Source organism: Bradyrhizobium sp. UFLA05-125, assembly GCF_059803515.1.
Genome location: NZ_JBANBJ010000047.1, coordinates 1 through 57,671 on the forward strand (window position 1 = coordinate 1; position 57,671 = coordinate 57,671).

Annotated in this window: 48 protein-coding genes and 3 pseudogenes (1 of these 51 running past the window's edge); 21 read left to right on the top strand and 30 right to left on the bottom strand. The window is 60.9% G+C overall.

The annotated features are described in order from the left end of the window. The 6 genes from SO156_RS30960 to SO156_RS30985 all read right to left on the bottom strand — a co-directional run. Positions 1–630 (bottom strand): ATP-binding cassette domain-containing protein (locus SO156_RS30960; protein WP_498537403.1); only part of this gene is annotated, 630 nt, incomplete at its 3' end. Then, positions 630–1,703 (bottom strand): ABC transporter permease subunit, encoded by a 1,074-nt coding sequence (locus SO156_RS30965; protein ID WP_498537404.1) that lies wholly within the window; start codon positions 1,701–1,703, stop codon positions 630–632. The genes SO156_RS30960 and SO156_RS30965, both read right to left, overlap by 1 nt. Next, entirely contained in the window at positions 1,700–2,566 is an 867-nt protein-coding gene (locus SO156_RS30970) for a branched-chain amino acid ABC transporter permease (RefSeq protein WP_458149349.1), read from the bottom strand. Before SO156_RS30970 ends, SO156_RS30965 begins: the two co-directional genes overlap by 4 nt. A 40-nt stretch (positions 2,567–2,606) precedes the next feature. Further along, the gene (locus tag SO156_RS30975) at positions 2,607–3,830 is read right to left on the bottom strand and encodes a transporter substrate-binding protein (RefSeq protein WP_458149350.1); all 1,224 of its coding nucleotides are present in this window, start codon (positions 3,828–3,830) and stop codon (positions 2,607–2,609) included. Between the two features lie 31 nt (positions 3,831–3,861). Beyond that, positions 3,862–4,860: an acetamidase/formamidase family protein gene (locus SO156_RS30980; RefSeq protein ID WP_458149351.1), complete on the bottom strand. Its 999-nt coding sequence runs from the start codon at positions 4,858–4,860 to the stop codon at positions 3,862–3,864. A gap of 57 nt (positions 4,861–4,917) precedes the next feature. Then, positions 4,918–6,435, bottom strand: coding sequence for an amidase (locus SO156_RS30985; RefSeq protein WP_498537405.1), 1,518 nt, complete (start codon positions 6,433–6,435; stop codon positions 4,918–4,920). A 345-nt stretch (positions 6,436–6,780) separates the two neighbouring features. Between SO156_RS30985 and SO156_RS30990 the strand changes: the two genes are divergently transcribed. The 4 genes from SO156_RS30990 (at position 6,781) to SO156_RS31005 (ending at position 11,011) form a co-directional block, all read left to right on the top strand. Then, complete coding sequence (locus SO156_RS30990; protein ID WP_458149353.1) at positions 6,781–7,962, top strand: transporter substrate-binding domain-containing protein; 1,182 nt, start codon at positions 6,781–6,783, stop codon at positions 7,960–7,962. Positions 7,963–8,009: 47 nt separating this feature from the next. Continuing rightward, the gene (locus tag SO156_RS30995; RefSeq protein ID WP_458149392.1) at positions 8,010–8,558 is read left to right on the top strand and encodes an ANTAR domain-containing response regulator; all 549 of its coding nucleotides are present in this window, start codon (positions 8,010–8,012) and stop codon (positions 8,556–8,558) included. Positions 8,559–9,877: 1,319 nt separating this feature from the next. Next, the gene (locus tag SO156_RS31000) at positions 9,878–10,111 is read left to right on the top strand and encodes a hypothetical protein (RefSeq protein WP_458149354.1); all 234 of its coding nucleotides are present in this window, start codon (positions 9,878–9,880) and stop codon (positions 10,109–10,111) included. Between the two features lie 417 nt (positions 10,112–10,528). Next, a complete protein-coding gene (locus SO156_RS31005; protein ID WP_458149355.1) occupies positions 10,529–11,011 on the top strand; it encodes a hypothetical protein in 483 nt (160 codons plus the stop codon). A 747-nt stretch (positions 11,012–11,758) separates the two neighbouring features. On the opposite strand, the gene SO156_RS31010 is transcribed toward SO156_RS31005, so the two are convergent. The 3 genes from SO156_RS31010 to SO156_RS31020 all read right to left on the bottom strand — a co-directional run bounded on the left by SO156_RS31010 (position 11,759) and on the right by SO156_RS31020 (position 14,939). Continuing rightward, positions 11,759–12,340 carry a sensor histidine kinase gene (locus tag SO156_RS31010; RefSeq protein ID WP_498537406.1) on the bottom strand — a complete coding sequence of 194 codons (582 nt, stop codon included), beginning with the start codon at positions 12,338–12,340 and terminating at the stop codon, positions 11,759–11,761. Positions 12,341–12,647: 307 nt separating this feature from the next. Next, complete coding sequence (locus SO156_RS31015) at positions 12,648–13,112, bottom strand: HEAT repeat domain-containing protein (RefSeq protein WP_498537407.1); 465 nt, start codon at positions 13,110–13,112, stop codon at positions 12,648–12,650. A 9-nt stretch (positions 13,113–13,121) separates the two neighbouring features. Continuing rightward, positions 13,122–14,939: a glycoside hydrolase family 15 protein gene (locus SO156_RS31020; RefSeq protein ID WP_498537408.1), complete on the bottom strand. Its 1,818-nt coding sequence runs from the start codon at positions 14,937–14,939 to the stop codon at positions 13,122–13,124. 322 nt (positions 14,940–15,261) lie between these two features. On the opposite strand from SO156_RS31020, the gene SO156_RS31025 reads away from it, so the two are divergent. The 11 genes from SO156_RS31025 to SO156_RS31075 all read left to right on the top strand — a co-directional run bounded on the left by SO156_RS31025 (position 15,262) and on the right by SO156_RS31075 (position 31,246). Beyond that, complete coding sequence (locus SO156_RS31025; protein ID WP_498537409.1) at positions 15,262–15,882, top strand: histidine phosphatase family protein; 621 nt, start codon at positions 15,262–15,264, stop codon at positions 15,880–15,882. A 98-nt stretch (positions 15,883–15,980) separates the two neighbouring features. Then, positions 15,981–16,673: an HAD family hydrolase gene (locus tag SO156_RS31030; protein WP_498537410.1), complete on the top strand. Its 693-nt coding sequence runs from the start codon at positions 15,981–15,983 to the stop codon at positions 16,671–16,673. A 4-nt stretch (positions 16,674–16,677) separates the two neighbouring features. Beyond that, complete coding sequence (tal, locus tag SO156_RS31035) at positions 16,678–17,763, top strand: transaldolase (RefSeq protein WP_498537411.1); 1,086 nt, start codon at positions 16,678–16,680, stop codon at positions 17,761–17,763. A gap of 25 nt (positions 17,764–17,788) precedes the next feature. Next, positions 17,789–18,496: an ROK family protein gene (locus SO156_RS31040; RefSeq protein ID WP_498537412.1), complete on the top strand. Its 708-nt coding sequence runs from the start codon at positions 17,789–17,791 to the stop codon at positions 18,494–18,496. A 12-nt stretch (positions 18,497–18,508) separates the two neighbouring features. Then, positions 18,509–20,155, top strand: a complete 1,647-nt coding sequence (gene pgi / locus SO156_RS31045; RefSeq protein ID WP_498537413.1) for a glucose-6-phosphate isomerase — start codon at positions 18,509–18,511, stop codon at positions 20,153–20,155. Between the two features lie 68 nt (positions 20,156–20,223). Further along, a complete protein-coding gene (gnd, locus tag SO156_RS31050) occupies positions 20,224–21,255 on the top strand; it encodes a phosphogluconate dehydrogenase (NAD(+)-dependent, decarboxylating) (RefSeq protein WP_498537414.1) in 1,032 nt (343 codons plus the stop codon). Between the two features lie 2 nt (positions 21,256–21,257). After that, complete coding sequence (zwf, locus tag SO156_RS31055) at positions 21,258–22,631, top strand: glucose-6-phosphate dehydrogenase (RefSeq protein ID WP_498537415.1); 1,374 nt, start codon at positions 21,258–21,260, stop codon at positions 22,629–22,631. A 151-nt stretch (positions 22,632–22,782) separates the two neighbouring features. Then, the gene (gene tkt / locus SO156_RS31060; RefSeq protein ID WP_498537416.1) at positions 22,783–24,849 is read left to right on the top strand and encodes a transketolase; all 2,067 of its coding nucleotides are present in this window, start codon (positions 22,783–22,785) and stop codon (positions 24,847–24,849) included. A gap of 1 nt (position 24,850) precedes the next feature. Next, positions 24,851–27,517 carry an MGH1-like glycoside hydrolase domain-containing protein gene (locus tag SO156_RS31065; RefSeq protein ID WP_498537417.1) on the top strand — a complete coding sequence of 889 codons (2,667 nt, stop codon included), beginning with the start codon at positions 24,851–24,853 and terminating at the stop codon, positions 27,515–27,517. Positions 27,518–27,796: 279 nt separating this feature from the next. Then, a complete protein-coding gene (locus SO156_RS31070; protein ID WP_498537418.1) occupies positions 27,797–29,944 on the top strand; it encodes an amylo-alpha-1,6-glucosidase in 2,148 nt (715 codons plus the stop codon). 75 nt (positions 29,945–30,019) lie between these two features. After that, positions 30,020–31,246, top strand: coding sequence for an MFS transporter (locus SO156_RS31075; RefSeq protein ID WP_498537419.1), 1,227 nt, complete (start codon positions 30,020–30,022; stop codon positions 31,244–31,246). A gap of 610 nt (positions 31,247–31,856) precedes the next feature. Here the strand turns inward: SO156_RS31075 and istB are convergent. The 10 genes and pseudogenes from istB to SO156_RS31125 form a co-directional block, all read right to left on the bottom strand. Further along, complete coding sequence (istB, locus tag SO156_RS31080) at positions 31,857–32,600, bottom strand: IS21-like element helper ATPase IstB (RefSeq protein ID WP_498537420.1); 744 nt, start codon at positions 32,598–32,600, stop codon at positions 31,857–31,859. Between the two features lie 15 nt (positions 32,601–32,615). After that, a pseudogene (istA, locus tag SO156_RS31085) lies at positions 32,616–34,152 on the bottom strand (IS21 family transposase). 405 nt (positions 34,153–34,557) lie between these two features. Beyond that, positions 34,558–34,710 (bottom strand): annotated as a pseudogene (locus SO156_RS31090) (acyl-CoA dehydrogenase family protein); the annotation flags it as partial. 181 nt (positions 34,711–34,891) lie between these two features. Continuing rightward, positions 34,892–35,059: a hypothetical protein gene (locus tag SO156_RS31095; protein WP_498537421.1), complete on the bottom strand. Its 168-nt coding sequence runs from the start codon at positions 35,057–35,059 to the stop codon at positions 34,892–34,894. Between the two features lie 38 nt (positions 35,060–35,097). Beyond that, complete coding sequence (locus SO156_RS31100; RefSeq protein ID WP_498537422.1) at positions 35,098–36,018, bottom strand: alpha/beta fold hydrolase; 921 nt, start codon at positions 36,016–36,018, stop codon at positions 35,098–35,100. A gap of 56 nt (positions 36,019–36,074) precedes the next feature. Further along, positions 36,075–37,217 (bottom strand): epoxide hydrolase family protein, encoded by a 1,143-nt coding sequence (locus SO156_RS31105; protein ID WP_498537423.1) that lies wholly within the window; start codon positions 37,215–37,217, stop codon positions 36,075–36,077. Next, positions 37,214–38,023 (bottom strand): sugar phosphate isomerase/epimerase family protein, encoded by an 810-nt coding sequence (locus SO156_RS31110; protein ID WP_498537424.1) that lies wholly within the window; start codon positions 38,021–38,023, stop codon positions 37,214–37,216. Before SO156_RS31110 ends, SO156_RS31105 begins: the two co-directional genes overlap by 4 nt. Positions 38,024–38,166: 143 nt before the next feature. Continuing rightward, on the bottom strand, positions 38,167–38,370 hold the full coding sequence (locus SO156_RS31115; RefSeq protein WP_498537425.1) for a hypothetical protein: 204 nt from the start codon (positions 38,368–38,370) through the stop codon (positions 38,167–38,169). A 20-nt stretch (positions 38,371–38,390) separates the two neighbouring features. After that, positions 38,391–38,654, bottom strand: a complete 264-nt coding sequence (locus SO156_RS31120; RefSeq protein ID WP_498537426.1) for a Gfo/Idh/MocA family protein — start codon at positions 38,652–38,654, stop codon at positions 38,391–38,393. Next, positions 38,587–38,904: a Gfo/Idh/MocA family protein gene (locus SO156_RS31125; RefSeq protein ID WP_498537427.1), complete on the bottom strand. Its 318-nt coding sequence runs from the start codon at positions 38,902–38,904 to the stop codon at positions 38,587–38,589. The genes SO156_RS31120 and SO156_RS31125 overlap by 68 nt, the downstream gene beginning before the upstream one ends. Before the next feature lie 257 nt (positions 38,905–39,161). Between SO156_RS31125 and SO156_RS31130 the strand changes: the two genes are divergently transcribed. Together SO156_RS31130 and SO156_RS31135 are read left to right on the top strand one after the other, a co-directional pair. Beyond that, positions 39,162–39,284 (top strand): hypothetical protein, encoded by a 123-nt coding sequence (locus SO156_RS31130; protein WP_498537428.1) that lies wholly within the window; start codon positions 39,162–39,164, stop codon positions 39,282–39,284. A 46-nt stretch (positions 39,285–39,330) separates the two neighbouring features. Further along, entirely contained in the window at positions 39,331–39,525 is a 195-nt protein-coding gene (locus tag SO156_RS31135) for a hypothetical protein (protein WP_498537429.1), read from the top strand. A 745-nt stretch (positions 39,526–40,270) separates the two neighbouring features. Here SO156_RS31135 and SO156_RS31140 read toward each other — a convergent pair. The 5 genes from SO156_RS31140 to SO156_RS31160 are packed head-to-tail and all read right to left on the bottom strand — an operon-like array spanning position 40,271 to position 45,563. After that, a complete protein-coding gene (locus SO156_RS31140) occupies positions 40,271–40,948 on the bottom strand; it encodes an RraA family protein (protein WP_498537430.1) in 678 nt (225 codons plus the stop codon). Between the two features lie 27 nt (positions 40,949–40,975). After that, on the bottom strand, positions 40,976–41,935 hold the full coding sequence (locus SO156_RS31145; RefSeq protein ID WP_498537431.1) for an amidohydrolase family protein: 960 nt from the start codon (positions 41,933–41,935) through the stop codon (positions 40,976–40,978). Continuing rightward, positions 41,932–43,254: an MFS transporter gene (locus SO156_RS31150; RefSeq protein ID WP_498537432.1), complete on the bottom strand. Its 1,323-nt coding sequence runs from the start codon at positions 43,252–43,254 to the stop codon at positions 41,932–41,934. The genes SO156_RS31145 and SO156_RS31150 overlap by 4 nt, the downstream gene beginning before the upstream one ends. A gap of 27 nt (positions 43,255–43,281) precedes the next feature. Then, a complete protein-coding gene (locus SO156_RS31155) occupies positions 43,282–44,196 on the bottom strand; it encodes a DUF1932 domain-containing protein (RefSeq protein WP_498537433.1) in 915 nt (304 codons plus the stop codon). Between the two features lie 26 nt (positions 44,197–44,222). Beyond that, on the bottom strand, positions 44,223–45,563 hold the full coding sequence (locus SO156_RS31160) for an MFS transporter (RefSeq protein ID WP_498537434.1): 1,341 nt from the start codon (positions 45,561–45,563) through the stop codon (positions 44,223–44,225). Between the two features lie 201 nt (positions 45,564–45,764). Here SO156_RS31160 and ydiJ point away from each other — a divergent pair, with 201 nt between their 5' ends. Further along, positions 45,765–48,797, top strand: a complete 3,033-nt coding sequence (ydiJ, locus tag SO156_RS31165) for a D-2-hydroxyglutarate dehydrogenase YdiJ (RefSeq protein WP_498537435.1) — start codon at positions 45,765–45,767, stop codon at positions 48,795–48,797. A 1-nt stretch (position 48,798) separates the two neighbouring features. On the opposite strand, the gene SO156_RS31170 is transcribed toward ydiJ, so the two are convergent. From SO156_RS31170 to SO156_RS31190, 5 genes and pseudogenes are all read right to left on the bottom strand, one after another. Further along, entirely contained in the window at positions 48,799–49,722 is a 924-nt protein-coding gene (locus SO156_RS31170) for an SMP-30/gluconolactonase/LRE family protein (protein ID WP_498537436.1), read from the bottom strand. Next, positions 49,719–50,663, bottom strand: a complete 945-nt coding sequence (locus SO156_RS31175; protein ID WP_498537437.1) for an amidohydrolase family protein — start codon at positions 50,661–50,663, stop codon at positions 49,719–49,721. Before SO156_RS31175 ends, SO156_RS31170 begins: the two co-directional genes overlap by 4 nt. 88 nt (positions 50,664–50,751) lie before the next feature. Beyond that, the gene (locus tag SO156_RS31180; protein ID WP_498537438.1) at positions 50,752–51,513 is read right to left on the bottom strand and encodes an IclR family transcriptional regulator; all 762 of its coding nucleotides are present in this window, start codon (positions 51,511–51,513) and stop codon (positions 50,752–50,754) included. Positions 51,514–53,062: 1,549 nt separating this feature from the next. Next, the gene (locus SO156_RS31185; RefSeq protein ID WP_498537453.1) at positions 53,063–53,734 is read right to left on the bottom strand and encodes a L,D-transpeptidase; all 672 of its coding nucleotides are present in this window, start codon (positions 53,732–53,734) and stop codon (positions 53,063–53,065) included. Positions 53,735–53,875: 141 nt separating this feature from the next. After that, a pseudogene (locus SO156_RS31190) lies at positions 53,876–54,004 on the bottom strand (two-component sensor histidine kinase); the annotation flags it as partial. Between the two features lie 1,093 nt (positions 54,005–55,097). Between SO156_RS31190 and SO156_RS31195 the strand changes: the two are divergent. From SO156_RS31195 to rpsU, 3 genes are all read left to right on the top strand, one after another. After that, positions 55,098–55,391 (top strand): hypothetical protein, encoded by a 294-nt coding sequence (locus tag SO156_RS31195; RefSeq protein ID WP_498537439.1) that lies wholly within the window; start codon positions 55,098–55,100, stop codon positions 55,389–55,391. Between the two features lie 876 nt (positions 55,392–56,267). Continuing rightward, the gene (locus SO156_RS31200; RefSeq protein WP_498537440.1) at positions 56,268–56,510 is read left to right on the top strand and encodes a hypothetical protein; all 243 of its coding nucleotides are present in this window, start codon (positions 56,268–56,270) and stop codon (positions 56,508–56,510) included. A 305-nt stretch (positions 56,511–56,815) separates the two neighbouring features. After that, positions 56,816–57,091, top strand: coding sequence for a 30S ribosomal protein S21 (gene rpsU, locus SO156_RS31205; protein WP_498537441.1), 276 nt, complete (start codon positions 56,816–56,818; stop codon positions 57,089–57,091). Positions 57,092–57,214: 123 nt separating this feature from the next. On the opposite strand, the gene SO156_RS31210 is transcribed toward rpsU, so the two are convergent. Further along, on the bottom strand, positions 57,215–57,671 hold the 3' end of the coding sequence (locus tag SO156_RS31210) for an amidase (RefSeq protein ID WP_498537442.1). The gene runs 911 nt beyond the window's last position; the window shows 457 of its 1,368 coding nt (coding positions 912–1,368); the start codon falls outside the window, past its right edge; it ends in the stop codon at positions 57,215–57,217.

The window sequence follows — 57,671 nt, forward strand, 5'->3', positions numbered from 1 at the left end:
GTTAAAGACCGTGACCTGCTCGGCGATCATGCGGATGAACTGCATGTCGTGCTCGACGACGATCAACGCCTTGGTACGGTTGATCTCGCGCACCAATTCGGCCGTCTTGTTGACCTCCTCGTGGGTCATTCCGGCGGCGGGCTCGTCGAGCAGGATCAAATCGGGATCGGTTGCCAGCACGAGCCCGAGTTCGACCCATTGCCGCTGTCCATGGGCCAGCTGCCCCACCAGACGTTCGGCGGCTTCCGTCAAGCCGACCCGCGCCAGCATCTCGTCGACGACGCGCCTCGCCTTATCGCCGGAATGAAGGCGGTTTGTCGCCAGCCAGATATTTTCCCGTACTGAAAGGCCGTCGAAGACACTCGGCACCTGGGTCTTGATGCCGATGCCGAGCCGGGCGATGTCGTGGGCGTGCGCGTGCGAAATATCCTTGCCGCGGAACAACACCTGGCCATGGGTCGGCTCCAGTTGTCCGGTCAGCATCTTGAAAAACGTGCTCTTGCCTGCGCCGTTGGGACCGATCAGGCAGCGCAGCTCGCCTTCGGCCAACGAGAAATTGACCTGGCGCACGGCGCGAACGCCGCCGAAATGCATGCTGAGATCCTGGGTCTGAAGTAGAGGTGCGGCCATCAGCCCTCCTCCGCCCGCTTAGGCTGTAGCCGCTTCGCCTCTTTGCCACGCGAAGCGAGTAGCGATTGGCCGATATCGCCGAGCGTCGGCACCAGTCCTTTGGGCACCAGCAGCACGAACGCAATCAGGATAATGCCGAAGATCAAAGGCGCGTTGGCAAAGATCTTGGCCCACCAGTCCGAACCGCCGCTGGGCTGGTTGGCGCCGAGCGCGGTCGTGAGCCATTGAATGCCGATGCACCCGACGATCGGCCCGATCAGCGTGCCGCGCCCGCCGACGATCACCCAGATGATGATCTGCGCTGATTGGGCGAGACCGAAGATAGTGGGACTGACGAAGTTGCCCCAATTGGCGAACAGACACCCGGCAAATCCGGCCAGCGCACCACCAACGGTGAATGTCGCCAGCTTGTAGGCGCGCGGATCATAGCCAAGCAGTTCAGCACGCCGTTCGTTTTCCCGGATGCCGACGATGATGCGGCCGAACCGGCTCGCCAACAGCAGGCGCAATCCGAAATAGGTCGCGAGCAATGCGGCGGTCGCCAGATAGAACATGCCTTCGAGATCGATCGGCGCACGCTTGTTGCCGGGCATGTTCAACGGCGGAATGCCGGGAATGCCGTTGAAGCCGCCGAGCCGTGCCGAGCCGATATGGAATTCCGGTCCCGCCGTCGAGTTGATGGAATTGAACAGGATTAGCGTCACGGTCAGCGTGATGACGCCGAGATAGACGTCGCTGATGCGGCCGTAAAACATGAAATAGCCTAGCAGCGCCGCAAACGCCGCCGGCACGATGACGGCAAGCAGCAGAGGGACCGTGCTCTCGCCAATGTTGAACATCGCGATCGCGTAGGTATACGCGCCGAGCCCGAAGAACGCGGATTGGCCGAAACAAAGTATGCCGCCATAACCCCAGATCAGAGCGAGGCTCAGCGCCAGAATCGCCATAATCATGTAGACCGTGAACTCGAGCACGACGTCGAGTTCGAAGAAACGCGGTACCAGCACCAGGAACCCAACGCCAATCACGCCGACGAGGCCAAGGCCGATCAGATTGAGCGCGCGGGCGTTCACAGGCCTCTCCGGAAGAAGCGGCCGGTGATGCCTTGCGGCAGCAGGCGGATCAGGATGATGGCGGCCGCGAGCAGCGCGACCTCACCGAACACCGGCGTTGTGACGAAGGTCGCGATCTGGTTGATGCTGCCGAACAGCGCCGACGCCGACACCGTGCCGCTGAGGATCGCGGCGCCGCCGCCGATCACCGTGATGAAGGATTTGGCGACATAGGCAACGCCGATGGTCGGGAACACACCGGAGACCGGCGCCAGCACGGCGCCGGCAAGTCCCGACAGCGCCGCGCCGAGACCGAAGGTGATGGCGTAAACGCGGGGCGGATTGACACCAAGCGCTGACGCCATGTTGGCGTTCTGCATCGTGCCGCGGGCGATCAGGCCAAGCCGCGTCCAGCGCATCACGACGAAGATCACAGCCAGCACCACGGCCGCGACGGCGATCACGAACAGCGTATAGGCGCTCGTGCGGTAGGCGCCGATCTGGAAGCTGCCGAGCGGCGCTGAGATGCCGACAGTGGTATTGCCGAAGATCGCCGTGGTCAGCCCGACCAGGAACAGGCTGAGGCCCCAGGTTGCCAGCATCGTGTCGATCATGCGACCATAGAGAAAACGGATAATGGTCCGCTCGACGACGAGGCCGATGAGGCCGACCACGATCGGTGCCACCACCAGCATCGCGATCCAAATGCTGATGCCGTGGCTGGTGGCGACGATTGCCGCATACCCGCCGAGCATCAGGAATTCGCCATGCGCGAGATTGATGACGCGCATCATGCCGAAGATGATCGCCAGCCCGACGCTAATCAACGCCAGGCTGGCTATCGCATACAGGACCTGGATTGCCAGAAGAACAGCGAGATCCACGTTCACTTTTCCGAAACACGAATTGAGGGCCGGTCCGGTCTCAAATCTTTATCACGTATTGCTGGTTGTCGGTCGGGTTCTTGATGAGGTCGCAGACAGCTGCGGTATCGGCGGGCTTCTGCTGGGCAAAATCTTCCAGCACCTTAAGCTTCTTGTCGGCGACTTCGGCGATGTGCACATCGAGCACGCAATGGTGCGTCGGCGGATCGATCGTGACCTTGCCGGAAGGCGCATCGATGCTGATCCCGGTCTCCAGGGTTTCGATGACCTTCATCCGATCGACGCTGCCGGCCTTCTTGACCGCTTCCGCCCACAGCCGGAACCCCTGGTAGGTACCCATCGCGAGTTCGGTGATGTTCGGATAGTCGGCGCCGAAGCGCTTGTGGAAGCTCGCCACGAACTTCTCGTTGACGGGGTTCTTCAGGTCCTGGAAATAGTTGTAGCAGATCAGCATGCCGTTGCATTCATCGGGCGACAGCACGATGTGCTCGTTGCCGACCGCGAACGTAGTCGATGCCATCGGAATGCTCTTGCGCATGCCCGCGGCCGCCCATTGGCGGTAGAACGAGATGTGCGCGCCGCCGACCAGTGCCGACCAGACGAAATCCGGCTTGGCCGCCTGGATTTTGGAGATGGTCGGACCAAAATTGGTGACGTCGAGCGGGAAAAAGTCGATCGAGGACACCTCGCCGCCATTTTCGGTGACGTATTTTTTTACCCATTGCGAGGTGATCTGCCCGTAATTGTAGTCGGCCGCGACGACGTAGACCTTCTTGCCCCATTTCTTCATGGCATGAGGCACCAGCTTTTCCACCGTCTGCGCCGGGGTCACGCCGGTGTCGAACTGGTTGCGGTCGCAGACACCGCCTTCATACTGCGTATTGTAGAAATACAGCGTCTTGAACTTGTCGAGCACCGGCCGGATCACTTCGCGCGACGCCGAGGTGATGCCGCCATGGACGACCGCGACCTTGTCCTTCAGGGCCGCCTGCTGCGCGAACTGGGTGTAGAGCTGCATGTTCGACTGGGTGTCATAGTTGATCAGCTTGACCTGCCGGCCCAACAGGCCGCCGGCAGCGTTGGCTTCCTCGATCGCAAGCGTCAACGCGTCGACCATCGGCTTGCCGTAGATGTCGAGGCCGCCGGAGAGATCGTGGATGCTGGCGACGTTGATCGGATCTTCCGCCCATGCGCTGGAGGAAAACATCCCGGCGGCAGCGGTCGCAGCGGTACTCTGCAAGAACGTTCTGCGATTGAGCCTCATAGCCCTAGTCCTCCTCGCGGTTGCCGATGATTCATGAAGTCAGATATTTCTTCAGAATTGACGCGCCCATCGTGTATTTCGGGTCGACCATGTTTCCGAGCCGGATCCGTCCGGCCTGGCTGAGCAGCATGTAGGCGTCGATCTCGTCGAAGCCGTAATCGGCGCTCATCCAGCGAACCAGCTCGCGATAGGCGATGCGCGCCGCATCCTCGAGTGGTCGGGCGCTGCCGATGGTCATGAGGGACTCCCGGGTCTCGAGCCGCGGCCACGCAAAGCTCCAGTCCTTGATGACGTCGATCTGCATCGTGACGGTGGCGCGCTGCTCGATCGCGACGCCCGACAATTCGCCGTCCCCCTGGGCGGCGTGGCAATCGCCGACATAGAGAAGACCGCCTTTGACATGCACCGGGAAGTAAAGGATAGCGCCCGGCGCGACATCGGGCAGGTCCATATTGCCGCCGTGATAGTCCGGCTGCAGCGACGAGATTGCCTCGATCTCGGGCGATATCCCGATGGTGCCGATGAACGGTTGGTACGGCAGCGTGATCTTGTCGCTCCAGCGCACGCCGTCCTTGTCGACGTGCATGACCCTCACCCGCTCCGGCAATGGCGGATTGAGCATTGCGGTTGAGGCAGTTCCGACAAGGCCGCCAAATTCCGGAATAATGCAGGTCTTGCCCGCCGGCTGCGCGCCGCGGGTCTCCACCGCATGAATATGCACGGCCAGGCAATCGCCCTTCCCGATGCCGTTGACGGCAATCGGGCCGCATTGAGGATTGAGGAAAGGAAACTGCAGCTTTGCGGTCGGACTGTCCTTTTCGCTGGTGATGACGCCGCCAAAGGCATCTTCGGTCTCGACGGCGACGACATCGCCGGGATCGATCGTCAGAGACGGCGTTGCGTAAGGACCGTAGACGTAATGGAAAGGCCCCTGCTTTTCGATCGTAAGCTCGTGGCGTCGTCCCGCCCGGCCCTTGGCGAGGCCGCGCTTTGCCATGATGGAGGTCTTCAGCCAGGTGTCGTCGGTCATTGCGAAATCCTCGGAGGCAATCGGCATGCAAGCAAGCCAACGCCGGATTTGCCCGGTTCAGTTTGATTTCCAGTCTCCGGCGGCTTCGATCGCCCGCGCCAGCCGTATCAGCGTCGCTTCCTCGAAGTGACGCCCGACCAGCATCAGGCCGACCGGCAAACCATTGACGCGGCCGCATGGCACGGTGAAGGCAGGATGTCCGGAAACGTCGAACGAGCAGGTGTTGGCCTGCATGTTGAGGGCGACGTCGATCACGGTGTTGAGGGGCGCATCGGGCGGCGGGATCGGCGTCGCAGTAAATGGAATTGTCGGCATCGCCAGCGCGTCGAATTTTTGCAGCGCGTCATCGTAGGCCCGATGCAGCAAAGGCCGGAGATTTTGCGCCTTGGAATGATAGCGCCCGTGATAGTGGCGGTGCATATATTCGCCGAGCATCAGCACCAGCTTCACCGTCGGCGACACGTCATTGATCCGTGTTCCCATGCCGCGCGCAAGCGCCTCCTGCATCGAGACCGGATAATAGCCCTGGACGTTGTTGCCGACGCCGTAACCCTTCAGCATCATCTCGGCGGCGCCTTCCAGAATGACGCCGCTCCAGACATGCGGTCCATCGAGATGCCAGGGCGCGGAGACTTCTTCGCTTGCGATGCCGGCTTTGCCCAGCGCCGCAATGGTTTGTCGCACCTTCTCGTTGACCGCCGGATCGCTCTCGGAATGGCCAAACCCCTCGCGCAGGACGCCGATGCGCAGCCCCCTCGCGGGATTGCCGAGCGCCGCCATATAGTCGCCGGTGCGCGCGGCAATGGTCCGTGTGTCCCAGCCGTCATGACCGGCGATGACCGTCAGCAGGCGGGCGACGTCTTCGACCGAAGCGCACATCGGGCCGCAATGATCCACCGAGTAGCTGATCGGCATCGAGCCGGTGGTCGGCACCAGGCCCCAGGTCGGCTTCAGACCGTAAACGCCGCACCAGCTTGACGGCGTCCTGATCGAGCCGCCCTGGTCGCCGCCGAGCGCCATCGGCACCTCACCCGATGCCACCAGCGCGGCACTGCCGCCGGAGGAGCCGCCGGCGCTGTGCGCCGGATTGTGCGGGTTACGGATCACGCCGCCGGCGCAGGTATGGCTCGCGCCTGAAAAGCAGAGATCCTCGCACGCAGCCTTGCCAGCGATCGTGCCACCGGCGTCGAGAATCCGCGTCACGACCGTGGCGTCGAGTTCGGGAACATAGCCTTCGAGCAGCGCCGAGCCGTTCATCATCGGCACGCCAGCGACGCAGATATTGTCCTTGATCGCGATCTTCTTGCCGCTCAACAACCCCTCTGCGCCGGTACGGATGTTCGTCTTCCAATACCAGGCGCCGTAAGGATTTTCAGACGCCGCAGGCCGATAGCCCGGCGAGCGCGGGGCAATCGGCGCCAGCGCCGGAGGCACCAGCTCGTCCAGCCGGCCATAGGAAGCCAACGGTCCCTTGAAAGCCTGCTGAAATGCAGCGATCTCGTCAGTGGTGAGGACGAGGCCAAAGTCGGCGCCGAGATCCTCGATCTGCTCCAGCGTCGGAAGGCGAACTGCCATGCTCCACCCATCATGTCAGGAGACAAAATGAAAAAAGCCACCCGCGGCCCGAGAAGGGCCCCGAATGGCAACAATGCCGATGCTATCAATGGTCGCGTAGGTTACGGTGCAGATCGAAACTTGGAGCCGTCACTCAGACGTCATCGGCTGCGCGAGAACTCTTTCGCCATGCACGCGTTCACGTAGCGGTCATTGTGTCTTAGCGCCGCTGGCCTTGTCAATGCGAGGTCAGCACCTTTTTTTTGGTGCTCGCATCAATGGCGTGCAGTGCTGATTGACGATGCAAGGAAGCAAGGCCTAGTTTCTTGCGACGAGACTGTTGCCGAACAGCGCCCGGGTTTCTCCATGAGCAAGCCGTCCATCCCTCTCGGCCTCGTATTCTCCCAGTCGGGACCCTATACCATGATGGCGGGCGAAATGCGCAAGAGCGCATTGATGGCGGTCGACGAGATCAACCAGAGCGCCGCCTTCGATTTCACGTTCACGCCACACCTCCGCGATCCCGGCGGAGTCGTCGCCGAGTATCACACCGCGTGCGCCGATCTCATTCATGAGGAGCATGTCGGGCATATCGTCGGCTGTTACACGTCTGCCTCACGCAAGCAGGTAATTCCGATCGTCGAACGGACCGAGCGGCTGCTCTGGCATCCGGCGCGCTACGAAGGGTTCGAAAGCAGCGACAACGTCATCTATGTCGGCGCCGCGCCCAACCAGCATGTCGTGCCGCTGGTGCGCCACATGCTCGACCACATCTCCGCCGACGTATTCTGCATCGGGTCGAACTATATCTGGACCTGGGAAATGAACCGCGTCATCCGCGAAATCGTGACCAGCGCCGGCGGCCGCATCCTTGCCGAACGCCTGCTCGAACTCGGCGAGATCGCAGTGGACCACATCGTCACGGAGATCATCGACCGAAGACCGCCGGTCGTGTTCAATACGCTGGTCGGTGAATCCAGCTACGCGTTCATGCGCACCCTCCATGCGGCGGCGACGTGTGCCGGCCTCTCGATCCCGATGCTGAGCTGCAGCCTGTGCGAGCCCGAACTCAAGCTGATCGGATCAGCAGCCTCGGTCGGGTGCATTACCTCATCCGCATATTTCGAGAGCATCGAGGGCGCCGAAAATCGCAGCTTTGTAGCGCGATGGAAGGCTCGTCATGGCGAAAACAGCAGCCTCTCGGTCGATGGACAGTCCACTTATGTCTGCGTCATGCTGCTTGCCCGCGCCATCCGCCGCGCGGGTTCGGCGGAGGTCGGCGCCGTGCGGCGCGCCGCGGCAAATCATCGCTACGATTCCCCGCAAGGTCCGGTTTGGGTGGATCCCGACAACAATCACTGTTTCCTCACGCCAAGGCTGGCACGCTCCATGCCTGGATGTCAGTTCAGTATCTTCTGGGAAGCCGATGCCCCTGAACGTCCGGATCCGTATCTTTCGAACCTGGACCTGAGCGCGTTCGGCAGGAGGTCGGGAAAGAGCAATGATGCGGTAGCGAAGTGTTCGAACCATTTGCGTATCGTGAAATGACTAGACCATCCCCCTTTTCCGTCCGCGGCCGTCGCGCTCTCATGGTCATGAGAGATGAGCGCGAAATCCCGATCGTGCGTCGCCAGCTCAGCCGCCTCGGCATGACTATTTCCGAGCATGATCCGGCCGAGCCGCCGCCGATCCAGCCTTCCGACGTCATCCTGTTGGATGCAGACAGCATTCCCATCAAGTCTGACCACGCCACCATGTGGAAGGGTAGCGTCCCGATCATAGCGCTGATCGGAACGGAAACGCCCAGTCGATTGAAGTGGCTGCTCGATCTGCGACCAGCGTCTTTTCTCGTCAAGCCGCTCCGCTCTGCCGGGCTTTACACCGCCCTGGTGATCGCGTTCGATTCAGGGCAGCGAAGAGTGGAGCAAGCCGCGCACATCGAAAAGCTGGAGGATCGCATCAGGTCCCGGCGGGTTGTGTTCGCCGCCGTCCTGCAGGTCATGCGCGGTCACGATATGTCCGAGACCGAGGCGTTCGCGCTCATTCGGCAGACGGCAATGCGACATCGCACGACGATCGAGGTCTTGAGCGCGGAGATCCTCGCTGCTGGAGGAATGCCGAACCGGACTACGCGAACGGCATAGCAATTGCCGGCTTGAGATCGCTGCTGCTGATGCCGCAACTCTGCATAGGATCTTCGTAGGCGGCACGGATCGTAAGTACGTCATTGCAGAGAGCGCACTGAAACCTGTGCAAGTCCACGCCTGGGCGCTCCTGTCTCCGGGTCAAGCACGTGAAGATTTGCTCAGAAGGCTACCGCGAGTTTGCGCGGCACCGCGATGTGAATAGCGTCTTTGTGTTTTTCGTCACTCTGCCGATGTTCGTGATCTTCTGGGCGATCTGCGTGAAGATGGGGGCTCGATTTAGGGCAGCCACCCGCCGGATGGTCGGATGGTCGGAGACGGGGTTGAAAGGCGAAACGCGAATTCAGTGCCATTGCGGTCGAGTTAGGCCGATTGGCCAATCGCATGCAGGGCACCCCTAAGGCATGTTGTCTGCTTGGGCTGACGTCACGGTCGGTCCGGAAAATTGGCCTCAGCTCTGAGTCGCCTCGAGCTGGGGCCAAAATTTAAGATCTCCCCTAAGCCTTGTTAACTTGCATTCGTTACCCTGCCTTACCCGCAATTGTCTTTTTTCGGGGAGGCAATGACTGACGCAATTGCGATCTTTTCACCTCGCGCGAGATGCAGCGTTGTTTTCATAGGCAGCGAGTTATTTCTCGCCGTCTTGAGGCAAGCAAGCACTCTTAAAAGCAGCGAGCGAGTTTCGCGTGCTTGCTGAATTAGGACAATTGATGGTGCGCGGTGCGGTAAGCCTTTCCGTCTGCGCTGTCGTCGCCCTTTGTGTTTTCGGATTCCTATCGATGATGGGTGATGATCCGGCCGCGAAAGTGCGACCTGCCGATCATCCCTGCAAAGCGAGCCACTGCCCGGCAGGAAGAGCGAAGAGCGGCGCGCTGCATTAGCGTCATGAGCCAAGGCCGTGCGGGATCTATGCCGCACGGCCTTGGTTGCGACTGTCCAGCCCTCTCGGATTCCGTCGCCATCGATACGTCAGCCGATTCATGTCAGCTGCCGTCACCAAAGGGTGTCCACTTCTCCACAGCCAGGAGGACGTGGTTAGTGCGTTTAGGAACGAAGGCTTCGGAAGCAGGTTGCCGGTTCGGTGCCTGATCCTGACAGTCAGGCATTATTCTCTGCGTTGACGATGGCCGCGGCATTCCGCCTAATCTGGGGCCTCTTCATTGGGCGCGAGGACCGCCCTGTCACAAACCTGTGGCATGACCATTGCACAGTCAAAATCAACTGGGATTTCAGTGCCCAGTTAGAAGATACCGCGATGCCGGGATCTGTATTTCGAGCCCGACAGCACCTTTTTCAGGAAGCGTATTTTCGGAGCACCCATGCCATCGAACACGATTGAATTGATTGTTTCCGCTTATGTACGTTTGAAGAACCGCCGAGCATTGGAGGACATGCGTGAACTTCGGCACAAGCTGCTCGGAGGCCGACAAGCCGCGTCCGGCATGGATCCGGGTCTGGCTCTGAACCAGGTTCAGGAGGACCTGCGAGTAATCGAACAAGGGCTAGAGCAGCTGCGAATGAATGACGCTGCCCCAGAACCAGAGGCGCGCTGAATGGTTGTGGCAAATCCGAGTTAGGCCGATTGCGAGGCGACCGTCAGGCATGCTGTCTACTGAGCCGCCGCACCGGCCGGCTCGGCCACTCGGCCTCAGCTCGCCTGAGCCTCCTCGAGCGAGGGCCAAATTTTTGAAGTGCGCCCGCTGCGGCGGCGGCGACGCGGAAGGCTCCGGCCTTTCGCTAGCCCGAGCGCCGAGCCGCTCCTTGGCGTCCGGCCGCAGGCTTGCGGGTCCAAAAAAAGGAGGAGCCTCATTGTGCTAAGTCGCATTCGAAACGCGGTCTTCAAGATTCAGAAGCAAGCCCCCTCGCGGCGCTTCTTTCCCGCCCCATTTCTTGCGAGATACTTCAGAGGTTCGCAGCGGTGACTTGTTGGTGTCCAGCCGCGGCGGCAGTTGCCCTTGTCGTGGGGAACTATGATCCTCTCAACACACGCCATCGTCGGTGCCGCATTGGCGAGCTTGATACCGGATCATCCGGTAGCTGCCTTCGTGATCGGTGTGGCCAGCCATTTTGCGATCGACGCGATCCCGCATGTCGACTATCCGCTTCACTCGATTAGGGGGCGACGAAGCACCAAGTCGGCGCTGACCCTCATCTGGCTGTTAGTCAAAGATCTCGGGTTGATTACGGTAGATGCTGGCATCGGCCTGGGCGTCGTGCTCTGGCTTTACGGTGCCGGGCCGGCTGTGCTCGCTGGCGCATTGGGGGCAATGTTGCCGGACCCCATGCGACTGGTGAGCAAGCTATATCCGAAGGAACCGCTTCGATCACTGCAGCGGTTTCACGCTTGGATTCACTCGAAGCGAAAGCTGAGCTGGCCACTTGGCGTCGTTTCTCAGCTCTGTGTTGTCCTGCTTTTTGTCGGACTGGCATCAGCCCTCGGCGGCGCGAACTAAGTTACCCACTGTTTATCCACAGCTGTGAAAAGGGCTGGCGGCCCGGCACACGCCCCCGCCGAAGATGTGCCGAGCCTAGCCATGCCAGCGCGCTGGTCGATCCGGCCTGCTAGAACCAATCATGGCGACAACGTGGCTACGCCAATAGAGCTTGGATGCAACACTGTCGACGGACATAGAGACCCGCCAGCCTGAACCGTCGTCTGGCCTCAACCGAGACTTCGCCGCTGGATCGACCTCGGGGGCCGGGAAGCGGCCGCTTGAAGGATCCACGCGACCTCACGTAAACTGCCTCGGCGGGATCAAGCAGACTCCCGGCGAGACCTCGGTCCAACCTCGAGGCTCACATGCCGCGTCGTCCGGCTAAAGTTACTCAAGCGGACATTGCCCGCGCGCTACGCGCTGCCAAAGAAGTTGGCGCACACTCGGTTACTATCGATAGCGAAGGGTTCATCCGGATTGAACTCATCGAAAATTCTAGGTCGAGCAAAATGAAACGAGATCTCGACGAGGCATGGACGCCTTCCGAGGCATTGCAACGGTACCTTGAGCGAGAAGGCAGATGAGCTGCGCTCGGAGGGCGGTCGCATTTGCTGCAATTTCAATGACTTGCCGACGTAGGCAAAGAAATAGGGTACGTTTCAAACCTAAAAGTGCATTTGAAAGCGGACACCCAAGCTCGCAATTGCTCGTGCCCGGCTGCGTCGGGCAAGCGGTGACGTCAGCTTTGAGGCCAACAGCGGGCGTTCAGGGCGCACCGGACTCATGAATTGTTTTCAGCGGTAAGGTGAACTGAAATAGGGCGCCGCGCGGCTCGTTCGCCTCCGCCCACAGCTTCCGCCCATGGCCATCGATGATGGAACGGCATATCGACAACCCCATCCCTGTTCCACTGGGCTTCGTGGTGAAGAAGGCGTCGAAGACTTGTTCGAGATGCATCGGATCAATGCCCGGCCCGGAATCGCGCACGGCCACGAGGACGCCTGTCTGATCTCGCTCGGTGCTGATCGCCAGCTCTCGTGCCCCAGCCTCTACCGGGTCCATGGCTTCAGCTGCATTCAGGATGAGGTTCAGCAAGATTTGCTGTAGCTGGACGCGATCCCCCTCAACCGGAAGCAATACGTCCGCAAGCCGCGTCAAGACCGAGACACCATTCCGGTTGGTCACGCTTCGCGCCAATGTGATCACCTCGTTGATTGCCGCATTGAGATCGAAGCGCTCCTTTCGGGGAGGAACCTTCTTGATTTGCTCTCGGATGCGCTCGATGATGTTTCCGGCTCGATCAGCATCGTCAACAATACAAGTGAGCGCCTCCCCGATCTCGCCCAAGTCGATGCAACGCGTTCCGCCTTGGCTTTATGCCTTTTGATCGTTCTCTGCGCTTCTGCCAACGCCGCCGCAAGAGGGCATCAGGCCAATTCGCGGCACGTCATCGTTCGTCCCAGCCAGGCAGTGATCCCAAGTTACGTCTCTTCGACTAGCGTTCGAATCTATCGCGACGACTCCGTTCCGAGTGGTTTGCGGACCGACCACGACGATCCTCCGGCCTACGATGATCCATCCAAGTTTGGTGGCGGCTGACCTGGAGCGGACCAGTGCGCGAACAAATCCGCGCAAGGGCGATGCCGCCGGAGGCTCAAGTGCTCAAGGACTTCAGCTCCGGCGGCGGTGCGCCCTTCCCCTCGAGCATGCCGAGCGCTAGCGCGGCCTCCACCCGTACACTCGGATCCTCATCACCCGCCAGCTGTCGGAGGGGGACGAGGGCTTGTTCGATCCCCGGGAGGGCCGGACCGAGGCGACCGAGGTGCCAAGCCGCCAGGCTGCGGACGAAGGTAAGCTCGTTGCCCAATTCCGCGATGAGGACGGTGACCGACTCTCCACCCGACGGCGCCACCCGGGCCAGGGCCGCCGCCGCCCAGACGCGTACGAACGCAACCGGATCCTGGAGGGCCGCGGCAAGGTCCGACATAGCCTCGGTTGCCGCGGGGCCGATCTCGCCCAAGGCATATGCGCCGAGGCGGCGCTGGAGCGGATCGCTGCTCGAAAGCTCCCTCACCCAGTCTGGAACGGAAGTCCCTAGGTAAGCGACCTGCGCGCTCATGGCCCGACCTCAAGGCCCCACGCCGAGCCGGCGGTCCAGGTTGAACGCGGCGCTTATCAACCCGATGTGAGTGAATGCCTGCGGGAAGTTGCCCAGCGCTTCGCCACGCGGACCCGTCTCCTCGGCGTACAGGCCGAGGTGGTTGGCGTAGGTCAGCATCTTCTCGAAGATGAAGCGGGCCTCCTCGGCGCGGCCCGCCCGAGCCAGAGCTTCCACCAGCCAGAACGTACACATATTGAACGTCCCCTCGCTCCCGGTCAGGCCGTCGCCAGCTCCTCTGCCGATCTCGTAGCGGTGCACTAGGCTGTCGGAAACCAGCTCCGCCATGATCCGATCCAGCGTCCCGCGCATGCGGGGGTCGGTCGGCGACAGGAAAAAGACGAGCGGCATGATCAAATTGGACGCATCCACCGCGTCAGTGGCGAAGTGCTGCACGAACGTCTGCCGCTCGGTGTTCCAGCCGTGCGTCATGATGGTCTCGTAGATGCGGTCCCGCTCCGCGGCCAAGCGGGCGCGGTCCAGCGGCAGACTCCGTTTCTGCGCAAGGCGGATCGCTCGGTCCAGCGCCACCCAGCACTGCACCTTGGAGTATACGAACTGCTGTTGTCCACCGCGCACCTCCCAGATGCCATCGTCGGCTCGCTCCCAGTTGCTCGCCACCCAGTCCAGCATCTTGCGCACGTGGCGCCAGGAGTCATAGGCGATCGGTGTCCCGTACTTGTCGTACAGGTAGACCGCATCCATCAGCTCACCATAGATGTCCAGCTGCAGCTGGTCGGCAGCGGCGTTGCCGACTCGCACTGGACGCGACCCACGGTAGCCATCGAGGTGGTCGAGGACCTCCTCAGGCAGCTCGCGGCCACCGTCGATGCGATACATAGTCTGCAACGGGTCGCCCCGGGCGCCCTCGACGGCCCGCTGCTCCAACCAGGCCATGAACTGCTCCGCCTCCGACGTCAGCCCCAGGCGCAGGAAGGCGTAATTGGTGAAAGCGGCGTCGCGCACCCAAGTATAACGATAGTCCCAGTTACGCACCCCGCCGATCTCCTCCGGCAGCCCGCAGGTCGGCGCCGCCACGATCGCCCCGGTCGGTGCGAACGTCAGCAGCTTCAACACTAGCGCCGAGCGGTGGACCATCTCGCGCCAGCGACCTGAATAGTTGCACTTCCTCAACCACTGCCGCCAAAAGGCGAGGGTCTGCGTCAAGGCCTCCGTGCCGACCAGCCGCGCCTCGAGCAGGACTCCGTCATGAACGCTGTCGTGGCCGTCCTCCACCTGTCGGAGGATGAACGTGGTCGTCTCTCCGGGGTTGAGGACGAACTCGGCAGCTACGCCGTCGCCCTGCCGACCAAGCGGGAAGCGGCTGACTAGCGAGACTTTCATCCCTTGCGCCTCGAAGATCGCTCCCCGGCCCTCCAGGACGACCTGGTGGGGTCGGCGGGCGAAGTCGAAAGCCGGCCGACAGTCGAGGCGGAAGCGGACCGACCCGCGCACCGCCCGCACTACCCGGACGATCTGGTGGATCTTTCTGATCTCGCGAGGGCCTTGGACCGGCATGAAGTCAACGACCTCGCCGACACCTTGGTCGCTAAGAAAGCGCGTCACCAGGACGTTGCTGTCAGGCATGTACATCTGTTTGTGCTGGGCCTCGTAGAGACTGGCGATGCGGAATGAGCCCCCTTTCTGATCGTCAAGGATCGCCGCGAAGACGCTCGGCGAGTCAAAGTGCGGCAGGCAACACCAGTCGATGGACCCGTCGATGCCAACCAAGGCAACGGTGTGCAAGTCGCCGATGACGCCGTAGGACTCGATCGGCTTGTAGGCCATGATCTCGTCTCCTCCGCTCGCTCGACACTGATCGAGCCCCACGATGGGCGTATCGTCAATGCCCTGAGGCGGCGAAACGACAAGTCGCAAATGCTTATACCAAATGGGTCAGTCTTTCAGACGCACATCACGTCGAGTGGCGACCTGTCATTACGCCAGAGGGCTAATTCGTTGCTTCTGCGGGGAAGTCGCGCTACCAGTGGCCGGGTGGGCGCACGGAACCTTGACGGCGTTGATGACAGAGATGCCTTAGTCCGAAGTGTTCCGAGTTCAGTTCTTTCTGCCGCACGCGCCGGCAGGACGAAGCTGAAGGGAGGAGACCATGAGCGCCGCCCTTCCGATCATTTGCCTTGCAAGGCATGGCGAGACGGCGTGGAGCCTCTTGGGCCAGCATACTGGCCTCACAGATTTGCCTCTCACCGAGCGCGGCGAACTCAATGCGCAGAGTTTGCGCTCGCGATTGCTGGGTTTCACTTTCGCAAAAGTGTTCACGAGCCCCCTGAAGCGAGCGGTCCAGACATCTGAGTTGGCCGGCTTCGGCTTCGAAGCGGAACCCGACCGCGATCTGCTGGAATGGAATTACGGCCAATACGAGGGGCGTCGCACAAAGGAGATTCATAAAGAGCGTCCCGGCTGGCAATTGTTTCGCGACGGCTGTCCGGGAGGAGAAGCACCGAATCAAGTTGGAGCTCGGGCCGATCGTATCGTGGAGCGCGTTCGAAACGTCCCAGGTAATGTGTTATTGTTTTCGAGTGGACATTTCCTCCGAGTTTTGGCGGCACGCTGGTTAGGCTTCGATGCGGAGGCCGGACGCCTCTTCACGCTCGACACCGCAAGCCTCAGCATACTCGGGTACGAACATAATCGGTCAGAACCAGCGATCCGGCTGTGGAACGACACCAGACATGTCGAAGGTCGGTTCGCGCCAACCTTCGCGCACTAAGATAGAAGCGCTAGACGGAGTAACATCATCTTGAATATTCCCGTGCGTGTTACGCGCGCACGCTGAGCATCTCGGAGAGTTGCGTAAGGGTAAGTCCGATGAACCAGGTCGTCTTTCTGGTCGATGTCGACAATACGCTTCTCGACAACGATCGCATCCAAGCTGACATCAAAGCCTACCTCGAGCGCCGGTACGGTGCTCCCTGTCGCGATCGGTACTGGGCAATTCTCGAGGCGCTGTTCCAAGAACTGGGGTATCGAGACTATCTCGGTGCGCTCCAGCGTTACCGCGTCGAACACCCGCAGGACATGCACCTATTGTCGATGTCATCATTCCTGGTCGATTACCCATTCGCCAATCGTTTGTATCCGGGATCCTTGGATGTGCTCGAGCGGCTGCGTCAGTGGGGCCCAACGGTCCTTCTCACCGATGGCGACGTCGTCTTTCAACCTCGCAAGGTTGAGCGTTCCGGGCTTTCGGAGGCAGTCAACTCACACGTACTGATTTACATCCATAAGGAACTCGCGCTTGATGATGTCGAGGCCCGCTATTCGGCGCTGCACTACGTCCTGATTGATGACAAGCCGCGTATCCTTGCCGCGGTCAAGGAAGCCTGGGGCAACCGCGTCACCACTGTCCTTCCCCGACAAGGACAATATGCGCATGACGCGAACGCCCTCGCCTCCTTCGCCGCACCCGACGTGATCGTGGACCGGATCGGAGAGCTACTCGACTACGATCTGGGTCGCCTGCTTGGGGCAGCCCCACGACTCGAAGCTGTGCGGAGGTGAAGCGATGAAGGCAACGCAAAAGCTCCACGAACTCGGGCAGAGCGTTTGGCTCGACAACATCACCCGCGACCTGCTGACCAGCGGCACTTTGAGGCGCTACATCGCCGACTTGTCGCTGACGGGACTCACATCGAACCCGACAATCTTCGACCATGCGATCAAAAATAGCTCCGACTATGATTCGGCGATCCGCAGCAAGCTCACCGAGGGAAAGTCGGGCCAGACGTTATTTTTCGAGCTAGCAATCGAAGATCTAGCTCAGGCAGCCGATCTTTTCCGCCCGATTTGGGACCGCACCAACGGTGCAGACGGATGGGTCTCGCTCGAGGTCTCGCCACTTCTCGCGCATGACACGGCCAGCACAATCGCCGCGGCCAAGGCGTTGCATGCACAGGCGAAACGCCCGAACCTCTTCATCAAGATACCCGGTTCACGCGAAGGGTTGCCCGCCATCGAAGAGTCAATCTTCGCCGGCGTACCCGTAAACGTGACGCTGTTGTTCAGCCGGGAGCACTATCTCGCTGCGGCCAGCGCATATTTGCGGGGCATCGAGCGGCGCATTGCAGCCGGTCTAAATCCAAATATTGGATCCGTTGCGTCGGTCTTCGTCAGCCGCTGGGATACCGCCGTAGCGAACGAAGTGCCCGCGCAATTACGCAATCAGCTCGGTATTGCAATCGCGAAACGAACCTACAAGGCAGCCTGCGAATTGCTCTCCTCGGCCCGTTCGCGGCGCATCTACAACGAGGGCGGGCGTCCACAGCGCCTGTTATGGGCGAGCACAGGAACCAAGGATCCGGCAGCGTCTGATGTCTTATACGTCAAGGCGCTGGCCGCGCCGCTCACGGTGAATACCATGCCGGAAGGCACGGTGAAGGCCCTCGCCGATCACGGCGAAATTGGAGAGATGTTGCCGTCCGACGGCGGCGATTCCGAAGAGGTACTCTCGCAATTCGCGAAGGCCGGCGTCGATGTCGAAGCGCTAGCAGCGACATTGCAGGATGAGGGCGCCAAATCGTTCGTCAAATCCTGGAATGAATTGATGAGTGTCATCTCCACCAAGACCGAGGTGCTCAAGAAGGCAAGCTAGGTCGCAATCGAGACAAAGGTCGCCCATGAATATCCTGGTCATTGACGTGGGCGGCACCCACGTCAAGATCCTTGCCTCCGGCGAAAAAGTGAAACGCGAAATTGACTCCGGGCCGACCCTGACGGCCCGGCAGATGGTATCGAGCGTCAAAAAGCTGGCCGATGGCTGGGAATATGACTTGGTCTCGATTGGCTATCCGGGTCCCGTTGTGCATGACCGGCCTATGGCCGAACCTCATAATCTGGGGAAAGGCTGGATGGGCTTCAACTTCGCTGCGGCATTCAAACTGCCGACGAAAGTCATCAACGATGCGGCGATGCAGGCGCTTGGCAGCTACCGGAGCGGCAAAATGTTGTTTCTCGGGCTGGGCACGGGGCTCGGCTCGGCGATGATCGTCGATGGCATCGTGCAGCCGATGGAGCTCGCGCACTTACCCTACAAGAAGCGGACCTATGAGGACTATGTCGGCGCCCGCGCGATGGAGGAATTTGGCAGGAAAGCATGGCGGAAGCACGTCGCAGATATCGTTGAATATTTGGTTGCGGCACTCCAACCGGAGGACGTCGTGCTGGGCGGCGGCAACGCCAGAATGTTGAGAAAATTGCCGCCATTATGTCGGCGTGGCGATAATGCCAACGCATTCAAGGGTGGATTTCGGATGTGGGAAGGTTCGCCAAAGGGAAAGAGCACTCGCTCGCGCAAGCAAGCTGCGCAGGCCGCCACGGCACATTAAAAGGAGCGATGAATGGCAGCGGCCGCGAAAACGGTCACCGAGCTTCCTGCCTGGAAGGCCTTGTCCGCCCATTTTCAGAAGATCGACCGTTTGCATTTGCGCGAGCTCTTTGCTCAAGACCCCAAACGCGGCGAGCGCTTGACGGTCGAAGCAGCCGGGCTCTACCTCGACTATTCTAAGAACCGAATTACCGACGAAACGCTAACTTTGCTGCTGCAACTGGCCGAACAGTCCGGGCTCCGCTCGCAAATCGATGCGATGTTCGGCGGCCAGAAGATCAACGTTTCCGAAAAGCGGGCCGTCCTGCATGTCGCGCTTCGCGCGCCGAAGGAGCGATCGATCCTAATTGACGGCGAGGACGTTGTGCCCCAGGTCCATTCGGTGCTCGACCGCATGGCCGATTTTTCCAATCGCGTACGCGGTCGTGCGTGGCGCGGCCACACCGGCAAGCCAATCCGCAACATCGTCAACATCGGCATCGGCGGCTCCGATCTGGGGCCGGTGATGGCCTACGAGGCGCTCAAGCATTACAGCGATCGCGCCATGACGTTCCGGTTCGTCTCCAACGTGGACGGCACCGATTTTGCGGAAGCGATCCGCGATCTCGATCCAGCGGAGACGCTGTTCATAGTCTCTTCCAAGACCTTCACAACCCTCGAGACCATGACTAATGCAAGGAGCGCGCGTAACTGGTCGCTCGCGGGGCTTGGGGGCGACGAGGAGTCGGTCGCGAAGCATTTCGTCGCGGTGTCGACAAACGCGACGGAAGTGACGAAATTCGGCATCGACCTCGCCAACATGTTTGGCTTTTGGGACTGGGTTGGCGGTCGATACTCCATGGATTCGGCGATCGGACTTTCGACGATGCTTGCCATCGGTACCGACAACTTTCGCGCCATGCTCGACGGCTTCCATGAAATTGACGAGCATTTCCGCACCGCGCCGTTCGAGCGTAACCTGCCGGTACTGATGGGACTGCTTGCCATCTGGAATAACAATTTCTTCGGCGCGCATACCGTAGCGGTGCTGCCTTACGAGCAATACCTGAAACGGTTCCCGGCATATCTCCAGCAGTTGACGATGGAGAGCAACGGCAAGCACGTCACGCTCGAGGGCAATCCTGTCAGCTACAATACCGGTCCAATCTATTGGGGTGAGCCTGGGACCAACGGTCAGCATTCGTTCTACCAACTCATTCACCAGGGCACCCGTCTCATTCCCTGCGACTTCATCGCCTTTCACAAGACCCTCAACCGACTTGGAGAGCAACACGACATGTTGCTTGCGAACGTCTTCGCGCAAGGCGAAGCGCTCGCATTCGGCAAGACACCTGACGAAGTCCGGGCGGAGGGATCGGCCGATTGGCTCGTTCCGCATCGCGTGTTCGAGGGAAACCGGCCGTCCAATACGATCCTGCTGGAACAGCTAACACCCGCAGCGCTCGGCAAGCTCGTCGCGCTGTACGAGCACAGCGTCTTCACGCAGGGCGCAATCTGGCAAGTCGATTCATTCGACCAATGGGGCGTCGAACTCGGCAAGCTGCTGGCGCAACGCATCATCCCGGAACTCACCAACGAAGCCGAACCCAAATTCGGCCACGACAGCTCGACCAACGCATTGATCCGCCGACACCGCACCTTCCGGGAGAAGCCGCAGTAAAACACCCAGGCTACCATCGCACGGGGGAGAAAAATCACGCCGTAGCATTAAAAAAACAGGAGCGACTTATGCAATTGGGAATGATCGGTCTCGGCCGAATGGGCGCCAATATGGCGCGAAGACTTGTCCGGCATGGTCACCAATGTGTCGTCTTCGACATGTCTCCGAACGCCGTTGCGGAACTGGTGAAGGACAACGCGACGGGAAGCTCCTCGGTTCAGGATTTCGTGAAGAAGCTCGCAAAGCCGCGCGCAATCTGGCTGATGGTTCCCGCGGCGGTCGTGGATAGATCGATCCGCGATCTGCTGCCGCTGCTCGAAGCCGGCGACACTCTGATCGACGGCGGCAACTCCTACTACATCGATGACATCAGGCGTTCCAAGGAATTGGCGCAGAGCGGCATCAATTACGTGGATGTCGGCACCAGTGGCGGTGTGTGGGGTCTTGAACGCGGCTACTGCATGATGATCGGCGGTCCCGATGAGGCCGTGCAGCGGCTGGACCCGGTCTTCAAGACCCTCGCTCCAGGTGTCGGTGAAATTCCGCGCACGCCGGGACGAGAGCACGCGGCCACCAGCACTTCCGAGCATGGCTACCTCCACTGCGGGCAGAGCGGTGCCGGCCACTTCGTGAAAATGGTCCATAACGGTATCGAGTACGGGCTGATGGCGGCCTACGCCGAGGGGCTCGGTATCCTGCGCGCGGCGAACATTGGCAAAAAGACGCACGCGGCGGACGCCGAGACAACGCCGCTTCGCGTTCCCGAGCACTACCAGTATGACCTGAATCTGGCCGAAATCGCAGAAGTGTGGCGGCGCGGCAGCGTGGTTGCCTCGTGGCTTCTCGACTTGACAGCAACAGCGTTGCTGGAAGATCCGGCGCTCTCCAAATTCGCGGGGCGCGTATCTGACTCTGGCGAAGGTCGCTGGACCATCGCAGCAGCGATCGACGAAGCGGTCCCCGCCCCGGTGCTGACGACGGCGCTTTACGAGCGCTTCAGTTCTCGCGGCGAGGCTGATTTCCAGAATAAGCTGCTTTCGGCGATGCGCTACGAGTTCGGTGGACACCTGGAAAAAGTGGCCAATGAGAGACCCAGATAGCCATGAACGAACCTAAATCCGACGCGTTGGTGTTTTTCGGCGCAACCGGCGATCTCGCCTACAAGAAGATCTTTCCGTCGCTGCAAGCGATGCTGAAACGGGGCCATCTCGACATGCCCATCATCGGCGTCGCAAAGGCCGGCTGGTCACTCGACCAATTCAAGGCCCGGGTACGAGACAGCCTGGAGAAGCACGGCGGCCTGGACGCCGCGGCGTTTGACAAGCTCGCCGGCCTTTTACGTTATGTAGACGGCGACTATGCCGATCGGACCACGTTCGACGCCCTTCGCAAGCAGCTCGGCTCGGCGCAGCGGCCGGCACACTATTTGGCGATTCCGCCAGCATTGTTTGCAACGGTCGTGGAACAGCTCGACAATGCCGATTGCGCCAACGGCGCGCGTGTCATCGTGGAGAAACCATTCGGGCATGATCTCGCCTCCGCGCGCAGCCTCAACAGGATTCTGCTCGCCAGGTTCGACGAAGATCACATCTTCCGCATAGACCACTATCTCGGAAAACGACCCGTTCACAACATGGTCTTCTTTCGCTTCGCCAATGCGTTCCTGGAGTCGTTCTGGGACCGCAAGTTCGTGAGCAGCGTGCAGATCACGATGGCGGAGAATTTCGGCGTACAGGGTCGTGGCGCGTTCTATGATCAAAATGGCACAATTCGGGACGTGATCCAGAATCATCTGTTTCAGGTATTGGCCAACTTGGCGATGGAACCACCGGCGCGATCCGACAGCGAATCGCTGCGTGACGAGAAGGTCAAGGTCCTGAGATCGATTCCACCGATCGCTGAGAACGAGTTGGTGCGCGGACAGTTTCACGGCTACCGGCAGGAGCCGGGCGTTGCTCCGGACTCGCAAGTGGAGACGTTCGCTGCGCTGCGACTGGAGATCGACTCCTGGCGCTGGCAGGGAGTGCCATTTTACATCCGCGCCGGAAAATCGCTTCCCGTAACTTGCACGGAGGTGATCGTACGCCTTCGTGAGGCGCCGCGGATCTTTCCCCATTGCGTCGCAGTACCTAATTATTTGCGGTTTCGTATCAATCCCGAGGTGACCATTGCCCTCGGCACGACGGTGATGGACGAGGATGATCGAGAGGTCGGCGAGCAATCTGAATTGCTAGCCAGCCACCGCCCCGGCGCAAACGAAATGGACGCATATGAACGTGTACTTGGCGATGCGATGAATGGCGACCGCACGCTCTTTGCACGGCAGGACTACGTCGAAGAAGCCTGGAGGATCGTCGATCCGGTTTTGAAGGAGACAACACCTGTCTACGAATATGAAGCCGGGAGTTGGGGGCCCCGCGAAGTGGACAAAAATGTCACGCCGCCCAGCGGCTGGGTCAATCCGACGGTGACGTAACCCGGGGAGAGGATGTAGATCGATCTGTTCATCGATTCCGACTTGGTTGCTGGATGCGCGCGGCAACCTTCATTGCCGAGGATGCACGCGCAGCAGCTACCGCGCGCAGGCGGCGGGTATTGCAGTCGACACCCGCAGGAGGAGATCCGCCATGACAGATGCCGAACTCGATCAGCTCGCAATCAACACCATTCGCACACTGTCGATCGACGCGGTCCAAGCCGCGAACTCCGGCCATCCCGGCACACCGATGGCGCTCGCGCCGCTTGTCTATACGCTCTGGAACCGAGTGATGCGCTTCGATCCACAAGATCCGATCTGGCCCGGCCGCGACCGCTTCGTGCTGTCGAATGGCCACGCGTCGATGCTGCTCTGGTCCGTGCTGTATCTTACCCGCACGCAGGCCGTGAATGCCGAGTACGAGACGTTGGGCAGGCCTGCTGTGACCCTCGACGATATCCGGCGCTTTCGCCAGCTTGGGAGTCACGCGCCAGGGCATCCCGAATACCATCTGGTGTCCGGTGTGGAGACAACCACCGGCCCGCTCGGACAAGGCATTGCGACCAGCGTCGGTATGGCCATCGCGCAGCGCTGGCTCGCTGCGCGGTACAATAAGCCGGATTTTGCCATCTTCGAATACGACATCTATGCCGTGTGTGGAGACGGATGCCTGATGGAGGGCGTTGGCTCTGAAGCGGCGTCGCTCGCCGGCCACCTTGGCCTCGACAATCTGTGCTGGATCTATGACAACAACCACATCACGATAGAAGGCAGCACGCGGCTGGCGTTCACCGAAGATGTCGCCGTTCGTTTCAGCGGCTATGGCTGGAATGTCCTTCACGTCGGTGATGCCAACGACATCGCCCGCATTGAACGGGCGTTGGCAAAGTTTCGCGACACGAACGGCCGGCCGACGCTGGTGATACTCGACAGCCATATTGGATACGGCTCGCCACACCGCCACGATACGGCCGCGGCGCATGGCGAGCCGCTCGGCCTTGAAGAGGTCAAGCTAACCAAGCGCGCCTATGGTTGGCCCGAAGACTCGAATTTTCTGGTACCTGACGGCGTTCTCGACCACTTTGCCACCGGCGTCGGTGTCCGAGGTGCTGAAGCCCACACCAAATGGCAGGATCTGTTCGCCGACTACCGCTCGAAATATGCGGCGCTGGCGACCGAGATCGACCAGATGCAGCAGCGCAAGCTTCCGGCAGGCTGGGACCGTAACCTGCCGTCATTCCCAGCAGATTCGAAGGGCGTCGCGGGTCGTGAGGCGTCGGGAAAGGTCCTGAACGTTCTGGCGCAGAACGTGCCCTGGTTGATCGGCGGTTCGGCCGATCTGGGTCCATCGACCAAGACGCTCCTGACGTTTGAAGGCGCAGGCGATCTTGAGCCCACCACACCGGGCGGCAGGAATTTGCATTTCGGCATCCGCGAGCACGCGATGGCTGCAATCCTGAACGGTCTGGCGCTATCGAAACTACGGCCGTTCGGCGCGACCTTCCTGATTTTCAGCGACTACGCCCGGCCTGCGATACGACTGGCCGCGCTGATGGAGCTACCGGTGGTCGTTGTTTTTACCCATGATGCCATGGGCGATGGCGAAGACGGCCCAACGCATCAACCGGTCGAGCATCTCGCCTCGATGCGGGCAATACCGGGTCTGACGCTGTTCCGGCCGGGTGACGCCAGCGAAGTCGTCGAGGCCTATCGCTACGTCATGCAGCTTCGTCATCGGCCGGCCTTGTTGGCGCTGTCTCGTCAGCCGTTACCAACCCTCGATCGCAGCAAGTACGCATCCGCATCCGGGACCGCGCGAGGCGCCTATGTGCTTGCCGACCCCCCTGAGGGGAAGCCGGACATAATCTTGATTGCCACCGGCAGTGAGTTGAGCCTCGCGGCCGACGCTCACGAGAGACTTACCTTGGATGGTATCCGCTCGCGCGTGGTCTCGATGCCGTCCTGGGATGTCTTCGAACGCGAGACGCAGGAATACCGCGATGCCGTCTTGCCACCAGAAGTCACGGCACGTCTTGCAATCGAGCAGGCGTCAACGTTCGGCTGGGAGCGGTACGTCGGGAGGACTGGCCGTGTCATTGGCATGCACACTTTTGGCGCTTCCGCTCCACTGAAGGCCTTGCAGCAGGAGTTCGGATTCACCGTCGATCATATCATCGCCGCGATCAAGGCGCTGTTGCAGCCCTCGAAAGCCGCATAGCATGGACGCTGTCGGGCAAACCGTTTCACCCCGCTCGGCTGAGCATGCCAGGCTTGCCGACTCCTCGCCCGATATTCCCAGCGACTGGAAAGAGATTGGGCCTTACATCAGTGAGCGGGCCTGGGGGACGGTGCGCGAGGACTACAGTGCCGATGGACAAGTCTGGAAATACTTCCCTTACGAACACGCACGCTCGCGCGCCTATCGGTGGAACGAGGACGGTCTTGCCGGCCTTTGCGATCGAGCGCAGCGCCTGTGTTTTGCTCTCGCCTTTTGGAATGAACGTGACCCCTTCCTGAAGGAGCGTATCTTCGGTCTCAGTGGTCCAGAAGGAAATCACGGCGAAGACGCCAAAGAGTACTGGTGGCACATCGACGCAACACCGACCAGTTCGTGGCTTCGTTGGCGCTACCACTATCCCCACGAGGAGTTTCCCTACGCATTGCTTCGACAGGAGAACGCAAGGCGCAACAAGGACGAGCCCGAATTTGAACTAATGGATACAGGTGTTTTCGAAGGGGATCGTTACTGGCAGATCACGGCGGACTACGCCAAAGCATCACCTCATGACGTTTGCATGCGCATCAGCGTTCGTAACGCGGGACCCGATCCGGCCGAGCTTCACGTGCTTCCGACACTGTGGTTCCGCAACCGATGGTCCTGGGAGGCTGGTGTCTCGCGGCCGATAATCAAGGCGACTGCAGAAACCGGCAACGTTGGCGCGATCGCTGAAGAAGAACTGCTGGGCCGCTGGCGCTTCACTGCCGGGGCGGATCCAGCCGGAAGGCCACCGCCCCTGCTGTTCTGTGAAAACGAAACCAATGCCCGGTATCTGTATGGCATCACGTCTGAGCAGACGCCCTATCCGAAGGATGGCATCAACGACCACGTCGTTCACGGTGCGGCGACAGTAAATCCGGCGAGGCAGGGTACAAAAATGGCCTGCTGGTATCGCCTCAAAGTCGCTGCCGGCGAGACCGTCGAGCTCAGGCTTCGCCTCGCGCGTGATGGAGGCGGCCAGACTGCGAACCTCGGGGCAGACTTCGAGCGGATCCACGCCGACCGGAGCCGCGAAGCTGACGAGTACTACACAGCGCTGCGCCCCGACGGCGCGAGCGAGGATGAGGCCGCAGCGATGCGGCAGGCGTTCGCTGGAATGCTGTGGAGCCAGCAGTTCTACCATTACGACGTCGCGCGCTGGCTCGACGGCGACATCATACGTCCGCCCGAGGCACGTACGTCCGGTCGCAACACCAACTGGCGCCATCTCAACAACCACGACATCATCGCCATGCCCGACACATGGGAATATCCATGGTATGCCTCATGGGACCTCGCCTTCCATTGCGTGGTGCTGGCGCACATCGATCCTTCGGCGGCCAAGCATCAAATGCTGCTGCTGGCGCGCGAATGGTACATGCACCCGAACGGCCAGTTGCCGGCTTATGAATGGAATTTCGGAGACGTGAATCCGCCAGTTCAAGCGTGGGCCACGCTCGCGGTATTCCGGATCGATGGCGGAACCGATTTCGATTTTCTGGCGCGCGCTTTTCAAAAGCTCCTGATCAACTTCACCTGGTGGGTAAATCGAGAAGACGCATTTGGCGACAACGTCTTCCAGGGCGGCTTTCTCGGGCTTGACAATATCGGCCCGTTCGACCGCTCGCAGATACTCCCCGACGGCGATGTACTTGAGCAGTCGGATGGCACGGCATGGATGGCCAAGTTCTGTCTCAACATGCTGGAGATGGCTCTGCTGCTTGCCAACCATCAGCCCAGCTACGAAGATCTCGCGGTAAAGTTCTTCGAGCATTTCGCTCTGATCGCCGCCGCCATGAGCAAGCTCTGGGACGACCAAGACGGCTTTTTCTACGATCGGCTTCGCAAGCGCGACGGCTCGACTTTCACGGTGCGCGCGCGTTCCATGGTTGGACTGCTGCCAATCTTTGCGGCGGTACAGCTCGATGCCGCGCTGTGGGAACGACTGCCAATGTTCCGCAAACGCGCGCGCTGGTACATCGAGAACAAGCCGGGTCTTGCCGAATTCCTGCACATGCCGCCGAGCAATGAACTCCCTCGGCTGATCTCGCTGATGGGCAAGTCGCGCATGAAACAGATTCTCGCGCGTATGCTCGACGAGTCGGAATTTCTGTCGCCTTACGGGCTGCGATCGCTGTCGCGTTACCACCGCGAACATCCCCTCATTGTCGACATGGACGGACATATCGCTCGTCTCGACTATGAGCCAGGCGAATCTCGGACCGGACTGTTCGGCGGCAATTCGAACTGGCGCGGACCGATCTGGTTTCCACTCAATTTTCTCGCAATCGAGTCGCTGCGACATTTGCATGCCAATTTTGGGAAAGACTTCACCGTTGAATTGCCGACAGGATCAGGCAGGCAGGCGAGCCTCGAACAAGTGGCCGAAGAACTCGAGCGCCGACTACTCGGATTGTTCCTCCGGAACGCAGAGGGTCAGCGACCAGCGCTCGGATTAAATCCCCGCTTTCAGCGCGGCGGGGCGTGGTGCGATTTATTGCTCTTCTACGAGTATTTTCACGGCGATACTGGCAAGGGCCTCGGCGCCTCGCATCAGACCGGCTGGACGGCTCTCGCCGGCGCGCTGGTGGCTAATCGGCGTCTGCGAAATGAAAAAAAATCAGCTTGATTGTTCAAGGAACCAACGCGCATTTGGAAAGAAAGGCCAAGACGCCCCTCCAGCAACTTCAATGTCTTAGCAGCCCTTTCCGTATTCGGCGGGTAATGGCCGGCCGACGAAAGGCCCCTCGCGACCGGCTTGGAGAAAGATCTTTGGTTTGGCCCGTTCAACGGAGGCCTCGCGTTCGCTCGCAATCGACCTATTTTAACCGAGCCGGGTGATTTTTCTCCTCCTCAAGACCGCAGGACCGAGGACCCGTCGTCGCGACCAGAACCGCGGAGATCCGCGATGCCTTTCAAGGTCCAGGTTGGCCCGCACCAGGTTTCAATCCATCACGGGCAGACAGTCCTGGTGAGTGAACCAGACGGGCAAATTCGCTGGCCAAGCGAGAAGGGACTCTATTTCTTTGACACAAGGGTCATCAGCAGCTGGAGCATCTACGCGAACGGCGAGCCTTGGGAACTCCTCAATGGAGGTGCGATTGCGCACTACGCCTCGCGAATCCATCTGACCAATGGAAGCATCCCCACCACCGATGGCATCATTCCGCCGCGCACACTTGGTCTCGTTGTCAGCCGGCTGATCAGCGAGGGAATGCACGAGGACCTCGAAGTCACCAATAGCGGCATGCGGAAGGTGGACTTTCAGCTTGAGATCGCGCTGCGTTGCGATTTCGCGGACATATTCGAAGTCAAATCGAAAAACATCGTGCGCCGTGGGCATATCGCCACGACGTGGTCGCAGACCAGGCAGCAACTGCGGACCAGCTATCGCAATGGCGATTTCGTTCGCGCCGTGATCGTGGCACCGTCGCACGATCAACCCAAAGCAACCTATTCCAATGGTCGACTCAACTTCGAAATCGCCCTGAATCCCGGTGAAGCCTGGCACTGCTGCTTGCTTTACACCTTGGAGGACGGTGAGCGAAGCCATCGCCCGCCACGTGAGTGCGCCGACGAACATCACAAAGTCCATGGTGAAAGCTTGTCGGACTGGCTGCGAGCGGTGTTGAAAATACGTTGCAGCAACGAGGAGTTCTACCGCCTTTATCGGCAGGCCCTCGAGGATATGGCGGCGCTCCGATTGCCGATCTTTGGCACGGATCACAAAGTGTTCCTTCCGGCTGCCGGCTTGCCCTGGTTTATCGCCCCGTTCGGCCGCGACAGCCTGATCGTTTCGCTGCAGAACCTCTTGATCTATCCTGACTTTGCCCGTGGCAGCCTCGACATCCTGGGTTCACTGCAGGCGACTGCCGAGGACGACTACCGTGACGCCGAGCCAGGCAAGATCCTGCACGAGATCCGCTACGGTGAGCTCGCCTACTTCAAGCTGATCCCGCACACGCCCTATTACGGCACGGCCGATGCGACGCCCCTTTACCTCATCACGCTGCATGCCGCCTGGCGGGCAACGGGAGACAAGGCGCTGCTCGAGCGGCATCTTGCGACGGCAGAGAATTGCCTGTCCTGGATCGACCGCTATGGCGATCGCGATGGCGACGGATTTCAGGAGTATCAGACAAGGTCCCCGGTGGGCTACGAAAACATGGGCTGGAAGGACTCTGGTGACAGCGTGGTCTACCCGGATGGATCGCTCGTCAAAGGGCCCAAAGCGCTCTGCGAATTGCAGGGCTATGTCTACGACGCGTGGCTGCGCATGGCTGAGATATACGATGAGCTCGGCAAGCCCGACCGTGCCGGCGAGCTGCGACAAAAGGCCGAGACGCTGTTCAAACGATTCAATGACGCTTTCTGGGATGAAGAATCGGGCTTTTACGCCTTTGCGCTCGACGGTGAAAAGAAGAAAGTGCTGACAGTCGCGTCCAATCCGGGTCACTGCCTGTGGTCCGGCATCGTACCACCGGAACGGGCTGCCAAAGTGGTAAAGCGTTTGATGGCATCCGACATGTGGAGCCGCTGGGGCATCCGGACGCTCTCTGCCCTGCACCCCTCGTTCAACCCGTACAACTACCAGACTGGATCGGTCTGGCCGCACGACAATGCCATGATTGCGTTGGGGTTCAAGCGATATGGTTTCGGAGCCGAGGCCGCACGGATCGCGCGCGACATCAGCGAAGCGGGAAGTCACTTCCTGTCGAACCAGTTACCCGAACTATACACGGCGATCGAGCGCGACGAAGACAGCTTTCCGGTACAATATCTCGGGGCGAATGTGCCCCAGGCTTGGGCTGCCGGTTCGGTTTTCGCCCTCATGCATGCGATCCTCGGGATCGTACCTGACGCGCCACGCGGAAAATTGTATGTCGACCCACTGCTGCCGCAATGGCTGCCCGACTTGACGCTGCTCGATCTTCGAGTCGGCCGTCACAGATTTGATATCAAGTTCTGGCGCGACGGGGAAGAAACGCTGTTTGAAGTGCTCAAGGGTGATCCCAAGGCGGTCATCAAAAGCAGCTTCTGTGCACAAATGGTCTAGAGTCCGCATACGGCAGGCGGAACGATGCTCCCAGAACCACACACTACTCGAAACGCCGTACTGCCCGTTGAAAGCTTGAAAGAGCTCGACTGGTTGAACTTCTTTCTCGCTGCCCTGCTTACGGGTTTTGGTCCCTTTGTTGCAGTCCATCTGGCGGAAAGCGGATGGGCACCTGCAAGTGTCGGCGTCATCCTGTCCGTCGGCGGGTTGGCTGGCCTAGCCACACAAGTCCCGGCAGGTGAATTGATCGATATGGTCGCGGCAAAGCGCGCACTGCTTGGCATCGCGGCTACCGCGGTCGCTTTGGCCTTGACGATTTTCGGGTTGCGGTCCGATTTCTCGTCCATCGCAGGCGTCGCCATTATTCAGGGCGGTGCTGGCAGCATCCTCGGTCCAAGCGTCGCCGCCATCAGTCTAGGCTTGGTTGGGCACGACGCGCTTGCCGAGCGACTTGGTCGCAATCAGCGCTTTGCATCGATCGGAGGGTTGTCCGCGGCCGCGATCATGGGGGCCGTTGGATATCTGCTGTCCACTCGTGACATATTTCTGGTCGCCGCTGCGCTGGCGATCCCACTACTATGGACACTCTTCAGGATACGCGGCGCCGATATTCATTTCGGCCGATCCTGTGGCGCTCCCGATTGTCATTCAACTACGCCAGACAGGGTCAGCCGTCGAACTCTCTTCAAAGACGTCCGGCTTCTTGCCTTCGTGACTTGCCTCTTTCTCTTCCAGCTTGCGAACGCCTCTATCCTCCCGCAAGTCAGCCAAACACTGGTGCATTCCGAAGGACGTTCATCTTCACTGACGGTATCCGCGTTGATCGTGTTGCCCCAGATCGTTGTCGCAGTGTTGGCGCCTTGGGTAGGACGCACCGCTGCGACATGGGGGCGCCGACCACTCCTGTTGCTTGGACTTGCGGTCGTGCCGATTCGCTCCGGGCTTTTTGCATTGACGGCTGATCCGACCTTGCTTGTCATCATTGAGTTGCTGGACGGCTTCAGTGGTGCGACGATGGGCGTGCTGACGACGCTCGTCATTGCGGACCTCACGAACGGGACTGGCCGGTTCAACCTGGCCCAAGGGGTCACAGGCACATTTTCGGGGCTCGGCGCCTCGCTCAGCACGTCGATAGTCGGAATTGTTACGCAGAGATACGGCTATACGGCTGGCTTGCTGAGCGTGACGGGTGTCGGTCTTATGGCCGTGGTAATTATCTTGGTGTTCATGCCAGAGACAAAACCACCGGCACGTCCGCGGCCGCTGGGTTCTGCATCCGCGCATGCCTTTCGGCAGGCTTGATTTGCAGGACAGGAACGTTAGGCAGGCCCGGATACGGTGAAGGGTTACATGGCGCTCGGCGCCGCCGGTGCGAAGACGGGGCATACTCGATGCCGCAGCTATCGGCCAGGCGATCTGAAGCCATCGATATGAAAAGCGGCGTGTTGGGTTCGCCAAGAGCCGTGCAGCCTTGATCGCGGAATCCGCGGCCCTAGCGTAAGAAAACCTGCACTAGCGAAGGTACCGAAACAGCCGGTTCAATGTTTCCAAGGAGGCGCGCCACTCTCTAACAATTTCAACGGGTTGCGCCCGCTGAAAGGTGCCCTAAAGTGCCTTTCGGAGTAGCCTTCAAAAGTAGATGTCTTATATTTCAATGAGTTATGCGCATTCCAGGGATGATGATCAGGTGTTCCAGGCGATGGTGATCACGGATTCCAGTGATCGCGATCAGGTGCGGAGGCGAACACGGCTGACGAGTTTATGTGTGCTGGAAATGGCCTCGTCGTCAAGGCTGGCGGATTGGTTCGAAGATCGTCCCGGCGGTCCATGGGAGGGCCCCGTGCGCGGCGCGGAGTGCCGACGCGCGCGGGAGGGGCCTGTGGGCCGGCGGGGCGATCGTGCGCGAGGTGCCTCACGGTTTTTTCTTTTCGCCAGCCTGACGCCGTAGACTGTCGACTTTGAGCTCGATGCGGTGGGCATTGTGAATGATGCGGTCCAATATCGCATCGCCGAGGGTAGGATCGGCAATGACGTCATGCCATTGCGACACGGGGACCTGACTTGTGATCAACAAGGATCCCTTGTCGTAGCGATCATCGACGATCTCAAGCAGATCACGACGCTGGTCGGCGGTGAGCGGTTCAGGTCCCCAGTCGTCGAGGATGAGGAGATTGACGCGCTGGAGCGCGGTGATCAGGCGCGCCAGACGGCCTTCGCCGCGCGCCTGGGCGAGATCGGCGAACAGGCGGGATGTTCGCTTGTAGAGGACGGAGAAGCCGTCGCGGCAAGCTTTGTTGCCGAGCGCACATGCCAGCCAGGACTTGCCGGTGCCGGTTGGGCCGACAATGACCAGGTGGTTGGCATCACGAATCCATTGCCAGGTGGCGAGGGTTTGGAAGAGCGAACGGTCAAGGCCGCGAGCGGCGCGATAGTCGACGTTCTCGATGGCGGCGGCTTGACGGAGCTTGGCACTGGTCAAGCGGCGCGTGAGGCGGCGGTTGTCGCGAGCGGTGACCTCGCGATCGACGAGGAGGCCGAGCCAATCGGCGTGCGGCATCCCGGCCGCCTCGGGATTGTTCTGTAGTTCGGCGAGGGTATCGGCGGTGGCGGCGAGGCCAAGGGCGCGCAAGCGATCGATGGCGGGGTGAATGAGCATGCTGATCTCTCCTGATCAATTGTAGTAACTGCGGCCACGGATGTTGGCGTGGAAGAGGATGGGCGCCTCCTCGGCGGGCGGCGCGGTTCTGTCCGTGCCGTTCTTGAGGATGGCGGCGACCGATTTGTACGAACGGGCGTTGAGCAGAAGGGCACGGGCGCAGGCGGCGTCGACACGTTCCTGGCCATAGCGCTTGACCAGCCCGAGAATGCCGATGGCGGAGCGGAAGCCTTGTTCTGGATGCGGCCGCGACCGCAGGATGACGTCGATCAGGGTGTCGGCGTCGGGGCCGACCTTGGCGGCTTCGGAACGAATACGCTCATGGGTCCAGTCACGATAGCGGCGATGCGAGCTCGGCATATGCTCGGAAATCGTCGTCGGGCGATGCGGCAGCGTGCTGCGCAGATGCGACGCCACCCGCTTGCCGCGCAGGAAGATCTCGACGGTCTTTTGGGTGATGCGAGCCTCAACCACCTGATGCACGAGGTTGTGAGGGACGCTGTAGTAATGCTTGGCGATCTCGACGTGATAATCGAGGTTAACCCGGCAGCGCTTCCACTCGGCATACTCGTACGGTTCATCCGGCAAGGGGGTCAGCGCCGGACGATCGAGCTCCTCGAACAGTTCGCGGCGACTTCGTCCCCAGCTGCGCAAAGGTCGATCGTTCAGCTCGACAAGAAGCGCGTGGATCGCCTCATTGAGGGCGGCAAGCGAGAAGAAGCGGCGGTTGCGCAAGCGCGCCAGAATCCATCGCCCGACGATTTGGACCCCCACTTCGACCTGGCTTTGTCCCTTGGCCGATACGGCCGCGCCGGAACAATGGCGGTGCGGTAATGGCGGGCGAGATCGGCATAGGTCCGGTTGACCATCGGCTCGTGAAAGCAAGCCCGGGTGATGCCGGCCTTCAGATTATCGCTCACCGTCTGCCGCGTCGTGCCGCCGAAATAGGCAAAGGCCCGAACGTGCGAGGCGATCCAATCCGGCAGGCTCTGGGTGAGGCTGGCTTCGGCGTAGGTGTAGTTCGAGGCGCCGAGCACGGCGACGAAAATCTGCGTGCTGCGCACCTCGCCGCTGAGCCCGTCAACCACCTCCATGGTGTGACCGGCATAGTCGACGAACAGCTTCTCGCCGGCGACATGGACCTGGCGCTGGGTCAGCTTGAGACGGCCGGCCCACTCTTGTAGCGTTCGCAGAACCACGCATAGCTGAAGCTGTCGGAGTTTGCGTCGCAATACTCCTCCCACAACAGCATTAGCGTGACGTTCCTCCGCCGCAGCTCGCGATGAACGAGCGCCCAGTCCGGATGCGGACGCTCGTCGCTGGGCCGATCGGAAGGCGGCGGAAATAGGCGGTTCTCAAGCCAGACGTCGTCATCCAACTCCGGCGGCAACGGCCAGGTCAGGCCGGCGCGGCGAGTTCGATTGAGGTACTTGCAGACCGTGCCCTGGGCCAGGCCCAGGCTGCGGGCAACGGCGCGTTGTGACATGCCGACGCTGTAGTGCAGGCGTAGAACTTCACGAATGTGGCGCATGGACAGTCTCTCGGTCGGCATCTCGATCCTCTGCGGTTAGGCAAAAGACCAAGCTACCCGGGTTGCAGACTGTCAGCGGTGCGCACCTCCTTGGTTGCGCCCGATCACGATCGACTGGAAATAGTGATCACGATGCTCTGGAATGGGTGATCACGATGGCCTGGAATCGGTGATCACGATCGGCTGGAACGCGCAAGTTATGCGCTTTGTGCGCTCGGAGGGCGGTCGCATCTGCTGTGATTTCAAGGACTTGTTGAAATGGGCAAAGAAGTCCGGTGCATTTCCCACCCATAGGTGCCTTTCAGGGTGGATGCCAAAGCTGGCATCACCGTCACGCCATCGGCCCCCCTACAGAGCCTCTGAGGCGACATGAGGAGCGACCTGGCCGTCAGCTCAGGCGTCCGTTTTGCGAGCCAAAAGCGGCGCCTCGATCGCGTAGTTCAGGGCATCGCGCAACATGCGCTCCGCCGCGCCGACTGCGAGCGCCGCGATGTGGATGCGGCCCTTCTCCAGCACCTTCATCGCCGTCTTGAAGCCCCGGCCCTCCTTGCCGCCAATGATCTGCGCGGCCGGCACGCGGCGACGCGGAATACAGGGTTGTCCGCGTAAAAGCGCCCCCGACGCTCGACAAACAATTGACGCGCCTTAGTTGCGGTGGCCCTCTCAACAACCGAGAAGGCAAGTTCGTCCTGAAGTATTTCCGAACAAGCGACGGACGAGAATCAGGTCGCGGACGCAGACCAAAGTTTTAGTTGTCCGGTCAGGCGTAGAGACTGGACCAATAGGCCCGGATGCGCCGCAACAGCGCGATCTGTTCGTCTTCCGAGCCGCTTTCGTCGTAGACCCTCACTGACAGCTTGCGACCAGCGAAGACGAAGAGTTTCCACCTAAGCTGACCTTTCAAAGTGTCGCGGCGCATGGCGCCCACGGAACGACGAAGTCCATCATTTGTCGACAGAGGCCCAGTTACGCGGTGTCGCGCTTCAAGGAAGCCTCGAGAAACGGGACGATCTTTTCAATGACCGCTTCGGGCGCCTGCTCTGGCAAAAGATGTCCGCAGGCGATGTCGAACCCGCTCACGTCATCCGCCCAGCGGCGCCAGACGTCGGCTGCCGTCAACACCCCGGTTTCCATTCCGCTGGCAACGAGGCGCTCGTCGGCCCAAAGCACCATGACAGGACAAGCGATCTTGCGTCCCGCTGCGCGGTCAGCCGCATCATGATCGAGATCGGTGTCATAAGCAGAGCGATAGTCCTCAATCATCGCTTGACGCACGGACGTCTCGCGAAATGCTTCGCGATATGCAGCCACGGCAGCGGGATGCAACTTCTCGATTCCACCTGACATCTGGTTCAAGGTGGCCTCAAGAAAGGCATCAGGATCCGCCGCCAGCATCCGCTCCGGCAAATCGCCCGGTTGAAGAAACAGAAACCAGTGAAATGCGCCCTTGGCGAATTGCCGGTCGACCGCGGGCCAAACATCCAGCGTCGGCACGACGGCGAGCGAACAATAAGCGCTCACACAGTCCGGATGATCGAGCGCGAGCCGATAACCGACACGCGCGCCCCGATCGTGTCCAATAACGGCAAAGCGATCGTGACCGAAAGAGCGCATCATTGCAACGAGCTCCGCGCCTACTGCTCGCTTGTTCCATGGCCCCGCAACCAGAACTCGGCTCTTCCCGTAGCCTGGGAGATCAGGGGCTACGACGCTATAACGCTTCGCCAACGCTGGCGCGACCTCGTGCCAGGTGGCGTGGCTTTCCGGATAGCCATGAAGCAGAAGGAGCGGCGGCCCCTCTCCGCCCGTGACACCCGCAAAGCGCACGCGCGAGGTTTGGCGATCGAGCGGCGAAAAGCTTTTGAACAAATGCGGGGCTCGGGTCATATTGAACAATCTCACTTAGAATTGGTTTTCGCTTCGGCTTGCCTCGGCCGAGAAAGTCATCGGAATGTGCGAATGAAGGTCAGAAGGTCATCCGTTAGCAGTTCTGGCTCCTCGGTCGCCATGAAGTGGCCGCCACGCGGCAGGACGCTCCAGCGCGAGACCTCGAATTGCCGGCGTGCAAAGGATCTAGGTGGAATGCCACCGATTTCCGCGGCCGACAGGTAGAAACCAACGGGCACCTTTACCTGTGACCCATCTACCCTTGCGCCGGGCGGCCAGTCGTAGACAAAATATGGCAGGAACGATGTGGCGATCGTATTGGTCATCCAATAGAGCGTGGCATGGCCGAGGATGATGTCCATGACTTCAGGGTTCGTGAAATTCAGCCCATCGCTCCAGGAAAACCATTTCTCCGCCAGCCAGGCGACGAGTCCTGCGGGAGAATCGCTCAGGCCATAGGCAAGACTGAGCGGTTTGGTTTGCTGAACATGCATGTAGCCGCCTTCCGTGGCAGCCCAATGGTTGCGCGCGTCGAGGTACGTCTGTTCGTCCACCGTCGCGGCGGCTTCGCCCGGCAGCGCCACCCGCAGCGCGTTCGAACTGACATGAATAGCCCGCACGCGTTGCGCGTGCCGTACGCCTAGCCAGGACGTCACCCGAGCGCCGATATCGCCACCGCTGGCAAAAAACCGCTCATATCCGAGCGACGTCATCACGCGTGCCCACAGGTCGGCAATCGCGGCGCCGGTATATCCGCCAATAGCATTCGGTGGGGACGAGAAACCGAACCCGGGCAGCGAGGGAATAACCAGATGGCAGGCATCTTCAGCGCGCCCTCCAAACCGCTCCGGTTGGGTCAGGCGCTCAATTAGCGGAACGATCTCCAGGAAAGTACTGGGCCAGCCGTGGGTTATGATGACAGGCACCGCGTGGGGATGCGGACTTCGGACATGGACAAGGTGGACGCTCACATCGTCTATGGTGAGGAACTCATGAGGCAAAGCGTCGACGCACTGCCGCCAGGTGGCGAAGTCAAACTGATTGGCCCAATATCGGACCAGGCGCCTGGCATCATCAGAGCTCACGCCGGGCGAGCGATCATCACCCGCCTCGTAAGACGGCCAGCGCGTGGCGAGAAGCCGAGCGCGCAGATCGGCAATTTTCTCGCTGGCGTCTGAAAGGGCGACGATAGCAGTCATCTTACACCCAATTCTTCCAGCAACCGCTTTGCCCCTGACACTGCCAAGGTTGCACGCGCAGCCGGTGCCAAACCACTCCGGCGCTCGTTAGGAGCCTCGATGGCGATCGGTATGTCCCGGGGGAAGGCTCTAATAAAATCACCGAGCCAAAGGCCGCCTTCACCCGGATAAAGCCGCCCTCCCCGGGCCTCGGACCGCACTCCTTCAGGCGCCGGGGGGACAGCTGGCGCATCGCACAGGTGCATGTAGGAAAACAGCGCCGGATCATATTGCGCGAGATCCGCCGGACTGCCGCCCGAGCGGCTCAGATGCAGGGCATCCACCAATACTCCGGCATTCGCGGGTCCAACATCTTTCAGCAGCGCCACTGCCTCGGCCAGGGAGCGGATTTCAGAGTACGGGAGGAATTCCAGCATTACCCGTATCCCCCTGAGGTTGGCCCCGGCGCACAGACGGGAAAGATTCTCCATAAGGCGACCGCGATCAGGATCGCGACCCGCCACAACGACGTACTTGGCGTTCAGTTCGACGGCGGCATCAAGAGCAGGCTCCAGCGAGCTGACATCGCTTTCGGCCGAGAGCCAGATCGCCTCCACATCAAATATCTTGAGTCCGGTGTCCGCGAGCCTGCTCTTGATGTTCCGAATCATGTTGGGATCGCCGATAACCGGAACGATATGATCGGTTGGAAACGGCGCCACGATGCGCAGCCCGACTGCATCGTACCCCCCGGCGTGCGCAGCCTCGATCAGCGTGATCGGATCCGCATCAATAACCGTGAAGTGAGCTAGAGAAAGAATTGGCATACCTTATCCTCATGGATTGAAAGCGGCCGGGCACGGCCTCGCTATTGGCTCAGAACAATCGTGCGACCTGACGCGGCCGCTTCCTTCACCGCCAGCGTCGTGTGGAGCGTGCGGACTCCATCAAGACAGGACACAAGTGGAGTCTATTCTCGGCGTATCACGCGGGCGAAGTGTTCGATCTGGCAGACATAGGTATCCCCGCTTTCGGCCGCCAGCATCTCCGCAGTGAGATCGCCGCGCCAGCCGGGCTCGGCCGCATCGCGGTAGTTGAAGTATTGGAGCGTCGGCAGCGTCACAGAGCCTTCTGTCCCGGCGAAAACATGGGACCTGACCCTCTGCCGCTTCATCCGGTCGGACATTCCTCGCATCAGATCAAATTCGCCTGAGGCCAGATCCCACGAAAGAACGGGGAGACAGCGGTATCCGAAAGGCTGATCGTTGCAATGGCACCGCTCTCGAACTGCAGCAGCACTGCGGCAGTATCTTCAACTGGAAACCCGCGCACCGCGTTCGAACTAACCGCCTGGAACGCACGGATTTCGCCGAACAAGAAGCGGATCAGATCAATCTCGTGAATGAGATTGATCAGGATGGGTCCGCCACCGGCCTTGTCTTCGCCAATCGAGATCAAAATAGCTGGCCGACTTCAGCTGATTGTACATGACCGTCGCCGTGACCGGTCGCCCTATGAGCCGGTCACGAATGGCCTGACGCACACGCTGGACGGCGGTATTGTGACGGCGATGGTGTCCGACCAGAACTGGCACATCACGCGCGTCCGCTGTTTTGCACATTTCGCGAGCAGACTCGACTTGATCGGCCACGGGTTTTTCGACTAGGACTGCAATGTTTCGTTCGATACAGGCGAGCGCCACCGGCACATGCTGCGCGTTCGCACAGCGACAACGACGCCGTCGAGCTTTTCTTTCCTCAGCATTTCGTAGTAGTCGGCGTAGGCAGATATATCTTCCGCCCAGGCGAAGTCCAGGGCCGACGGTGTTGGGTCAGAAACAGCAATCAACGCTGTTTGTGTGGACTGTCTGATAACCTTAAATGCGTCTTACCGATCGTGCCTAGGCCAATGATGCCGAGTCGCACTGAAGCCATTTGACTTCTCTAAACTTGGTTACGCGACATCTTGGCCATCATCGAGTTGCCGGGTGTGAACGACAGCGACCTGCAAATCGATGCCCAGGATAATTCCATCCGGATCTTAGGGAAGAAGGCAGTCGACTATCCCGAGGAGGGCGAGCCTGCATAGACGCGAGCGCGTCTCCGGTGAGTTCGACCGAACGCTGTCATTCCCCGTGCAGATCGAGGCGGATGGCATCAAGGCCGAATTTAGAGACGGCATTTTGGCGGTATTTGTGCCGCGTGTGGAAAGCGACAAGCCACGCAACATCAAATCACCTGAACCGCAATCTGTCGCCACCTGTTCGTCCCGACAAGCGGAGAACCGGTGTGGCTTAGCAGCTTTAAGGAGATACGATCATGGCTTCTAAGAAAGAACTGCAGGTCGCGCAGAAGCGCGAGCTGGAAAAAAGAAGGAGGAGACTACGATCCCGGCGCGGATATTCCTGCCCGGACGTCGCCGGATGTCGCAGAGGGGCCAAGAGCTGCCTTCCTCAACTGAGGCTTGGGCCCAGCAGCTCCGACCTTTCTGCACGCTGCAATGCGCCACAATAATCACCTGGCAAAAGCAGGATGAAAGTCTGACCGCGATCAGTTAAGTGGAAGGTCACAACTTTGGAGAGTGCCCGGGCTATGAAGGAAGCGGAGAACTGCCGCACCCAAACCTACGCCAGACCACGCGGTAGCAACCGTGCCCCCTACTCCCACTCAATCATTTCGGACGACGTTTCGTCGTTGTTTTGCAAACACAAATTTCCAAGTCTGACGGACAAATCCCGACGGTATACCCGCCGCAATTTTTCGGAGTTGAATTCACAAGAAAATTTATGCTGTTCGACGGTTTGGCGCCTTCGGGAAGTATCGGGGTCAATCGACTGCGCGGCCACATGAGCTTACCTGAAATGGTTTCTCGCAGCCATTGCAACGCTTGCAGTACCGTCACCGATGAGGAAAACGGAGTTCAGTTTGCACAATGGACGCGCGCACGGCACACTAGACCGTCCAACGATGCGGATCCGCTGTGCGGCAAGTCCGAAGGCCCTATCACGGATTTGAGCTGCGGAACTTCAACGCAAACCTGAGCGGCGATCGGCGGTCCCAATGGCTCGAGTGGCATCAGTCGAGGCCTTCGCATTTCAACTCGCGGAGCTGCTTGTCGACCCATGACGGGTCGTGCGTGCCGGCCTCGATGTTGGTGATCTGCTTCTGCTCGGCTTCGAACTTCGCGGTCGCCGCCTTGAACACCGCATCGGTTTGATCGAACGGCACGCAGAGCAATCCGTCCTCGTCACCGATGATGAGGTCGCCAGGCTCGATGACCATGCCGTCGATCGCAATCGGGACATTGATTTCACCGGGGCCGTTCTTGTACGGACCACGATGGGTGACCCCAGCCGCGAAGACCGGGAAGTCCTGATTTCGGATATAGCTGGCGTCGCGGATCGCGCCGTTGATGATCAGGCCGGCAACTCCGCGCTTGATCATCTGCATCAACATCATCTCGCCGGTGATGGCATTAGTCAGGTCGCCGCCGGCATCAACCACGATGATGTCTCCGGCCTCGGCAAGGGCGATCGCCTTGTGAACCATCAGATTGTCGCCGGGCGGCGCTTTCACCGTCAACGCGGGGCCTGCCAGCACGCCGGCGCGATGCATGGGACGAAGCCGCGCGCCCCCACCCGTCATTCGCGACATACTGTCGCTCACATTCGCCACCGGCAGGCGCGCGAAACGTTCGACCGTGCCGGTGTCGACCTTCTTTTGCCGCTTCAAAATTCTGAACCCTAAAGACATGATGTCCTCTTCGCTCATTGAACGATGTTAGAAGCCGAACAGCTCGGCTGGATTTTCGACTAGGATGCGGCGACGCGTCCTTTCGTCCGGCGACCAATCGGCCAGCAGATCGACCAGCAGCGCATCATCCGGCTTGGTCTCGCGCTGCGTCGGATGCGGCCAGTCGGTGCCCCACAGGATGCGCTGCGGCACCGCCTGCACGTAGGCCCTCGCAACTTCGCTGGAATCCGCATAGGGCTGTCCGAGCTTGCTGTCCTCATAGGGCTCGGTGACCTTCACCCAGGTTCGGCCCTCGTCCAGCATACGGCGCACCGCCGCGAAGGCAGGATGCCGAACGCCATCCGGCTGCGGAATGCGTGCGAGATGATCGATCACGACCTTGGTAGGCAATGCCCGGATGACGGCTTCATGCGTCGCGATCTGTTCGCCCGTCATCAGGATCTGCACGTGCCATCCGAGCGGATGGATGCGCTTCGCCAGCGTGGTCAGCATCTCCGGCGTTGTCGTGCCCCATGTCTGGGGCGATACGAAATTGACGCGGATGGCCCGGATGCCGACATCGTTCAACGCCCGCAACTCCGCCTCCTTCACCTCGGTGTCAACAACGGCGACGCCGCGTGCGGCAGCTCCAAGCTGGCTCAACGCGTCGACGAGACACCGATTGTCAACCCCGTAGGTCGATGGCTGGACCACCACACTACGCGACGTGCCCAGTCGCCGCTGCAGCAAGCGATAGTCAGCGACGGTCGCTCCGGGCGGAAAGCCCTGGCGCCAATGCGGCGAGACGGGAAACCGGCCGTCATAGATGTGATGATGGCAGTCGCATGCGCCCGCCGGCACGTCGAGGCGCGGCGGGGCCGATCCGGTGCTGTTCGGCACGGCCTGCTCGACCCCGGCAGCCCATGCCCCGGTGCCGGCGGCGAGCATGCCGGCGAGGACGCCACGCCGGGTGATGGAATGCGGCGGCAGGTTGATACGCGCGCTCATGGCTTCACCGTAGCTACGTCCATCATGCGTGCGGCACTGCGCCCAAGCACGAGGACGCAGACCGCGGCTACAGCGCAGAGCAGCGCGAGCGGCAACATTCCGAGCACAAAGCTGCCCGTCGATTGCTTGACCAGTCCGACCACGTTCACCATCAGGCCGCCGCCGATCAGGTTGGAGATCGCGTTGATGCCGGCGAGACCCGCCGCCAGCGTGCTCGCCGAGAGCCAGCTTGCCGAAAGTGCCCAGAACGGCCCCTTGAAGGCATAGGCGCCCACCAGACAGCAGGTGACCATGATGATCGTCGGGACCACCGCAGTGCCCGTCAGGCCCAGGGCCGTGAAACCGCCAGCCGCGAGCAAGAGCGTCAGTGCCGTGTGCCAGCGGCGCTCACCCGTCTTGTCGGAGTGGCGCCCCCACAAGACCATGACCACCGTCGCAATGCCGTAGGGAATCGCGTTGACCAAGCCGGTCTGGAGGTTCGTGAGTCCGAATGACTTCAGGAGCTGCGGCTGCCAGACAGACAGGACGCTTCCCGTTGCGGACGCGCCCGAACAGACGAGTGCCATCACCAGAAAGTACTTGTTGGTGGCGAGTTGCCAGAGCGAGAGATGCCCGACGGGCTTGCGCGCGGCCGCGTCTGCCGCCATGCGCCCGGTCAACCATTCGCGCTGCTCGTTGGTCAGCCAGGATGCCTGTGCCGGCTTGTCGGTCAGAACGAACAGGCAGGCGAGGCCCAGCAGGATTGTGGGCAGACCCTCCAGGATAAAGAGCCACTGCCAGCCGCGCAAGCCGAGCGCACCGTCGAGTTCGAGCAGGCCGACCGAGAGCGGCGAACCAAGAAACGTGGCGAGCGGAATCGACACCGTAAACGTCGCCAGGATGCGCGCCCGATATTGCGACGGCAGCCAGTAGGTCAGGTACAGGATGGCGCCCGGAAAGAAGCCCGCTTCCGCCGCGCCCAAGAGGAATCGCATCGCATAGAGCGAGTACGGCCCGACCACGAACGCCATGCCCATGGTCACCAAACCCCAGGTGATCATGATGCGGGCGATCCAGCGCCGGGCGCCGATCCTCTGGAGCGCCAGATTGCTCGGCACCTCGACCAGAAAGTAGGAGACGAAGAAGAGACTGGCGGCAAAGCCGAACATCGCCGGCGTCAAGCCCAGATCCTTGTTCATCTGCAAAGCCGCGAAGCCGACGTTCACACGATCGAGCAGCGCAAAGAAGTAGCAGATCATCAGGAATGGAACGAGGCGCAGCAGCACCCGGCGCATCGTCACTTTCTCGATCTGATCGAGGTCTGTCCGAAGGGTCGTCACATCTGTCTCCCTGACCGTCTTGAGTTTTTATTCGGCCGCCTTCGCTTTGGCCGTCATCTTCGCCACGACCGCGTCGATCGCAATTTTGTAGTTTTCGGGTACGACGCCGTTGAAGTGATCCTTCAGGCCCAGACTGTTCTTCCACCGCAGCCGGGCCACGGTCGCGCGCGCCATCATCGGATCGACCCCGGCGTCCTCAACCGCCTCGGCGGCCATCTCGACCTCCTCGGTGCGACGCTTGGCGTGGATGACGCCGGAAGGCGTGAGGCTCTCGACCGTATCCATGAACGGCCGGGTCAATGTCTTCGAGGCTGATGCGAGCACAACCTCGTCGAGGCCGTAGGCGCGGGCCGCCAGCAGCGTCTCGTCGATCAGCGCCTCGATGCCCTTGATCAGGACGGAACGAAGGATCTTGATGCCGGACGCCGTGCCGAGCTTTTCGCTGACATATTCGATGCTCATGCCCCAGGGCACCAGCAAATCGACCACGCGCTGCCCGGCCGAACCGCTCGACATCATATGCATCGAATAGCCGTTCTTCGGCGTGCCCATGATGGAGCCGTCGCCGAGCGTGGCGCCCGTCCTGGCCAGACGCTCCGCGACGCCGTACTTCACCTTCGGCGTGGCTGAGGCAAAGTCGAGGAAGGTGTGACGGCCGTCGAGCACGGGCGCGAACGCGTCCGCGCTTTGCAACGAGGCGGAGCCAGGCGTCACGCTGAAGATCAGTTCGGCAGCGTCGGCCAGTTCCTTGTTCGACTTGACCAGCGTGACGCCGGCGGCGTTGGCACGACTCTGGATCAGGTCCGCATAAGGTCCGTCGAACGCGTATTTGTCGTAGCACAAGATCTGCTGCAGACCGGCTTCGCGCAGGCCCTTGCCGAGTGTGCTGCCGATCTCGCCATAGCCGACCAGGCCGAGACGAAACTGTTGCTTCTGGCTCATTGCGTTTTCCTTCGATGAGTTTGCGGTCACGCCCGCGCGGTTTTTGCCAGGGCCGATGCGCTGCCCTGCAGACTGAGGCCGACGATCCGGATGAGGATGGCGGCCAGGATGAGGAAGGCGGCAACCGAGATCAGCGCCCATGAGAAACTGCCGGTGGCCTGGCGGATTTCGCCGATCAAATAAGGGCCGACGAAACCGCCGAGATTGCCGATCGAAACGATCAGCGCGAGCCCGCCTGCGGCGGCGCTGCCGGTGAGGAAGCTCGACGGGATCGGCCAGATCGTGGACTGGTAGCACATGATCCCGACGACGGCGCCGCACAGCGCGATGATCGAGATCAGCGCCGACGAGGTCGCATAGCCGCATACGATCAGCGAGGCGGCACCGAGCAGCAGCGCGGAGGCGACGAACCAGCTTCGCTCGCCGCCCCGGTCGGACAGCCGCGCCCACAGCATCATGGTGATGGCGCCACAGACGTAGGGAATCGCGGCGAGGAAGCCGACCGTCACGATAGAGAAGCCGAACCCCTTAAGGATTTGCGGCATCCACAGACCGAGACCGACCGAGCCGATGATGGCGCAGAAGTTGACGGCCGCGCACACGAGAACGCGCCAATTGGTGAACGCATCCTTCAGTGAGGAGGAATGCTTGGCGGCGATCGCCTGACGCTCGCTTGCAAGCGTCTCGGTCAGCCAGGCTCGTTCCTCATTGCTCAGCCATTTGGCCTGCTCGGGCTTATCAGTCAGCGTGAACAGGCAGACGAAACCGAGAATGCTGGCGGGCAGGCCTTCAAGGATCAGCAGCCACTGCCAACCATGCAGGCCGGCGACGCCGTTGAGGGCGAGTAGCGAGCCCGAAAGCGGCGCGCCGAGGATGTTTGCGATGGGAATGCCGAGCAGGAACGCTGCGGTCGCGCGGCCACGGATGCGGGCCGGGAACCAGTAAGTGAAATACAGAAAGACGCCCGGTGTGAAACCGGCTTCGCCGAGGCCGAGCAGGAAGCGCATGGCGCCAAAGCTCACCGGACCAACGGCGAACGCAGTGGCGGCCGACAGCAAGCCCCAGGTAATCAGGATGCGGGCGATCCATTTGCGCGCGCCGACGGCTTGCAGCGCAAGATTGCTGGGAACCTCCGCCAGGAAATAGCCGAGGAAGAACAGACCGGCGCTCCAGCCGAACTCCGACGGCGAGATGCCGAGGTCGTGGTTCATCGTCAGGCTGGCGACGCCGACATTCACCCGGTCGAGATACGCAAAGATGTAGCAAAGCAGAAGGAAGGGAACGATGCGCCACATCACCTTCGAGAGGATGCGCTCCTCTTTGGGTGTGAAGCCTGTGCCGGCCGAAGCGGCGGATGTCGTTGCCATGGGTTCCTCCAGATCGGCCGTTGTGCCCCGGCCATGGCGCCCGATAGCAAAAACAGAACGGCGTTGCAATTTATTTTGAAACGGTGTTTCATTTTAGAGAGGCCCATGAAAGTGCTTGCGCCCCGTCCATCAGGCGCGTTCCACTCGAAAAATGAAGCGCCGGCCGTCGGTTACGGCATTCGGCGGGCCCGGGGAGACACCATGCTGCCACGCGTTTCCGATATGCTGGCCCCTGCTCCGCTGCATGCCGAGCTCCTCGCGGAGCTTCGCCTGCGCGCCTTCGAGGGCGATCTGACGCCTGATTATGCCGACCGGATCGTCTCGGCGACCGACAACTCGATCTACCAATTGCTTCCGCAGCTGATCGCCTTTCCGCGCAGCGTCAACGATCTGGTGCGCCTTGCGCGCATCACCGCGGAAGAGCGCTTCAAGGACATCGTGTTTGCTCCGCGCGGCGGCGGAACCGGCACCAATGGCCAATCGCTGACTGAAGGCCTGGTGGTGGATGTCTCGCGCCATATGAACCGCATCCTTGAGATCAACCCGGAACAGCGCTGGGTGCGGGTGCAGGCCGGCGTGGTGAAGGATCAGCTCAACGCCGCGCTCGCCGAGCACGGCCTCTTCTTTCCGCCGGAGCTCTCCACCTCCAATCGCGCCACGATCGGCGGCATGATCAGCACCGACGCGAGCGGCCAGGGCTCCTGCCTCTACGGCAAGACGCGCGACCACGTGCTGGAGCTGACGACCGTGCTGCTGGACGGGACAGTCTGGACCTCGCGCCCGATCGAGGACGGGGAACTGCAGCAAATCAAGCAGCGCAGCGACCGCGTCGGCGCGGTTCACCGGCTGGTCGATGCAATCCAGCGCGAGCAGGCGGACCTGATCGCGACTCACTTTCCGAAGCTAAACCGCTGCCTGACCGGCTACGACCTCGCGCACATCCGCGACGAGCGCGGACGCTTCAACCTGAATTCGATCCTGTGCGGCAGCGAAGGCACGCTGGCGCTGATCGCTGAAGCCAAGCTCAATTTGGTGCCTATTCCCAAGCACAGCGCGCTGGTCAATGTGCGCTATGGCAGCTTCGATGCTGCCCTGCGCGACGCGCAGGAGTTGATCCGGTTCGGCGCCGCCTCGATCGAGACCGTGGATTCCAGAGTGCTCGGCCTCGCCCAGGACGATGTGATCTGGGAGTCGGTCCGGCAATACTTCCCCGAGGACGACGGACAGCGCGCTACGGGCGTGAACCTCGTCGAATTCGTCGGCGACGTCGAGACCGATGTCGAAATGTCGGTGCGCAAGGTGACCGACGCGCTCGCGTCCGCCGGGCCGTCGCGCGGCCGCCGTGGCTTTACCGTGGCGCGCGGCGAAGCCGATGTCGGCGCGATCTGGGACATGCGGAAAAAATCGGTCGGCCTGCTCGGCAACATGCAGGGCGACAAGCGGCCGATCCCTTTCGTCGAGGACACCGCCGTCCCGCCGGAACACCTCGCCGACTACATCGCCGAATTCCGCGCCGCGCTGGACGCCCGCAAACTTACTTACGGCATGTTCGGCCACGTCGATGCCGGCGTGCTGCACGTGCGCCCCGCGATCGACATGAAGGATCCGGCACAGGAGCTGCTGATCCGGGAGATCACCGAAGACGTGGTGCGCATCACCAAGAAATATGGCGGTCTGCTGTGGGGCGAGCACGGCAAGGGCGTTCGCTCCGAATTCTCGCCGCGCTTCTTCGGCCCGCTCTATCCGACCCTGCAATCGATCAAGGCTGCGTTCGACCCGCGCAACCAGCTCAACCCGGGCAAGATCGCTGCGCCCGAGGATGGAAAGCTGCTTGCAATCGATGGGCTAACGACGCGCGGCCAGCTCGATCGGACCATTCCCCGCTCCGTCCGCGCCGCCTATGACGAAGCGCTCCACTGCAACGGCAACGGCGCGTGCTTCACCTGGGACGCGGATGAAGCGATGTGTCCGTCCTACAAGGCGACGCGCGATCGCCGGCATTCGCCGAAGGGCCGCGCCTCGCTCGTTCGCGAATGGCTGCGTCAACTGGCGGCGCGCGGCGTCGATCCGGTCGTCGAAGCAACTGCACTGCGCAGCGGCGCGCCGTGGCGGAATTTTCCCGCGCGGTTGCGCAATACATGGTCCCGTGCGCCCGACTTCTCGCATTCCGTGATGGATGCGATGGACGGCTGCCTCGCCTGCAAGTCCTGCAGCGGGCAGTGCCCGATCAAGGTCGACGTCCCCACTTTCCGGGCAAAATTCCTCGAACTCTATTATGGCCGCTATCTGCGGCCGTTGCGTCATCACATGGTCGCATCGCTGGAGGCGATGCTGCCGGCGCTCGGCAAAGTGGGCTGGCTGTACAATCTGCTTCTCGATAGCCCGGCGGGCCGCGCAGTGATGCGCGCAATCGGGCTGGTGCACACGCCAAAATTCTCCGGCGTCTCACTGCAACGAGAATTGGCGACGCGCGGGATTGCAATGGCAACGCCGAAGGCGCTGGCCGCGCTGCCGGCCGGAGAGCGTTCGCACAGCGTGGTGCTGGTGCAGGACGCGTTCACGAGCTGGTACGAGACGCACGTCGTGCTTGTGGTGCTCGATCTGATGCAGGCGGTCGGGTTCAAGCCGTTCGTCGCGCCGTTCCTGCCGAACGGCAAGCCGCTGCACGTGCACGGCTTCCTCGGCGCCTTCGATCGCGGCGCATCGCGCAACGCCGCGATGCTGCGCGAACTGGCCGCGACCGGCGTCGAACTGGTCGGCATCGACGCATCGATGACGCTGACCTATCGCTCGGACTACAACATATTGCCTGAAGCGGACCGTCCGCCGCCGGTGCTGCTGATCCAGGAATGGCTCGCCCGACACAGTGACGCAATTCCGAGATCGCTGGCTGCCCCCAACGAATATCTGCTGCTGCCTCACTGCTCGGAGCGCTCGCTCGCCGTGTCCAGCCTGAAGCAGTGGCAATCGGTGTTCGCTGCGACAGGCGCGACACTGCACGTGCTGCCTTCCGGCTGTTGCGGAATGGCAGGGACCTATGGCCACGAGGCTGAGCACCGGGCCACGTCAGAGCAAATCTATGCGATGAGCTGGAGCAAACAGGTGGCGCGATGGGCGCAGAGCGGCCGCCTGCTCGCCACCGGTTATTCCTGCCGATCGCAGGTCAAGATCGTGGACGGGCAGGCCCTGCCCCACCCTGCGCAAGCCTTGCTCGCCTGTCTGCGCGGAGGCTGATCTAATCAGCGTGCGAGAACATCGGCAGGCCCGGCGTCTCGAGTTCGGCGCGGATCAGCGTTCCCGTACGGCTTTCGGTGATGAACAGGCTTTTTCGCTCCGGCCCGCCAAACGCGAGATTGGTGTTGCCGACGCCCGCGCAGGACACGATGCGATCGAGCGGCTCGGCCAACGGCGACAGCCGCCACACCGAGCCGAAGCCGGTGTGGCAGATCAGCAGATTGCCGCCGCTGTCCAGCGCCAGCCCGTCGGGGCCGCCAGGACCGCCATGCAAATGCGCGAAGATGCCGACCTTGGTCGTCAGGCCGCTGGCGGGCAGCGGCACGCGCCAGATCTGGTTGGCGCGCGTCACGGCGACGAGCAGAACGCTCTCCTCCTGATCGACGACGATGCCATTCGGACTCGGGATCGTGTTGAGCAGGCACGTCAGCCGGCCATCGGGCGTCAGCTTCCAGACGCGGCCCGTCGGATCGTGCATCCCGGTCTGACCCTGATCGGTGAAATAGAGGTTGCCCGACGGCGCGAAGACGAGATCGTTCACGCCTTTAAAGCTTTCGCTTGCCGCCGTCTCCAGGAACGGCGTCACCGCGCCGCTCGCGGGATCGATCAGCATGATGCCGCGCTTGTAGTCGGTGATGAAGATGCGGCCGTCGCGGTGGATCTTCAGCCCATTCGGCCAGCCATCGTATTCGGTCACGAGCTCCCACGCGCCTTCCGTGCTGACGCGGAAGATGCGTCCATAAGGAATATCCGTGACGTAGAGCCGTCCCTGGCGGTCGAAGGACGGACCTTCGAGAAAGGAGTCGATCTCGCGGCCGCCTTGGTTGGCATCCGCCCAGGCCGTACGGCGAGATTTCCGGAACTGGTCCGGAAGCCGCGTGAAGACGCTCGTCTCGATGCGGCGCGGCGGATTGAAGAATGTCATTGGACACCTCGCGGAAAGCCGTAAAGCTCGGCCGGGTTGTCGACGAGAATGCGCTTGAAGGCAGCCTCTCCCGCCCATTGGCTGAAGAGATCGAACAGCCGCGCATCATCCGGCTTCTGCTCCCTCTCGGACGGATGCGGCCAATCACTGCCCCAGACCAGCCGCTCGGGCGCGGCCTTGACATAGGCTGCGGCAATGGCGCCGGCATCGGCATAATCGGGTGCGCCCTGCTTGCTCGAGACATACGGCCCCGACAGTTTCACCCAGGTCTTGCCGCGATCGAGCAGGCCGCGAATGACCTTGTAGGGCGCACTTGCCAGACCATCCGGCTGCGGTACCTGCGCCAGATGATCGAATACGAGCTGTCCGGGCAGCGAAGCGAGCAAATCGGCGTTGTCCTCGATCTGCTTGGGGCGCATGTTGATCTGGCAGTGCCAGCCAAGATCGGCCAGCCGCGGGGCAAGCAATCTAAGAGAGCCGACCGAGAGCACACCGGGAAAGCCGAGGTTGAAGCGGACGCCGCGGACGCCTTGTTCGTCGAGCTGCCGCAGTTCCTGATCCGAGACGTCCTCCGCTACGACGGCGATCACGCGAAAATCCTCGGCGCCCAACGCCTGTCGCGACGCGATCTGCAGCCGATTGTCTGTTCCGTAGGTGGACGGCTGGATGATCACGCCGCGTGTCGTGCCGATCCGACGCTGCAGCGCCCCATAGTCGTCGGGCAAGGCGTCTTCGGGCAGCAGCGTGGCGCCCTTCATGACCGGATAGGTCTTGTCATAGGTGTGGAAGTGGCAGTCCGTGGCGCCCAGCGGCGCAGCGAAGCGCGGCTTCTCGGAGCCACTCGACCAACGAACCTGCTCGGCCTGCGCTGCCGCAATCGGCGGAAGAGCGGTTGCCGCGAGTCCGGCCAGCACGGTCCTTCGCGTGAGCCCTGATGCCACGACGTTCGTCCTCCCCATGGATTGTTATGGAGAGGCTTATAGGCCGGCCACGGCGGGACGGCAAGCCAAAATGAAACGCCGTTTCGTTTTATGTGGAGGCGTTTGCAGGGCGCGCAGCGTTCTTCTTGCGCGGGCTTTTCACGGCACCGGGCGGCGTGCCCCCGCATGCGAGCGTTAGCTTATACGCCGCCTCGACCAGCGGCCCCCTGACCTGCTCGGCCCGCGCCTCAGTGAGCCGGCTGATCGGGCCGGAAATGGCCACAGCCCCGACCAAGGTCTCTGAGATACCAAACACCGGCATTGCGAGAGCAGCGGCATGAGGATCGGTCACCCCCGACGTAAACAGCGGTAGCTCATCGTCAGGCTCAACCTGGCGGGATTCGTAGCGAAGCAGCGTCTGGGCGATCGCCGACTTGTCCATGGGACGCGTATCGCCCGGCTGAACAGTCATGCGGATCCGGTTGGTACTTTCCACGCGGAAAAGGCAAAGCCTTTCCTCGCCGTTTCGAACGTAAAAAGACGTCGTCTCACCTGTTTTCGCCGCGAGGTGCTCAAGCACGGGCATGACATGATCGGAAAGACGGAACGCCTGTTGATAGGCGGTCCCGAGCCGTAAGGTCTCGGCGTCAAGCCGATAGGATCCGTCCGACAGCCGAGCGAGCAGCCGGTATTGCTGCAGCGACAAGGCGAGCCGGAGGATCGTGCTCTTGACCAGCCCTGTCCGCTCGGCCAACTCAGCCAAGGTCAAGGCGCTGTCACCCCGACGAAAGGCCGTCAATACTGCTAGCGCCCGTTCGGCCGCTGATACGCCCTTGAGTGCGGGCGGCTTCTTTTCGCTCTGTCTCGCCATCTCAAATCCTCATCTTTGCTTCTCCTACGTCATTCTCGTACCGGTTTGAAGGGCGATGTCCGCGCAGTTAAGAGCGTCGAGGCGAAACTTACTGAGGAGACAGCCGGCAGAGGCCGCAGTCTACGCCCGAGAAGATTGCAATTTCCATGCAGCACGGCAGGAAGAGCGCCGGTCCGACCGAAACGGGCAGTACGTACAACGACAGCAGCGTCCTAGATTCTGAGACCAGCCCCGCCCCTCTGTGCGATCAGGTACGCCGCAGTACTCCGCCAGCGAAAAGCGCGTGGAATCCCGACCTCGATCAGTCTAAGCCAGTGCACGATCTTCAGCGCCTTCAAAGAAGCAGAGGCGAGATCATCAAACTCAAGTGCGCTAAGCTACGAGATAGGCGCCAATGGCACTACCCACTCAATCATTTTGGAGGCCACTACCGCGTTGTTGTCTAAGCACAAACATTCAAAGCTGACGGACAAATCCCGACGGCACATCCGCCGCAATTTTGTGGTCTTGAATTCACAGAAAAATTTGAGCCGTTCGCACTCTCGGCGATTTCGCCACCTATTGGAGTCAATCGACTGATCAGCGCCGCTTGGCTGGCCAAAACTGCCATTACCGCCCTGGTTGGGCGTATGTTCAAATACCGTCAGAGATCAGGAGCGCGCTGGTCCGGTCGTTCGATGGCCCGCACGTGCCGTCGCCGCTGCGCACCAGCCATACTATTCCGCTTTGCGCCAGAAGCGGTTCTTCGCCAGGTCACGTTTGCTCTGCGCACCGCCATCGCGCGACCAGAACGCGACCAGTCGGTGTGAGCTACCTTCAAGTTCTCGGCTGACGACCGTGAACCCTTAATTGCGACCGTACCTCTAGAATATTCGCTGAGTGCCAGAATTGTCGATCTCGGCTCTCGTTAGCAGGGCCCTTTTCGGCGGAAGGGGTGTCCGTCCTCCGGCCGATTCCGCGCGTCAAGTACCGACGGAGCATCTGGGTTACTCCGAGAGCACGCCTCGCGTTGCAGCTTTTTCCCGGTACGATGGATTTGCGCACGACGGAGCGCAAAGGGTGGGACGGCTCTGGCGTGTGTCCAGCCTCGCGCTGGAGCCGTTTCTCGCTTGCAGGAGCCAAGACCGCGCCGCGGGCTGATGCGGTTGCCTAGTGCTTCGCCTCATAGCGAGCTATCCGGCGTGGCCCTTCCCAAAGCTCTACAGGATGGCCGTCAACGAGCTGCTGCGCCAGCTTCCTTGATGTGAGACGATCACTTCGGCCCTGGGCGGACAGGACGTTGACCCGACAAGGGACGCCCTCGAGGCTTGCGCAACGAGCACGCAGCGCTTCAGCCTGCTGTCCGGATTTCGTCGCGACACCAATGTAAGCTGCGGCGCGCGTTCGATGAATTTTACCGATGGGCACACGCGCACCAAGCGGACCCGAGCACAGATCGCAGCCGATGCCACCCTCAAGGCTCATAGCGGGACGGCCGGCGCCAAGGCGGCGTGTCAAGCCGACGGGCTTCTCGGAGAGCTACTGGCGGCGCTTGGACCGACGCCGTTGCCTATGCCGGCAGCACTATCACCTTCGTCTTGACGGGCGTTCGCGAATAGAGGTCGAGCATGTCCTGGCTGAGGAGGCCGGTACAGCCGCTCGTAATGCCGTTCCCGATCGTTTCAGGGTCGCTAGTGCTATAGATCGTGTAAAGCGTGTACACCCCATTTTGATAGAGGTAGAGCACGCGGGCACCAAGTGGATTGTCAAGACCTCCCGGCATGCCACGAGCATATTTGCCCGCCTCCGGCTGGCGCGCGATCATCTCCCTGGGTGGCGTCCAGGTAGGCCATTCGGCTTTGCGCCCGACATAAGCCTCCCCGCTCCACCGGAACCCATCGCGGCCGACATTGGCGCCATAGCGGGTCGCGTTTCCCTCGCCTTCAATGCGGTAAACATAGTACTTGCTGGGATCAATGATAATCGTACCGGGCGCCTCATTGCTGTCGTAGCGCACTGTCTTGCGAAAATATTTCGGATTGATCTTACCAACATCGACCGCAGGGATCGGGAATTTCTCGTTGGGCACGGGCCCGTAGACTTTCTCCGCCTCGGCCAGGCTCATGTAGTCGGATGCGCAACCGGCCAGGCTCAGTGCGGCGAGACCGGCAGCGGAGCCGAACAGAAACGCCCGGCGGTTGACGAGCCGCGACCGATGACCAGGCAGAGTCCCCTCACCCATCGCGCCGGCGGGGGAGCAGCGGCAGGGATCGTGAAATGAAACGCAGCGCCCCGCGGGATGTTCGCCGTTGCCCATATTTGCCCCCCTGTGTCCTTCCACAATTGAGCGGCAGATTGCCAATCCCATTCCCATGCCGGCCGACTTCGTTGTGTAAAATGGATCAAAAAGTCGATCAAGGCTGTCCTGGCGTATGCCCGGTCCGGAATCCCGGACCGAGACGAAGCGTCGCAGTTGCCGCGCTCGAGACTGTTCGAAGCCTCTCGCCCACAGCTACACCGAATGTATGGCGATGGTGAGGAAGACAGGTGCGGACAGTAACGGTGCCTGGTGGTGGTGCAGTAGTCAGGGCTTCAAGAATTGATCGATCTCTTCAGAAACCGTAGCGACGACAAAGGTCGCCTCAGTAGGCGGCCTCTTTTCAACATCCACCGACAGTAGCTCGCCGACTACTCGAGCCCCTACCGATCGATAATTTGCGAGCTGCTTACGTCGGGCGCTTTTGTGCCGACATGCGCAAGCCTGTCCGCCGTGAGAACCGCACACCGCCCGGTCACCGTCCGATCAAGATTACTTAACGCTCCAAGCAGCGGCGTCGCCGCCTCTTAGTCGTTGTGATCCCGCCCTTGCTATCGACCGCGTGCACTTCTTCATGGCCGCAATGCTGGCACCTGAAATCAATTTCGCGAGTCTGGGCTACCCACCTTGTCTGGATGAAGTACGCGGCCATCGGCCAGGCCTGACAGTTCGGGCAAAAGACGAGGACATGATCAGGATCAAGTACTGACCATCCCTTCCGATGCAAGACGTCTTCCAACATAGCCATGGCCCTACTTTGGAGGCCGCGAGCTTGCGGCACGCAACCACCCACTCACGTGCGCAGCGTTGTCGGCTTGGCGCGCCTTTCGCAGAAGCTCCTCTCGACGAACGCAAGGAGGCATGTCCTCAGCTTGCCTGCGCAAGTTAGCTGCCTCTTCCTCTAGTCGGTCTTCAAGTGCCGATGATTGCTCGAAAGATCGCCGGTGCAACATGGCGCTGCTCCCCGTTTGGATTGGGCGGGAGCGCAAGGGGCGTTCTCAACACCGATAAATGCCACGGGCCGAGCGGTGATCATCTGCAAACTTTTGAGGGACCTAAAGGTTGCTGGCATGCTGTCTCGATCAGCGCTCGCTATCCGCAGGAACAAAGAGTCGATCCGATAACTTGTGCCAATCGCGACACCTCCCCGTGAGACCTTCACGCGGTGGATCCGCCAACTGAGGCGGCCTCAAAAAGTGAGCCCGGTGTGCCTGGGAGACCGAGCCCATAACCTCAACAACGACTTTAGCGTCGCTCGGCTATGGCCCCTTAAGTACCGGAGCAAGCATTGGTTCCCGCAGTGTACGGCAATTGGAACATCAAAGGGAGCTGTGCACAGGGAAATATGGCAGCCGCAAACGACAATTCCGAGGTCCATTTGGTTCGGGTCACAACCGATGACCGCAAACACCAAGTTTGGGTTGCCGCGACGCTCCGCGACGATGCGGTCAGCAGGGTTCTGGAGGCCATCCCAGAAGGGTGGACAGCAGCCTTGCTGAGCAACAGGCTGGAAGCTCAGGAGATAGAGGTGTTGCACGTCCAGCCTGGCGAGGTTCGTGAAATCACTTCCAAAGCAACCTAGGCCTGCCTGCGGCCCCCTGTCGTTCACCGACTCAGCCGGCGGGCATGTTGTCGCCAATGGGGTTCCGCCCACAATGTGACTATTGCTGCGATGTGAATTTACTCGCTTTTGAGGTCGCTGCGGCGCATATTGCGCTATCACCGTTCCGCATTCTGGCATTTGCCGGTGACTGAGAGTGTTGCGCTCCCGCCTATGCGTAGGGAGGCATCATGACGCAACCTCAACGCCCCGCGCCTGCCATTCCTCCGATCACATTACCGCGCCCCGTCTGTCCAAGATGCAAGGCTTCGATGATGCTCGTCAGCATCGAAGCAGAGCGCCCAGGCATGGACTTGCACAGGTATCAGTGCGCTGTCTGCAACCACATGCTTACGACCCTTGCCGCCAGCGAAGATCCTTTGCATTCGAAGGCCCTGGGTCGCTGGCTTCAAGGCGATTTGCATCCACCGAAGTAAGGCACGCTGAGTATGGTCCGGCGGCCTCGCCTCGATCTACGAAAGCGCGCTAGTCGGTAGCATTGAGATGTGAGATGCCATGAGCAAAGCCCGCGCGATCCGATATCGCAGACTAGCACTCGCCTCTGGCGACAAGACCAATGCGGACCTGCTGCTTAGGCTTGCGGACGAATGCGATCGCGGGATTCTCTGCACCGCTGAATGGCGATCAGCCCGACCATATCGCACGAATGAGCAGCCACCAACGGCACGAGACGACAGGTTGCGGTTTGCGCGGGACCCGTCAAATGTCGAACGTTGAAAGGCTCCCGGCGGGACATGGAAGCTGGTAGTCAGGAGCCGATTGGCGCGCATCTGGTGACGGGAACCTTGGGGACGGAGGGCAGTTGATCAGCAGTCCCCGACAAGCGGAGTTTTTCCCATGCGCGAGAAGCGCAGGCTGGCAGCGCCAGCAGCGTCCGCCCGCACCACCAAGGCATCGATTGAGCCCCTGAGGACCGGTTATGCCCTAATCGTCGACGGCCATGTCAAGGCGACCTTCACCGCGAAACCGAGCGCCCTGGAAGCTGGCACACAGTTGAAGAACCAATTCCCCCGGCTTCAGGTCAAGATCTACGACGCCGAAAACAAGCTCAGCGAGGTTGTTGAGATCGGCCGCGCTTAACGCGCCGATCGGCGGCCGTTTGGAGTTGGCACCATCATGAGGCGAAGCACAATGGAGACCGGATGCTGTTCATCCGGCAGGACAAGCGCGTGCGACGTGCAAGAAGGGCTTTATCGATTGACAGGGCTGCATGACAGTGGTCACGTTGATACCACCAAGTTGCGGCGTAGTGACAATTAGGTCGGCTTGTTCGAAGCCGGCGATGAACGTCAACGCCACCATCCTCGAAATCGCAATGAAGCTCCTGCGCAATTGGCTGCCGTGCAGGACGTGTCGCAATTCGTAGCCCCATGGAGCAGGATTAATTGCAGGTACTTGTCCGAGACAACAATGTCGAGCAGGCACTCCGTGTTCTTAAGAAGAAGATGCAGCGAGAGGGCGTCTTCCGGGAAATGAAGCAGCGGCGCTCCTATGAAAAGCCGTCGGAAAAAAAGGCCCGCGAGAAATCTGAAGCTGTCCGCAGGGCCCGCAAACTCGCTCGGAAGCAGGCGATCCGAGAAGGATTGCTGCCCGCACCGCCGAAAAAGAAGCCTTTTGAGCGCAAGCCGCTCCTGCCGGAGATCAAAGCACGGGCGGAGTAGAGAGTCCTTTGTTCAGGAGAATGCTACAGGTCGACGAACCTTATGTTCCCGGATCTGCTCATGACGGTTGCATCACTTGTGACGCAGCAAAAAGGGACGCAGATCAGGAATCACGCCCAATACTCACCTCCTGCTCTCAGTTTCGAAAGCACGAGCTATGGCCAGCAATTTCCAGTCAGCCTCGTGCCCACCGACGAGCATCAGGCCGACTGGGGCGCTGCCAGGCTCCTGGATCGGAATGCTTATCGCCGGACGATCGAAATAGTTGAACGGTGAGGTGTTCCTGATGATTTGCGCGCGGACACTGCCTTCATCGCGCATGCAAGCCGCAATCGACGGGGCGATGATCGGGACAGTTGGCATGATCAGGGCATCGAAGCACGCGGTGAGGTGATCGAGCTCGTGCGTCAGTGGTCCGCGACGCATCAGGCAATCGACGTACGCGGTCGCTGCGATCCGGTCTCCGGCCTCGATGCGCGCCTTCACATTTGGATCGTACTCGCCACCCCTTCGGCGGATCAGGTCGCGGTGCCAGGCCATCGCCTCGACTGCCTGGATTGTTGCGTTCGGATTCAGTGTC

What these genes read in the sequence shown, in the direction of transcription:
- SO156_RS30975 (WP_458149350.1), bottom strand. Translation starts at nt 3,830, where the DNA reads ATGAGGCTCAATCGCAGAACGTTCTTGCAGAGTACCGCTGCGACCGCT.
- SO156_RS30980 (WP_458149351.1), bottom strand. Translation starts at nt 4,860, where the DNA reads ATGACCGACGACACCTGGCTGAAGACCTCCATCATGGCAAAGCGCGGC.
- SO156_RS30985 (WP_498537405.1), bottom strand. Translation starts at nt 6,435, where the DNA reads ATGGCAGTTCGCCTTCCGACGCTGGAGCAGATCGAGGATCTCGGCGCC.
- SO156_RS30990 (WP_458149353.1), top strand. Translation starts at nt 6,781, where the DNA reads ATGAGCAAGCCGTCCATCCCTCTCGGCCTCGTATTCTCCCAGTCGGGA.
- SO156_RS30995 (WP_458149392.1), top strand. Translation starts at nt 8,010, where the DNA reads ATGAGAGATGAGCGCGAAATCCCGATCGTGCGTCGCCAGCTCAGCCGC.
- SO156_RS31000 (WP_458149354.1), top strand. Translation starts at nt 9,878, where the DNA reads ATGCCATCGAACACGATTGAATTGATTGTTTCCGCTTATGTACGTTTG.
- SO156_RS31005 (WP_458149355.1), top strand. Translation starts at nt 10,529, where the DNA reads ATGATCCTCTCAACACACGCCATCGTCGGTGCCGCATTGGCGAGCTTG.
- SO156_RS31015 (WP_498537407.1), bottom strand. Translation starts at nt 13,112, where the DNA reads ATGAGCGCGCAGGTCGCTTACCTAGGGACTTCCGTTCCAGACTGGGTG.
- SO156_RS31020 (WP_498537408.1), bottom strand. Translation starts at nt 14,939, where the DNA reads ATGGCCTACAAGCCGATCGAGTCCTACGGCGTCATCGGCGACTTGCAC.
- SO156_RS31025 (WP_498537409.1), top strand. Translation starts at nt 15,262, where the DNA reads ATGAGCGCCGCCCTTCCGATCATTTGCCTTGCAAGGCATGGCGAGACG.
- SO156_RS31030 (WP_498537410.1), top strand. Translation starts at nt 15,981, where the DNA reads ATGAACCAGGTCGTCTTTCTGGTCGATGTCGACAATACGCTTCTCGAC.
- tal (WP_498537411.1), top strand. Translation starts at nt 16,678, where the DNA reads ATGAAGGCAACGCAAAAGCTCCACGAACTCGGGCAGAGCGTTTGGCTC.
- SO156_RS31040 (WP_498537412.1), top strand. Translation starts at nt 17,789, where the DNA reads ATGAATATCCTGGTCATTGACGTGGGCGGCACCCACGTCAAGATCCTT.
- pgi (WP_498537413.1), top strand. Translation starts at nt 18,509, where the DNA reads ATGGCAGCGGCCGCGAAAACGGTCACCGAGCTTCCTGCCTGGAAGGCC.
- gnd (WP_498537414.1), top strand. Translation starts at nt 20,224, where the DNA reads ATGCAATTGGGAATGATCGGTCTCGGCCGAATGGGCGCCAATATGGCG.
- zwf (WP_498537415.1), top strand. Translation starts at nt 21,258, where the DNA reads ATGAACGAACCTAAATCCGACGCGTTGGTGTTTTTCGGCGCAACCGGC.
- tkt (WP_498537416.1), top strand. Translation starts at nt 22,783, where the DNA reads ATGACAGATGCCGAACTCGATCAGCTCGCAATCAACACCATTCGCACA.
- SO156_RS31065 (WP_498537417.1), top strand. Translation starts at nt 24,851, where the DNA reads ATGGACGCTGTCGGGCAAACCGTTTCACCCCGCTCGGCTGAGCATGCC.
- SO156_RS31070 (WP_498537418.1), top strand. Translation starts at nt 27,797, where the DNA reads ATGCCTTTCAAGGTCCAGGTTGGCCCGCACCAGGTTTCAATCCATCAC.
- istB (WP_498537420.1), bottom strand. Translation starts at nt 32,600, where the DNA reads ATGCTCATTCACCCCGCCATCGATCGCTTGCGCGCCCTTGGCCTCGCC.
- SO156_RS31100 (WP_498537422.1), bottom strand. Translation starts at nt 36,018, where the DNA reads ATGACCCGAGCCCCGCATTTGTTCAAAAGCTTTTCGCCGCTCGATCGC.
- SO156_RS31105 (WP_498537423.1), bottom strand. Translation starts at nt 37,217, where the DNA reads ATGACTGCTATCGTCGCCCTTTCAGACGCCAGCGAGAAAATTGCCGAT.
- SO156_RS31110 (WP_498537424.1), bottom strand. Translation starts at nt 38,023, where the DNA reads ATGCCAATTCTTTCTCTAGCTCACTTCACGGTTATTGATGCGGATCCG.
- SO156_RS31115 (WP_498537425.1), bottom strand. Translation starts at nt 38,370, where the DNA reads ATGAAGCGGCAGAGGGTCAGGTCCCATGTTTTCGCCGGGACAGAAGGC.
- SO156_RS31140 (WP_498537430.1), bottom strand. Translation starts at nt 40,948, where the DNA reads ATGTCTTTAGGGTTCAGAATTTTGAAGCGGCAAAAGAAGGTCGACACC.
- SO156_RS31145 (WP_498537431.1), bottom strand. Translation starts at nt 41,935, where the DNA reads ATGAGCGCGCGTATCAACCTGCCGCCGCATTCCATCACCCGGCGTGGC.
- SO156_RS31155 (WP_498537433.1), bottom strand. Translation starts at nt 44,196, where the DNA reads ATGAGCCAGAAGCAACAGTTTCGTCTCGGCCTGGTCGGCTATGGCGAG.
- SO156_RS31160 (WP_498537434.1), bottom strand. Translation starts at nt 45,563, where the DNA reads ATGGCAACGACATCCGCCGCTTCGGCCGGCACAGGCTTCACACCCAAA.
- ydiJ (WP_498537435.1), top strand. Translation starts at nt 45,765, where the DNA reads ATGCTGCCACGCGTTTCCGATATGCTGGCCCCTGCTCCGCTGCATGCC.
- SO156_RS31170 (WP_498537436.1), bottom strand. Translation starts at nt 49,722, where the DNA reads ATGACATTCTTCAATCCGCCGCGCCGCATCGAGACGAGCGTCTTCACG.
- SO156_RS31180 (WP_498537438.1), bottom strand. Translation starts at nt 51,513, where the DNA reads ATGGCGAGACAGAGCGAAAAGAAGCCGCCCGCACTCAAGGGCGTATCA.
- SO156_RS31185 (WP_498537453.1), bottom strand. Translation starts at nt 53,734, where the DNA reads ATGGGTGAGGGGACTCTGCCTGGTCATCGGTCGCGGCTCGTCAACCGC.
- SO156_RS31200 (WP_498537440.1), top strand. Translation starts at nt 56,268, where the DNA reads ATGCGCGAGAAGCGCAGGCTGGCAGCGCCAGCAGCGTCCGCCCGCACC.